Below are 57,671 nucleotides of genomic sequence, written 5' to 3' on the forward strand. Positions count from 1 at the left end.
CTGAGTGGGTCGATGGTAGACGATGACTTCGCGCTCGAAATTTCGGATGGGGCTAAAAACCACATATTCCCCATCTGGAGACAAATATGGACTTGGTGTATACAGTCCCCAAAGTTCGTCCTCAACCAAAGTCTTGCTCTCAAGCGTGTTCAAATCAATCTCCCGGATCAGGTTTCTGCCGCCTACATAGACGCCAAGCGTCCTGTCTTTATTCAAAGTTAGCTGGCGGTTTTTGAATAAGTCGTTGGTAAGTTGCTTTTCCTCGCCGGGATTCTGGGCAGAGATGGTAAACCAATTGTGATAGCCCTTCACCGTGCGGGAATAGATCAATGTCTTATTGTCTGCCAGCCACTTCACTTCCTCCACCGCTTCCTTTGGATCTGTCGGAATCTGCTGGATAAACTTCCCCTTGACATCAGAGATAAACAGTACCCCCCTACTCACAAAAGCCATCTTGGTTCCGTCTGGAGAGACATCGAAATGGCTGATGTTATTAGAGACGTTTCGACTAATGTCGCGCTCCAAGGTTTGGTTTTGAAAGATGGCGATGCTGGGCTGTGAGGTTTGTCCGGTGGCTACGTCGTACACGTACACTTGATAATCCTTGCGAAACACGATCTTCTCTCCATTTGCACTCACCTTGGGCCACATGATGGAACTGGTGAAGTCGGTCAATTTTGTTTTTGCCCCATTTTTAAAAGTATACAGGTTATATTCTCCGTTGGCCTCGTCTGACTGGAAATAGACGTTTCCATTTTGGTCTATAGTTGCCCCAAAGTCCTTTCCCTCATAATCGGTGTACTGGGTAAACTTCTTGGTTTCGGGACTATAGGACTGGATATCCGGATTATACTCCCCTTTGTAGCGCTTGCGGTGTGCAAAGTTTTTGCTTTCCCAGGTCTCGTTAAAATAGATTTCGCCGGTCTTCGGCTGCACGACTGCCCCATGCACGGTATTGAAGTAGTGTTGGAAAAGGCGCTTGGGAGTCGCTCCGTTTAGATCTACCTCGTAGGCAGCAAAGGAATTGTAACGATTGGAAGTGAAGTAGATTTTGTCGCTTTCCCAGCCCCATGACTCCACCTCGTCCACACCGTCATGAAAGGTCAGCTGACGAATGTCTCCTCCCGCCAAAGGCATCAAAAAAACGTCCTTGTTTCCGTATTGCTCGGCTGTAAAGGCCAGCCATTTTCCATCTGGGGATACTGCAGGTCTGGATTCAATGCCCTCCATGGCTGTTAGCCGTAAGGCTGCCCCGCCTGAGACCGGGACTCTCCAAAGGTCTCCCTCATAGCTGAAAACGATCTCCTTGGCATCGGGTGTCAAGGTGGGATCAAGCACAAAATAGGGGTTGGATGTCTGGGCAAATCCAAAGTTTGTCGCACAAAAAAGTCCAAATGCAATAAGCGTTTTTTTCATAAGTAGGGGGCTATGAAGGTTCTCTGAAGGAAAGTAAGTTTTATCCCCGAGATTGGAAAGGGAAAAGGTATGGTGGGCTTTTCCTAGATTTGCGCATGACTATCAAACTGATCGCGATCGGAAAGACAGACCACAAAGCCATCATTGCGCTGGTAGATGAGTACAGCAAGCGTCTGAATTTTTACATCAGGTTTGAGCTCGAAATCATCCCTGACCTGAAACACACGAAGTCACTTTCCGAAGTCCTCCAAAAGGAAAAAGAAGGGGAATTGATTCTAAAAAACATCATCCCTTCCGATGACTTGATCCTGCTGGATGAGCGGGGAAAAAGCTACTCCTCTGTGGACTTTTCGGAGTACCTTCAGAAAAAGATGAACTCAGGCCTGAAACAATTGATCTTCGTGATTGGCGGGCCATATGGTTTTTCAGATGAAGTCTACAGCCGTGCAAACGGTAAAATCTCCATCTCCAAGATGACGTTTTCGCATCAGATGATCCGGCCTTTTTTTATCGAGCAGCTCTACCGGGCCATGACGATCCTCCGCAATGAGCCCTACCATCATCAGTAGGCAGTGATCAGTCACAGTAGGTAGAGGGCAGATTGCTAACTATGACTGAATACTGACACCGCCTGCTGGACTCCAATGTTAAGTTTTTGATTGAAATTTTTCCAATGTTACCAAATTGTTAACTTTGGATTAATCGATTAACATTGGCTTCACACCGCATGAAAAAGGTGCTGTTCATACTCGTGATTCTTACTGGGCTGGTTTCTGCGACCATGTCACAGACGAATTTAGTGGAGTATGAAACGCTGAGTTTCGATTCCGAAATGGAAAAGGCCATTTGGCAATCAGAAAAAGAGAGTCCTTTTTCGCTTTTTCGAGCAGTTCAGGCGGAAAAATCAGGCTCGGAAGATGCTTGGGCCAGTCTGGTCAATGAACTCGACTCGAAAGCAGCCAAGAACTCCACTGATGTCAATTTCCTCCGGCACATCTTCCAAAAATCCAGTCAGCGCCTTTTCAAAAAGTACGAGCAACACTCGACTTTCAACTCTATGCTCTCTGAGGGAAGGTTCGATTGCGTGAGCGGTTCAGCTGCCTTGGGAATGCTGTTGGAACGATACGGGTATTCCTATGATATCGTGGAGACTGACTACCACGTATTTATAGTCGTCAACATGGACGGTAAGGAAATAGTACTCGAAAGCACGCTGCCAGTAGGCGGAATGATCACTGCACCTTCTGAAGTGGAAAAGTATTTAGACGCATACAAGCCGGCTGAATTTGTGTCGGCAAAGGCAGTTAGCCAGCGTCTCGCTGGGCCAGAAATCGACTACAGTGACAACTCCATCTTTAGAAAAGTGAGTCTGACGCAGTTGGCTGGACTTCAATATTACAATGATGCCATCGTGCATTTCAACGCCCAGGCCTTCGGCCAGGCAGTTGAGCAGCTATCCAAAGCGTATTTGCTGTACCCTTCGGATCGGATTTTGGGCCTCCGTGAGCTAAGCGTTGACTTGGCTTACAAAACCTTTGGCCACGAACTGAAAAAGTGAAAAAGGGCTTCTGAAAATCAGAAGCCCTTCTTTTATCGGCGGATGAGTCTCACACCATAAAAAAGGCCCAATTCTAGTTGAAAAGGGCCATGATATGCCTGGCGTGGGAATCCAGCTTTTCAGTGATGATGGTGCCCGTCCGGTCCATGCACATGCCCATGCTCAATCTCCACCGGCTGAGCCTCTCTTATCGACACGATTTTTCCCTCAAAGAACAAGTCATAACCGGCCAAAGGCGGATTGAAGTCCATATGAACGCCTCGATAGTCCACCTTGGTTATTTCTCCACGCATCTGATTTCCTTTGTCATCCTGCATTGGGATCACATTCCCAACCTTCAAAAGATCCTTGTTCTTCTTCCCGTCTTCTTTAAAATTGGATTTTGGAATAATAGCTTTTTTGTTGTCGTCATAGTCGCCATACGCGTTTTCAAAGTCAATCGCCACCGTGAAAACCTCACCAGCTTCTTTTCCGGCGATTGCCTCCTCAAACTTCGGAAGGACATTTTGATGTCCAAAAAGGAAGTAAAAAGGAGAATCTTCAGTAACTGTCTCATACAGTTCCTGACCATTTTCACCGTCGTCTACTTTCAGCACATAGGCTACTGCCACGACTTTGTTTTTTTCTGCTTTCATGTTGGTTGGTTGTAATATCAGCGGAACAGGTAGGTCAACCCAATCTGCCCCACGAAGTTCTTGCGATCATAGCCACTGACAAAATAAGTTTGCCCGGTCGGATCATTTTCGAGATACCATTTGTAGTTGAGAGTACTCACGTATTGCAGTTTTCCACCAAGTAAAAAGTCTCCAAACTTCCACTCTGGTGCCAAGGTAAACACAAGGTCCACATACTTGTTTCTGAGGTCTTTGGAAGCTTCGTATCGGAAGTAATAATAGTCCGCATTGTACTCGATTCGTTCAAACTGAAGTCCAATCTTCTTAAGGCCTTCCACCCAAGCAAGACCAACAAAAAGCTGGTTTGCTGCTGGTCCATTACCAATACCGAGTGTCTCTCCTTTGTGGGTATAGCCATGCCGCACATGGTCGTGAATATACCAGGTACGCAGCTGTCGGATCTCCTCGCGTATCGGCTGCCCAGACTGGGTCATTTCGGAACTCAGCTCCAGAAACCTCCCCGGCTTCTTTAACTTCATTAAATGGGCAAATCCAAAAGTGAAGGCTCTGCCCTGCTCCGGAGTGGTGATAAACTCCTCAAACTTGCGGCTGTTTCCGCGAGTTCCGTATTCGCCGTAGAACTCGAAGCGACCGGCCGGTGCTAGCCATCTAAAAAATCCAGAGCTAAACTGCTGCCGCTTGTCCCGCACTGGGTCAAAAACATTAGAAGGCCCTTTTCTGCCATTGAATATCGGCATCAGATCCCCAAAGGTCGACACATCCTCTCGGTACATGTGATTGACCGACCCATAGCCCAAAAACAGGCCTGGAACCCATTTCGGCTGATAGGTCAGCACCACACCGCCTAAATACCGATTCCCATTTTCCCTTTTCGGGATGTACACGAGATTTTGCTGGAAGACGTAATCAGGCCAAGGCGGCAAAAACTTGGTCGATTTTAGAAAACCGGAAATCACCTGGCCTTCAAACGATCCGATGGGAGTACTAACGGGTTTGCGGGTATTTAGCGTGAAATGGAGAAAGCCTGGGGCATTGTTTCCCAACAGCAGGGAATTTCTTCTTCCGGGACCCCACCAAAGGTTCTCGGTGGAAATACCTACTGAATATTCCTTTAGGTTAAACCTCAAACTTGACTGTCCAGGATAAGCTCGGTTGTATATGCCATCCCCGAATCGTTCTGGCATGTCGATCCGGTTCATGTACTCATAGTAAAACAAGATTGAAGACTGATGCTCAATGGGGAAACCTTGGTAATCCCTGTTTTGTGCCAAAAGAACCTCCGGCTGAAACTGCAGGCTAAATTTGCCATATTCAACATAGACGCCTGGGCTAAAAATCTGCTGCACACCTCTGTTGGGGATAAAGGCCCCCTCATTAGCCGCGGAGGCATAGGTAGAGTTATACTGCATTTTGTACACCCCTGGCATCATCAAAAATTTACCCTTGGTCCCGATTCTGCTGTGAAGGGTAGAAATGTCCAAGTCAACTACGGAGCTGTCCAGATCAAACCCATTTTCAATACCAAAAGCCTCGGTGGGAAATATCGGCCGGATCATCCAGGAAGAAGCGGAGTCTACCTGCCCTAAGAGCTGCAGTCTCCGGAGGTAGTCATCCAAGACCGGGGTACCTACCGGAATGGTTTGAGAAAATGCAAGGGGCTTGATCCCTAACAACAAACAAACTAAGGTGACTTTCAAAAATCTCAACTTTGTTCTCATTCCTTAATTGGTTTGGATAGCTACAACTTCGACCTTAGCCAGGGACCAAGATTCGTCACAAATTGGACTAGGCGAATTGACCGCAGTGAGATCTCCACCCATGTACAATTTCACATTGGGGTTGGAATGCTCAATCAACTTGGATATGCTGTATCTAGTGGTATAGTTTGGAGCCTCTGGCCCAAAAATGCATAGTCCTGGCAAATCGGTCTGAACGGCGCCGGACTTGGGTACGTTTTGCCGGAAATAATCATTGGGATAAGACTGATAAAGGCAGTAGGTAGACACGCAGGGAGTATTGGAGAAGGTAGTCCTGAAGACTTCAATGCCATCGTATCCCATATACCAAGCGTCGGGTCCGCCAATGCCATCGTCCGAATTGCCATCCCAGCTGTCGTGGACGAAGATATCCAAAGTTATTTTCAGGTAGTTGTGAGCTGGCAGGTCCCCGATGTTGACTGCCACCTCATCGTTGTGATAAATCCCTACGACGGTGTCGTTATTGTAGATATAAAGCTTGGCATTCTCGAAGCCAGCCAGATCCAAATCTGAAAAATCGTTGGAATAAGCTATCTGTTCTGTTTCCACTGTAGGCAGGCAGGAGGTAATTAGAAAAGCCAAACCCAAAAGCAGCCAAACCCCCAAACTAATTTTTCTCATTTATTCACTTTTATTCAAAAAACACGGGCAAAGAAACAAAAATCTAACCAAACACGAGGCATGAAAGTTAGGAACGGGTCCCCGGACACCGGTTGGATTGCCTATTTTTGTACAAACCATACGAATCGCTCATGCCCAAGTTCACCATAGTCGCAGGTGCAAGACCCAATTTCATGAAAATCGCCCCCATCATCCACGCTTTTCAACGACAAAAAAAAGCGGGAATTGAAGTAGGATACCGCTTGGTACACACCGGGCAGCACTATGACAAAAAGATGTCAGGGGACTTCTTTGAGCAGCTCAGCATCCCAGAGCCCGATGCAAATCTAGGCGGCGGGGGAGGAACCCAAGCTGAGCAAACTGCCGCCATTATGGTCGCTTTTGAAAAGGAATTGATGGAAAACCGGCCAAATCTGGTCATTGTCGTGGGCGATGTCACCAGTACATTGGCCTGCTCCATTGCCGCAAAAAAACTTCAAATCGACGTCGCTCACGTGGAAGGAGGCATCAGATCGGGAGACCTGTCCATGCCCGAGGAGATCAACCGCATGGTCACCGACAGCATCACCGACCATTTCTTCACCACCTCCGAGATCGCAAACGTTAATCTGCGAAAAGCGGGAGTACCTGAGGAAAGAATCCACTTTGTGGGTAACACCATGATCGACACGTTGATGGCCCAGCTCCCCAATTTCAGAAAGCCTCAAGGCGAAATGTTCAATCACTTGAGGCCCGGAAACTACTTTGTGATGACCATGCATCGCCCGGCAAACGTCGATCAGGAGCATTCACTCAAAGCTATGATCGATGCCATACTGGAGGGAATCGGCGGCCTGTCCATAGTCTTCCCCGTGCATCCCCGTACGGCCAAAAACCTCCAAAACTTGGGCATAAATGCCGCGAACCTCCTGCTATGTGAACCTTTGGGCTACCTGGAATTTAACTACTTGGTAAAAAATGCCAAGGGCGTCATCACCGACTCCGGAGGAGTGACTGAGGAAACCTCCGTAATGGATGTCCCCTGCATCACGCTTCGCGATAATACCGAAAGGCCTGAAACTACCCTTCTCGGGACAAACGAGCTTGTCGGTACCGATCCAAAAAAACTCAAACCCTATCTTGACAAAATCATGAAAGGCGAGTGGAAACACTACCAGGGAATCCCATTTTGGGATGGAAAAACAGCCGATCGTATCGTGGACACACTCATCAAAACCTATTCATGAATTCCGATCGTGTTGATGAGTTAATCGAAAAACTGGGCCTAAAGGCTCATCCAGAAGGAGGCTTCTATTCAGAAGTCTACCGATCCAGGGAAAAAGCAGCTACTGATGCTGGTGAGAGAAGCCTGTGCACATCGATTTTCTTCTTACTTCGTTCGGCGGATGTTTCCCATTTCCACAGAATACAAAGCGATGAACTTTGGTTTTGGCATGAAGGATCACCGCTTTCCGTCCACTTGCTGGGAGAAAAGGGACACCAAATTCTCAAACTTGGGCCGGCAGATCAACAGGGCACTTTACCTCAGCATCTGGTAAAAGCGCACAGCATATTTGGCAGCACGGTCGACCATCCCGAGAGTTTTTCGCTGGTTTCCTGCGTGGTCGCGCCGGGCTTTGATTTCAGGGATTTCGAGCTTTTCGAGAGGGAAGAGCTACTGGCCAAATTCCCCTCTTCGGTCGAAATCATCCGAAAACTAACCTGATAGACCTCATTGACTCTTTGAGCCGCTAGGGGAAGAGTTCAGCTTAGATCGCTACACGATTTCGGTAAATGGCAAAGAGGCTGCTTTATGGGCAGCCTCTTGCTTTATGGTAGGTAGTGGTAGTTTAGAATGAAAACGCGACGTTGAAGTTGATTTTAGTCCCAGGTGCAAGGCTGGTAAAGATCTGATCTTGTGCTTCGTAGGCCTTGAACACAGTCTCGCGCTTTTGGTTGAGAATATTCTGCACACCCAATCCGGCCTGGATTCTCTCATCTGCGCCAAACGATTTGTTCAGGTTGAAATTTAGCGAGTGGAAAGGCACTGAGAAGGTATCGGTACGATTGCCGAAGCCAACGTAAGTCAGAGTCGGACCCTGCACGTTATAGAACAAACCTGCTTCCAAACCTGTGGCGAAGTTATTGAAAGACAAACCGGTGTTGATGATGAATGGCGCTTGACCGGCCATCTGACGGGTGTCATCGATTACTTCTCCTTCTTTTGCGGAGTTTGTTCGGGATCTCAATTCAGACTCAGACATCTTGATCTGCGACTCGGTTATGGTGACGTTGGTATTCCAGGCAAAATTCTCCAGAGACGGCGTGATGAATTTGAGGGATTTTCTGAATTCAAACTCCAAACCCGCTACTGAGCCGTTGCCCACGTTTCTTGGCTGGAATGTGCCCGGATCTGCCAGGAACTGCACCATCTCGATCGGTCTGTCAAAGGTCTTGTAGAAAGCGCTCACGGAAAACATCTCGCCACGCTGCTGGAATAGCTCCCATCTCAAGTCAAAGTTGTTGATACGGGTGGAAGTCAAGTTGCCATCCCAAAGTACTTCGCTGCCACCATTGGTAGTTTCCTGATAGAGACCACCGATGAAGGTACGTCCTGAAATTGGATCAAGAATCTCGGCATAGGAGAGCTCCTTGAAGGAAGGCCTAGCGGTAGTCCTGGTAGCGGAAAGCCTCAAGTTTTGGTTTTCCTTCAGATTATAGATCAAGTTTACCGTAGGAAAGAAATCCAAATCATCCAGCATCTCGACCAGGTCAAACACGATATCACCGGTTTGGTTAGTACCAGTATAATACTGGTTAAACTGCTCCACTCTAAGCCCCACGACTGCCTTAAGCTTTTCCGCCGGATTCAACTCCATAGAGGCGTACCCTCCCATAGTCGTCGCATAGGCTTCGTATTCGTTGGGATTGGTAGGGATAAAGTCCGGATTGTAGCGTACACCGTTTCTGTTGTCGGCAGAGAAGAGGTTTTCCTCGTCCAAGATCTGGTTGGGATCGCCAGTAAGCTCAGTGTCGCCTGTTGGGAACTGAAAGCTTTGGATGTTGAAAAGTCGGTGTTTGAAAGAGTAGCTTCCGCCGAATTTAAGCTTGGCATCCCTGTTCCAAAGGGACAGGTTTCTGGTGATATCGCCTTTACCGTTCAGGTTTTCCTCCTGAAGCGATCTCCAGATTCGTGCGGGAAGACCAACTTCCGTGGAGACATTGTTGGTGGGCTGTCTGAAGCGGGTAAACCTGATGTCCGGATCGTCAATGGTGGAAAGAGTCGGAGCGATCTTCCAGCTCAATTCCCAATCCCTACCATTGAAGAAGTGCGTTCCCGACAATAGGATACTAGTCAGCGCTCTCTGGCTGTACTCAAGGTTGTATTGCTTGGCCTCAAAGTTTGCACCCAAATTGGTGTTGACGAAGTCGAAAATACCCGCTTTGGATTCACCGTTTTGAAGATGTAGGAAGTTGAGCTTGTACTTGGATGCATTGGTTTTCAAGGCAATTCCCGCCATTCCTCCAAGTAGTACATTGTTCACCCCGTAGTCGCCACGCTGTCTCTCCAAGGGCTCCAGCTCTGTCTCTGTCTCGCCGATGGGCTTACCGTAAAGGTTAAACTCCGCACCCTGGTAGTATTCCGTTTCGTTCTTATAGGTCACTGCGGCATTATAACCCCAGGTTACTTTTGGTCTTGCGATTTGATTTCCAAGAGAAAAAGAAAGTCCAAAATCCATCAAGCTTGATTGACGAGTGCCTCCCAGGGTTTTGTTGAAGTCACCCAGTATTTGTTGGTATTCAAGGCCTGCTGGGCTGTTTGGATTTCCCACGACTTGGCCGTATAGCGGAATGTCAGTTCTTCCGCCAGTTGGAATTGCGCGGGTTCCGTCATCAAATCCCAACCAATCGGTCTTTCCTCCTTCGTAGGTAATGTAATTTTTGTTGAAGTGCATCGAAGGATTCACTCCTACAGAGATGCCCAACTTCATGGTTTTTTCCTCCGGAAAATCCTTGGTCTCGATATCGACCACTCCTCCGGTGAAATCAGCGGGAAGGTCAGATGTAAATGACTTGGAAACGATGATATTGTCTATCACATTGGTCGGGAAGATATCCATCTGTATTGTATTACGGTCAGGATCCAAGCCCGGCACGTCCATGCCGTTTAGGACGGTCTTGGTGTAGCGGTCACCCAGACCACGTACGTAGACGTATTTGCCTCCTTCGATGGAGACACCAGTCACTCGCTTCACTGCTGAAGCAGCGTCGCCGTCGCCGATCTGGCGGAAAGTACTCGCAGAGACTCCGTCCAAAAGATTGGGGGCGCCTCTTTTTACAGACATCAGGGCAGACTCAGTGGTACGGATCGCCGCAGCTTGCACAGTCACGGTCTCCAATTCGGAAGCCTCTTCTTTCATCAGGATGTCCTGAAGTACGTTGACCTCTCCGCTACTAACCTCAACGGAGGTAAGCTCGAAGGTCGTGTAGGAAATGTAGGAAACCTGAATCGTGTAGGTACCAGGCGCTACCTGGATTTCAAACTTGCCATCAAAGTCAGTGACGGCTCCTGTGGATAATTCTTTTATCAAAACAGAAACTCCAAATAATGGCTCTCCGGTCGATTCTTCATAGACTGCGCCACGAATGGTCCCATTCTGGGCAAAGGCGAATCCTGTAAGCAGCTGGAATAGCACTAAGAGTACAATCGCTACTGAGGTTTTCATCAGGGATTTAGATGCTTTGTTTTTCATACAGCAATAGAAATATTATCAGCAAGAAGGAATCCTGAAAAGAAGGATCCTTGCAAGACCTTCTTTTCAGGATATCCAGTTTTTTTATTTGAAGTCGGACAATGCGTTGGCAGCGGCAGCCCAAGTCCAATTGGCAAAGGCAGATTTGTCAGCACCTACGGTATTGGCTTGTGCAGCCACAGAGCTAGCGTGGGCAGAAGTGCCGTTTCTGAATGCCTGATCTAGGGTGACACCTTCAGCCAGAGTAGCTTCTAGCTTGGAGAAGGTCAGGATTCCTTCGGCAAAGTTTGCGATGGTATTGTCCCCGCTGAGCGAAAGGTCTCCTTTGCCAGCATTGTTGTTGGCGGAGGGAGCTGGGAAGTTGAAGAAGTAAAGGTTTGAGAAAGTACCTCTTGCTCCCGCTCTGAAGTCGGCGAATTCGGAGTTGGGATGACCTTTGATAGATCCGTTGGTCACGGTATGTGCGGCGTTGTAGGCTCCTTCTGGTCCATCGATTTCCAAGGCATGGTCAGTATTGGTGCCGCAGATCACGATGAAATTGTCAAGGGTACCAGCCCAAGATTGATCGGTATCTACCGCATCGTCACCGGAATTCCAGATCAGTGCATTTTTTACGGAAACTGTTCCGCCAAACCACTCGATTCCGTCGTCTTGGTTGGCGACTACTTCTATATTTTCGATCACGGTACCGGATCCCACGCCACCAAGAGTAAGGCCGTTGATTTCGTTGCCCTCACCGATATTGGCGCCACCGTGACGGATGGAGATATATTTCAATACGCCCGAGTTGTCAGCGTCGTCGTTTCCGCCATAGAGACCGTTGATGTCAGAGGCTGGGATGCCTTCGATTTGGGTTTCCATAATGTCACCGGCGAAAGAGCCTTTAGCTCTTCCCAATACCAGCAGGCCACCCCAAAGTCCTTCCAAGGTAGGATCCAGGTTGGGAGAAGCCACCTGGCCGGGTTCGATTTCGTCAGCTATGGAGGTGAAGATAATAGGCTGGGAGGCAGTTCCCTCTGCCATGATTTTCGCTCCTCTTGCGATGACCAAGGCCGTGGCGTTGGCACCAGATCCAGCTTGGCCTTTTACAATTACGCCTGGCTGAATGGTGAGTGTTACTCCTGAAGTCACGGCAATCCTACCGCCTAGCACGTAAACTTTACCAGTTTCCCAAGTGGTGTTGGTGGTGATGTTGGAAGTGATCTCGACACTTGAGCCGTTGTCACCATCGGTATCGGGTTTGTCGTTTCCTTCAATACAGCTGGAAAGTCCCAGAAGGGAAGCTGTGATTAGGGTTAACAGGTAGTTGTACTTTTTCATTTGGTATAAATTGAATTATGGTTTTGCGTTTTTCCGATGCAAAACTGCTTTCAATTTTCCCGGCAAGAGAATTTTGCTGTTTATGGTTTTTTTAAAAATCCAGACAGAATTTAATATTGGATTAACAGTGAAAACAAAAAAAAAGGCTTTCCCTGTGGAAAGCCTTTGAAAGCTTGATCTAATGTTATTTCAATGTTACGGACTTGTTAATTGGCACTTTTTCAAGAAGAGTCTTCACCAGGCTTCTCGTGCTTACATTGTCTGCCTCAGCCTCATAGTTGAGCAAAATCCGGTGATTCAGCACGTCTTCGGCTATTTCCTTGATGTCTTCTGGAAGCACATAGTCGCGCCCATCCATGAAGGCCACGGCTTTGGCTGCCAGGTTTAGGTTGATACTTGCCCGCGGTGACACGCCAAACATGATATACTTGGCTTCATCCCTCAATCCATATTGTTGGGGGAATCTGGTCGCAAACACCAATTCGATGATGTAGTGCTCCAGAGGTTCTGCTATGTTTACCGCGTTGATCTGGTTTCGAATATCAAAAATATCCTGCTTGGAAAGGATAGGTCTCACTTCTGAGGAATATTGCATGTTCGACATCCGTCGCATGACTTCCATTTCGTCGGCTTTGGTAGGATAGTCGATGTGGACTTTCATCATGAATCTATCCACTTGAGCCTCAGGTAGAGGATAGGTTCCTTCTTGGTCGACTGGGTTTTGGGTAGCCAGCACCAAAAAAGGCCTGTCAAGGGAAAAAGTCGTCTCCCCAATGGTCACCTGCTTTTCTTGCATAGCTTCCAGCAAAGCGGACTGCACCTTGGCAGGGGAGCGGTTCACTTCATCCGCAAGGATGACGTTGGAAAAGATCGGCCCCTTCTTCACCTCAAAACTCGAAGTCTGCTGGTTGTAGATCATGGTACCAATTAGATCGGAAGGCAGCAAATCCGGAGTAAACTGGATCCGGTTGAAGTCCAGGTGTAGAACCTTGGCGAGGGTGTTGACGGTGAGGGTTTTTGCCAAACCGGGCACCCCTTCGAGAAGGATGTGTCCGTTGGTGAATAGTCCGATTAGCAGGCGATTGACCATCTTGTCCTGACCCACGACTACCTTTTTTACTTCTTGGATTACTTCGGCGATTTTTTCCTGATGCATGAATTACCGTTTTTGGAGCCTGAAATGGCGAGGCTAAAATAGGGAGATTTGTACCAAAGGACAATCTTAATTCTTAGCAATGGTAAAGCCCAAAGCCTATTGGGTTTTTAGGAAATTTTAAGAGGAAAAATCAAAATCCAATCTCAGCAAAAAAAAAAGGGAATGAGAAAAAATCCCATTCCCTAACTTATAGAAAGGCAATCAAGCCCAATCCTATAATGACCGCTTATAGGTTTTCATGGATGATCGACCACTTTTTAAATGGCTCTGGGTCCACTCCTACACTATTGATTCCAATATTTGACATGATTGTTACTCGCTCGGACCACTCCAAAAACTCCGAGCTGGTAAAAGGGTCATAGGAATATACCTCTAACTCACTTACCTTAGGCATATACTTCTTTGGTACCAGATTGATCCAATAGTTAACCACTGCAGGTTCCCAACTATCTGCACCCACTGGGTAATCCCCACTATCTAAACTAGGAGTGAATTCAAAATAGATCTCCGATAAATCTGTGTTTGAGTTTTCTTCGAAATTCAAAATCCCCCCTCCGCCACTTACAAAAATGGATCCCTTGTTAATGTGATGATTCCCTCCATAATAATTCCCTTTAGGCCCGCCAACAATAATTGATGAAATACAATTGCCCAAATAAAAATTTTCTAACGTTCCATTCCATCCCTGATCGATACTCAGTCCTGTGCCCGTATCACTGACCATGATGTTTTCCAAATTCACAGCACCTCCCAAAACCCTAATCCCGATCTGACCGCCTTGAAAAACCTCCACCTTATCCACCTGAGTACCGGAACCAACAGCCGCCAGGGTCAACGGACCCACATTCCGGATCGAAACATAGTTTAAAACTCCGGAATTGTCTTGGCCGTCATTTCCACCATAAATCAGCCCATATTCCGCTCCATCCTCCCCTTTTAGAGAAACTTCGGTAAAATTACTCGCGAATGAACCTTTTGCATTTCCCAAAATAACAATACCTCCTTTGGCATTATTAGTATAAAGATCCGGAGCTTGAGGAAGAAATGACGATTTAATTTGGCCGGGTTGGATTTTGTCAAATATCGAGGTAAAAATAATTGGCTCTTCTTGGGTTCCATTTGCCATGATTTTTGCCCCTCTTTCAATCACCAAGAAAGGAATTGCCTCACCTTCTTTCTCTGCGTCAACCTTTACAATCACCCCTTTTTGGATGGTAAGAGTGGCACTTGGCAAAACTGAAACCTGCTCAGACAGGATATAGGTTTTACCGCTTTCCCAGGTTTGATCGGTTGAAATATCAGAAGATACTCGTATCGTATTTGGCAAATCTGAGACGGTAAGCTTCATTTCTGATTTCGCCATATCACCATTCATATCCCTTGCCTCAAACTCAAAAAGCACATCTTCCCCGATTTCCAATGGACTTGGGGCATAGGTAAATGTGGAGTAGAAGTATTTAAGTTTTGCTTGGTTTAAATTCCAAACTTCAAATTCTTCTCCATTTTTCAAAATTCTAAAGCTGGACAAGAAATCCTTACCAAATACACCTATTGTCAAAGGGCCAATGGATTCATAAACCTGTACTTCCAAAACATCCGGGACTCCATTTACCTCTATAGGATTATTTGGTAACGGTTTCTCTGTAGTGTCACACCCGATGACGATGCCTAGCAGGATGGCAAATTGGACGAGAATAATTTTAGGCTTTTTCATATTCTATAAAAATTTAAGGGAAAAAAAAATGAAACTATTATCCTAAAATACAAAAAAGAACGGCAAAAAAACAACCTATCAACTAGCTTATTTTTAGTACTTTATGCAAATAATCGCAAGTATTTGACTCCCCTTTTCTTGGGTAGTTTTTGACCATTCTAAAAAAAATTCCCTAAATCGAATCGCTACTTTTTGTATCCAGTCAATCCCAACATTCGGTAGATAGACTGCTGATCCATCTCCCTCACCTCTCCTGATTCGAATCCTTCAATTGTAATTTTTTCCATGGCAAACCGCACCAAACGAAGCGTCGGAAATCCAACAGCCGCAGTCATTTTTCGTACCTGCCTATTTTTCCCTTCGATCAAAGTCAGCTCAATCCAAGTATCTGGAATTGAAGCACGATATCTAATAGGTGGATTTCGCTCGGGCAATTTCGGCGCAGGATCCAAGATTTTCGCTAAGGCGGGTTTGGTGTGGTAGTCCTTTCCGTCCACATTGATAGTGACTCCGTCACGAAGCTGCTTCAGGGCCTCTGGAGTCGGGATGCCCTCCACCTGGGCGTAGTAGGTCCGCTGGTGCCCAAAACGCGGATTGAGCAGGTGGTGGTTGAGCCACTTGTCGTCGGTGATGAGCAGGAGCCCCTCGCTGTCCTTGTCCAAGCGGCCCACGGGATAGACCTCCCGGGGAAAAGCACCGAGAGAGGCCAGCGTGGGCCCCTCTCCGGTGAATTGTGTCAAAACCCCAAAGGGCTTGTAAATAATGAAGTATCTGGCCAAATCGGTAGGATTTTAGCTTCCGCAGCCGATGCAGTCAAAATGCGAATCCATGGGCTTCACGCCTTTTAGCTGCATTTCCAGATTGTGGATTTCATCCCTGGTCTCCATGTCGGCAAACATGTCACCAGTCAATTTTCCTTTCAGTGTCGCAATGGCCTCTTCGAGCGCTTGTTTTTGTTGTTCGGTCATAAAAGTGCTTGGATTAAGTGATGATTGAGAGGAATGAAAATAGCCAAATCGGTGAAATTGGTTCCTGCCGACGATGTATTTTTTTGGCTCAAATATGAAGCCATTCATAGCCAAGGACTTTCAGCTTTTCCCTGGATAGTATTTTTTCCTAAGCCAAAAAGCAACCCTCACCAGTAGTATCAACGCAGGCACCTCCACCAGCGGGCCGATCACCCCAGTGAAGGCCTGGCCGGAATTCAGCCCAAAGACTGCAATCGCCACAGCAATCGCCAGCTCAAAATTGTTGCCCGCCGCCGTGAAGGCGATGGCGGCATTTTTGTCGTAGCTGGCTCCCATGGCTTTGCTCACAAAGAACCCGATCAAAAACATCAGAGCGAAGTAGATCAGCATGGGAACAGCGATGCGCAGCACGTCTCCCGGGATCTCCACGATCGATTCCCCCTTGAGCGAAAACATCAGCACAATCGTCCCAAGCAGAGCGACCAGCGTTATCGGGGAAATTTTCGGGATAAACACCTTATTGTACCACTTTTCACCCTTGGCTTTCACTAAAACCAACCTACTCAAAATCCCCATCAAAAAGGGAATCCCCAAGTAAATCGCCACGCTCTCCGCGATCACCCCAACGGATATATCCACGATAGCCCCCTCAAACCCAAAATATGGCGGCAATACGGTGATAAACAGCCAGGCGTAAAAGCTGTAGAAAAAGACTTGGAAGATGCTGTTGAGAGCTACGAGCCCCGCGCCGTACTCCCGGCTCCCCTCGGCGAGATCATTCCACACCAGCACCATCGCAATACATCTAGCCAAGCCGATCAAGATCAATCCAACCATGTATTCTGGGTAATCCCTCAGAAAAATTAAAGCCAAGGCAAACATCAATACTGGCCCAATAATCCAGTTGAGCAACAGTGAAATACTCAAAATCTTGGTGTTTCGGAAGATCTTAGGAAGCAATCGGTAATCCACTTTGGCTAAAGGTGGATACATCATCAGGATCAGGCCGACGGCGATCGGGATATTGGTCGTCCCTCGGCTGAGAGACTCGATGCGCTCCGCGATGGGAGGGAAAAGATACCCCAACCCCACACCTATGCCCATCGCCAAGAAAATCCACAGCGTCAGGTTTCTGTCAAGAAAAGAGAGTTTTTTCATCCCTTTTTCCGGATTTGGGAAAACACGTAAAGCATCTCCGAGGCGATCTGCAGGGATCGCTCGTCGTACTTTTCGGACTCCAGCTCCGTGTCGTCAAAGGCCTTCGGATGCTCATAGCGTACCGCGATGCGCTGCTCCGTGCCGGGGATGAAGGGGCAGTTTTCATCCGCATGGTCGCAGGTCATCACCGCGGCAAACTGCGAGGCTTTGTTGGCCGGGTCGTCAAACAGCTTGGAAAAGGCCACGATGGGATCGGCTTCATCCGAGTAAAAAAGGAAGTAGGTCGGATTCGATCCGTTTTCTTTGGAACTGACCCGAAAGCCGCTCCGCTTCAGGGACTCCACCGCTCTGGAATTGAAGGCCGTCACCTCCACGCCGCCGGAGTAGCTGTTGATGGCAAGTCCATGGAGCTCGGCGGCAGTCTTGGTCCACACTTGGGAAAACTGGCTGCGGCGGGAGTTGTGCGTGCAGATGAAGTTCAGGTTGATCTCCTGCACTTGGTCGATCTTCTCTTGAACGTATTGGATCAAAGGACTCAATACACTCTTTCTTTCCTCGGAAATAGGCAATAGCTGGGCTTTGCGAAGCGTCTCTGCAAGCAGGGGAGTGCAGGTCTGGAATTGGTCTAGCATGGTAATACTGGCGTGGGATTGAGAGTAAAAAGCAGTGAGACCGGTCAGGTATCTAAACCTGGTCGGTCTGGCTTGATTGCCTAGTTGCAGCAGCCGGAGCCGGGGGCACAGCTGGATTGGGCATTGAGCTGGGAAAGGCGGATTTTCGGCTTTTCCGAGGGGATACCGCATTGGTCTTTGGCCAGGCAGTCGGTCATCTTGGTGGTCAGGAGGAAGGCGCTGCCATCATGATCCAGGCCATATTTGCCGATGGTGTCGCCCTGATACTCCACCTCGATCTCCAAATCCGGCATATTCAGCACCCGTTGAGAGAGCTCAATGATATGCACCAGCTTCTCGGGATGGAGGCGGTGGTCGTAGTCATCGGCATTCCAAAGCTGGAAATTTACCTTTTGCTCCTTGCGGACGGTACCTCCGCAGTCGATGAAATGTTTGTCTACCAGCCCGATCTCAGTCACATGGAAGTGGGAGGGCACGAGTTGGCCATTGGGAAGCTGAAAGGAAATTGTTTCGGCTTCGGACAGGATTTGTTTTGCTTCGGATAGTTTCATGATTTATTGCTTTATTACGATGGACGGGTTCAAATTTTTTTAGCAGGACGAGTCGCAACAGGCGCTATAGCTCTCAAAGAAGTGTTGAAACAGGCTTTTGAGCTCGTTCCACTTTTCGGCATGGATACAGTAGTTGATTTTGGTCCCCTCGATGGTGCCCTGAATGATCCCCACTTCCTTCAGCTCCCTGAGGTGCTGGCTGATCGTCGCCTGCGCCAAGCCTATCTCCAAGACCAGATCCCCATTGATGCAAGACTTGGTCTTGATCAGGTGATGGAGGATGGCGATGCGCGCCGGATGGGCTATGGCCTTGGCGATCAGGGCCAGCTGATTTTGATCCTCGGTGAAAAGATGAGATTGGGTTACTCCCATGGTGAAAATTATTTATTGCAATATTACGATATAAAGAACCAAATTTCCAGATAGCTGTCGAATTTTCCTGGATAAGCACATCACTACGTACTGCCACGGATAGCAATTGCAAAGAAGTGGGTATTTCTCATGGACTGAAAAGGCAGGAATTTTATCCTCATCTAACCAGACTACATTATGAAAAGCATACTTCTAGTACTACTTCTCCTGTTTTTGGAGATAGCACCCACAACAGTGTTGACTGAAAAGGACATGAAAATCACCAGTTTCAACAAGAAAAACCAAGGCAGCAAAGCGCCGAAAAAAGTATTTATCCGAAGTTTCAAAGCACTTTTTGAGGTTTTCGAAGAAGCTTCTGCAAAGACTTCCGGGTCAAAAAGTGAGCGTGCCGACCGCACCACTTTTACTTCAGGCACTTCCACGAGCCTTGGCGTTCAGATTTCTGGAGTTGATGTGGAAGACTTTCAAAAAATGATCGATGAAGCTTACGCTAGCTATGTTTCACAGTTGACTAGCCAGGGATTCGAAATCCTAAGCGCTGAAGACGCTTTGAAAAATGAATATTTCACGGGATGGACCCTAGTGAAAGGAGGAGCAAGCTCCGATGCCCAGGCTGCGGGGTTTGTCATGGTTACCCCACAGGATTTCAATTATTTGGTAAAAGGAATGAGCAATGGAGGAAGGGAAAAATCCGGCGGCGGACTTTTGGACAATACTCCCAAAATGTCAAAAGACCTTGACAATGTCTTTGTAGCAGATGTAAACTTTGTATTTCCTTTTGTCAACTTGGATGCCGATGCTTCAACCTGGACCAAAGCCACTTCAGTCCGAGCGGATATTGATTACCGCATTGAACCGTTAGTTGATCCGACAGAAAACAAAAAATCCCTTGCAGGCGGACCCAATCTCTTATCCCAGGTGAGTTTCATGTCCGGATTGGATATTGGAAATAACCCACTTTTTCATGCAAAAGTGGAACCGAAGAAGGCAGTATCTTTTGAGGGTGTTTTCAAAGACAAAAAGATTTTGGAAGTGACGCAAGCCAAGTCAGAAATGTTTGCCAAAGCGGGCTACACCCAGCTCGTCATGACCTCTGGTGATCAAAAAACCGTCGCCTCTCATTTCGCTGAGTGCGATCACAATGCCTACGTCCAGGCAGCCTCAGGCTCTATGAAGGACCTAATCGATGCAGGTGTGGCCAATTTTTTGGAGATGACAAAAAATTAAGCCGCTCCTCCAATGAGGTTGTTTACCAATGCAAACTTCAAAAGACCAACTAGCGAGTTGGTCTTTGTCTTTTGGTAGATATTCTTACGATGGGTCTCTACGGTACGCTCAGAGATAAACAGCCGTTCGCCGATCTCCTTGTTTGAAAGTTCATCAAAAATCAAGGTTAACACTTCTTTTTCCCGGTCTGTAAGAATCCGCTCGTCTTCCGGAAATCGCATCCGCATGATCAGAATTTTCTGGATTTCTGCACTGAAATACATCCCCCCTTCAGCTACTTCCCGCAGCGCTTTGAGCAGTTCTTCGTGAGCTGCTTTTTTCAAAACATACCCTTCCGCACCTGTGGAAAGTGCCTCCTTGACGCGGTAAGGCTCTTCGTGCATACTCAGGAAAATCAGTTTGACTTGGGGGAAAAGGGATTTTACTTTGTGAGCGAAGGCGATTCCACCGATCTCCGGGATCGAAATATCCGAGATAATTAGGTCGGGAATTTGCTCCCGGACTTTTGCCAGTGCTTCCTCCACTGTACCGGCGATATCCACTTGGCTCACCTCCGGTTGGTTTTGGATCAAAAATTTCAATCCATCCAATAGAATCCGGTGATCGTCAACAAGCAGAATATTCATCCAAAAGGGTAGGTTTAATTGGCTCGGTGAACATAGGGAAAAGTGACCAAAAGCTTTGTCCCTTGCTGCCCCTCCTGTGTAAAAAGCTCCAGTTTTCCGTTGAGCAGCTCGGCTCGGGTGGTGATATTCTTCCAGCCATTTCGCTTGCTTTGCTGAAAAATACTGGGATCAAACCCCTTACCGTCATCCAGAATTTGGAGTTTGGCAATTCCCTGATGTTGGGTTAAAATCAAGGAAATATGGTTGGATTTGGCGTATTTGAGCACATTGTTGATCCACTCCTGGCAGATACGGAATAAATTGATTTCGACCAGTTCGTCCATTCGATCAGGAAGATTTTGCGCCTCTATCTCTAGTTTGACCTTTTGGCCCGCATTGATGCGATGGGCCAGGTCATCTAGAGCGCTCTTTAGGCCGAATCGAATCAGTGTCGCCGGCATAAGGTCATACACGACGTTGCTGATTTCCCTCGACATCTCGTCCAGCACCGAATCTGTGCGGATGACCAACTCTGACTTCAGCTCTTCCTTGGCTTTTCCACTCTTCAGTTGGGCGACATACATCCGCAAGGCAGAGATATACTGCCCAAATCCGTCATGAAGGTCTTGCGCCATTCTACGTCGTTCCTGCTCTTGAGATTCGAGTGAGGCTTGGATGTAGGCCTCCTTTATCTTAAGCTCTCGATCCTTGACCAGCAGCTCCTGCTTTCGCTTTGCCCGATTTTGATAGTAGACAAACGTACCTATCCCCAGAAGGAAAAGCAGCCCAAGCGACGCAAAAGCAAAATAGTTCCTTTGAAGAATAGCATTTTTCTCTTGCAGCTCGGCGGTTTGGAAAGCGATTTGGTTTTCTTTTTTCTCCAGTTCATACCTCACCTGGAGATCGGTCAATAATTGCGCATTTTCTTGACTAAACACTTGTTTGTTCAGCGCCTCATATTCGTCGAGGTAGGCATTTCCTTTTTCGAAATCTCCCATTCGGAAATGGATTTTGGCCAAAGTATTTTTCAAAGTCAAAGAATAATTGATCAATTCCCCGTATTCGTCCAGTATTTCAACTCCTCTTTTGGCAAATTCCTCTGCTTTTTCCACTTGACCCAACATAAGATAAGAAGCTGCTGCGTTACTCACGATACTCAATTCCATTTTTGGATCGGGAATAAAGCCATCCGAACTATCCAAAGCTACATTCAACCGAAGTAGTCCTTTTTCAAAATTACCCATCTCCACATACAGGCTTCCTAAATTATCATGAGTTCGATGGAAAAGAACCTTGTTTCCAGATTCTTTGGCATATTCTATAGCTCGATCATAATAACTGATCGCCTCTTCAAATTGCCCTAAAAGCTTATAGCAAACCCCCAAATTGGCGCAGGAAATTGCCATTCCGTCTTTGTTCTTCAGTTTTTCACGGATTTCCAAGGCTTCCAGATGATACTTTATCGCCTGTTCAATCAAGTCCAATTCCTGATTTGCAAGTCCGAGATTTGAGATATAATTCACATAATCACCAGGCCTGGCATTGGGGTCTTTTTGGGCCATGGCAAGTGCCTCCGAAAAATACTCAATCGCCGCGCGGTAGTCGGATGAATTGAGGCGATTCATCCCAAGATTGTTATTGGATCGCTGCTCAAGAGCCTTCCAGCCTTGTTTTTGGCTTTCCTCCAAGATCTGAGAAAAGATAATCAGGGAGCTGTCGGTCTGTTGGTTTACATCGTAGTAGATACCGAGATTCTGAAGGATTTCGTAGTAGATGCGGGACTTGCCCACTTCCTTTTCGGCGGTTTCCAGGACTTCCTGGATCTTCACTTTGGCTTGTTGTCCATCACTGAAAATCATGGAGAAGGTACGCTGCTGAATAGCACGATAGCGAACTGAATCCGAAAGGCTTTGATTTTGAAACACTTGCTCAAGGCTGTCGGATTGGAGTTGTTGAAATGCCAAGGTGGATTGACATTGGAGTCCAATCCAAAAGAGAATAGAAAGAACAACAAAACGGTACAAGGGCAAAAGATTTGAGGTTAAAGTAAGTGCTCTACCTAACTTTTCAAATTCTTTATATCGAAGAGCCTGCAATTTCACACCAATAAATCTTCCCGGCTGGATCAGCAATTTCCTTCCCCCAAAAGCCCTTTTCTTCTATCTTTGTGGCTTGTTTTGAGCGGGATGCCAAATATGGCCCCCGCTTTTCTTCACCTACTTGCCCTTAAGAAAGGAAATTGTGAAAACGTATCAGGAATTTAAGCAGGTGGATTATCCCCAAATCGGAGAATCCGTCCTTCAGTATTGGAAAGAAAACCAGATTTTCGAGAAGAGTATCGCCAACCGCGAAGGGGCGGAAACCTTCACCTTCTTTGAGGGTCCCCCCTCAGCTAACGGTACGCCGGGCATTCACCATGTCATGGCGAGGGCTTTGAAAGACATTTTCTGCCGATACAAAACTTTGAGAGGATTTCAAGTGAAACGTAAGGGCGGATGGGATACCCATGGCTTGCCGGTGGAGCTTCAGGTGGAGAAAGAACTCGGTATCACCAAAGAAGACATCGGGAAGAAAATCACGGTCGAAGAATATAACCGCAAATGCCGCGAGACGGTCATGCGATTCAAAAACGAATGGGACGATCTGACCGAAAAAATCGGCTACTGGGTGGACTTGGATGATCCCTACATCACCTTCGACAGCAAATACATCGAGTCACTCTGGCATCTGCTCAAGCAGCTTTACGAAAAAGGGCTCCTATACAAAGGCTATACAATCCAGCCCTATTCTCCCGCCGCGGGAACGGGACTTTCTTCCCACGAACTAAACCAGCCAGGCACTTATAAAGATGTCAAAGACACCTCGATCACTGCCCAGTTTAAACTGAAAGGGCAGGAAAACACCTACATTCTGGCCTGGACGACCACTCCTTGGACTTTGCCTTCCAACTCGGCTCTCGCCATCGGCGAAAACTTGGATTATGTGAAGGTGAGGACATTCAATCCCTATACCCACGAACCTGTAACTGTGATCTTGGCAAAAGCCAGGATGAGCGCTTACTTCAATCCAAAAGCTGACGACCTTAAGCTCGAAGAATACAAAGCTGGAGACAAACTGGTTCCTTTCGAAGTGGTCGAAGAGTTCAAGGGCAAATCCATGCTGGGTTGGGAATATGAGCAGCTTTTCCCAATCTCTGAATTGGCACTGCCTAATCCAGCTTTCACCGTGGTCTCGGGAGATTATGTGACTACGGAGGACGGCACGGGAATCGTACACTTGGCCAAGGCATTCGGTGCGGATGACTTTAGGACTTTGGTACAAAACAATGTGCCCGGGATCTTTGTGAAAGACGAACTGGGAAATGACATTCCCGTGGTGGATAAGAGAGGCAAGTTCCTGCCCGTCGTGGGAGCATATCTTTCAGCAAAAATGCGGGAGCATGCAATCACCGCACATAAGGAGTATGGCGTGGATGATTTCTATGTGAAAAACTATACCGAGGACGATGAGTCGGCGCCGGATTACAAAAACACCGACGTGATCATCTCCATCATCCTAAAAAATGAAAACAAGGCCTTCAAGGTCGAAAAATACGAACACACCTATCCGCACTGCTGGAGAACGGACAAGCCCATCCTTTACTACCCTCTGGAAAGCTGGTTTATCAAGACTACCGCCTACAAAGACCGCATGGTCGAGCTCAACAAGACTATCAACTGGAAGCCCGAGGCTACCGGTACAGGTCGCTTTGGCAACTGGCTCGAAAACTTGGTCGACTGGAATCTCAGCCGGTCCAGATTCTGGGGTACACCACTTCCTATCTGGAGAACTTCGGACGGCACGGAGGAAAAATGCGTTGGTTCTATCGCTGAACTAAACGCCGAAATCGAAAAATCCATCGCTGCAGGCTACATGGAAAAGTCTCCCTACGAAGGCAAAGAACTGGACCTACACCGGCCTTATGTGGATGATGTGGTTTTGGTTTCCGAGAAGGGAGAAAAGATGTTCCGCGAGCCCGACCTGATCGATGTATGGTTTGACTCAGGTGCGATGCCCTATGCGCAGTGGCATTTTCCTTTCGAAAACGAAGATATCTTCAAAGCCAACTATCCAGCGGATTATATTGCCGAAGGTGTGGATCAAACGCGTGGCTGGTTTTTTACCCTGCATGCCATCGCCGTGATGCTCTTTGACAGCGTGGCTTTCAAAAACGTAATCGCCAACGGCCTCGTGCTGGACAAAAACGGCAACAAGATGTCCAAGCGACTGGGCAATGCCGTAGATCCTTTCAAAACGCTGAAAGAGTTTGGACCGGACGCCCTACGCTGGTATATGCTCAGCAACGCCAACCCATGGGACAACCTGAAGTTCAACTTGGACGGTGTCACCGAAGTGCAGCGTCGCTTCTTTGGAACCCTCCAAAACACCTATAACTTCTTCGCCCTTTATGCCAACTTGGACGCTTTCGTCTACGACCAAAGCAAGTCCGTACCGGTAATCGAGCGTGCGGAACTCGACCAGTGGATCATTTCCAAGCTTCAATCCTTGATCGCCGAGGTGGAAGCCGCCATGGATAACTATGACGGCACCAAAGCTACACGAGCGATCATGAACTTCACCGTGGATCAACTCTCCAACTGGTATGTGCGACTGGCCAGAAAAAGATTCTGGAGAGGCGACATGAATGCGGACAAGCAGGCCGCCTATGAGACGCTTTACGAGTGCTTGCTCACTTTGACACAGTTGATGTCTTCCTTCGCTCCTTTCTACGCAGACTGGATGTACAAAAACCTCAACGAGGCAGGCGAAAATGGTAAGGAATCCGTCCATCTGACAGACTGGGTATCTGCCGACTCCAGCCTGATCGATACCGATCTTGAGGAGAGCATGGACTTGGCCCAGAACATTTCTTCCCTAGTCCATTCCCTCAGAAAAAAAGAAAAACTGAAAGTACGCCAGCCCCTGCAACGCATCCTGATCCCGGTGCTTTCCGCCAAGACCAAAGCGCAGATCGAGCACGTTGCTGAGCTGATCAAGTCCGAAGTCAACATCAAGACCATAGAGTTTTTAGACGACGCCTCGGGCATTTTGGTGAAAAACGTAAAGCCAAACCTACCTCTACTAGGCAAAAAACTTGGTCCGAAAATGCGCTTCGTGGTAGCGGCGATCAATGCCTGGAGCCAAGAGGAAATTGCCCAAATCGAACGGGAAGGCAGAATCGCAGTGCAGCTGGAAGGCGACGCCATCGAACTTCTTCTCGAAGAGGTCCTTATCACCTCTCAGGATATTCCGGGCTGGTCAGTAGCCTCGGATCAAGGCGTGACAGTGGCGCTAGATGTGACGCTGACCGAAGCACTGAAGCAAGAGGGAGTTGCCCGTGACTTGGTCAATAGGATTCAAAATCTCCGAAAAGAAATGGGATTGGAAGTACAGGATAAAATCAACATCATTGTGTCCCAGGACAACGAGCTGGTGAAATCAGCCGTTTCCGCATTTGGCCAATACATACAGTCCGAAACCCAAGCACTGGCACTCGGTCTCGGTGATATCGCTGAGGGCACCGTATTGGACATGGATGATTTTGAGTTGGCCGTAAAAGTAGAAAAGGCCTAAGCCTGTAGCAGATGAACAAGTACGTAAAATATTTTGGCATCGCCCTTTTGGTGATTGCGATAGATCAGATGGTGAAGATGCTGGTGCACTTCCAGATGGACTTTGGGACACCAGGCCAGATCCCGATTTTCGGAGATTGGTTTAAGCTGCACTACACCACCAACCCAGGAATGGCATTTGGGATGGAGTTGGGATCGGAATATGGCAAGATGATCCTGACTTCCTTTCGGCTTGTGGCCATGGTGGGGATAGGCTATTACCTTGTCCACATCATCGAAAAGAAAAACCATCCGGTGTACATCCTTTGCATCTCGATGATCCTCGGAGGCGCGATCGGCAACTTGGTTGATTCGATTTTCTACGGTGTTTGGTTGGACAATGCACCGTACAATGCTCCTACCGCTTGGTTTCATGGCCAAGTTGTGGATATGTTTTATTTTGATATCTGGGAAGGCTATGTGCCTGAGTGGATTCCGCTCTGGGGCGGAAGCTACACCGCGCTTTGGCCGATCTTCAATGTGGCTGACGCGTCCATCTTTATCGGAGTAGCGATCATATTGATTTTCCAAAATCGATTCTTCCCGGAAAAAAAGGAGGAAAAGACGCCGGAAAAAACCGAATCATTCTCCTAAAAGATCAAGAATAATCCAATTTTAGGCTCGAATTTTTAAACTTCGGGCCTTTTTCATGATTTTTTTTCAAAATACAAGGCTACATTTTCAAAAGAAAAGCTCATTTTGAGTAATTTTCAATTTGTATATCCTTGAGTCAACCCTAACCTCATAATATATAGCATTGGGGAATTCTGATGCTATATATTAAGTATGCCTTGTTATGATAGTTCATTCAGATCAACCCTTTCAAATAGTATATTCCATATTTAGTCATGAGTATTTGGGCTTACTATTTGAATCTTTCGCTATCCAACTGGATGAAAAAGGCAGGCTCTCTCTAGCCTATCAGAATATCAGCTCGGCCAACGCCGAGGATTTTGACGCAGGGATCGACAAGGCAGATTATGACCTGATCAAACTCATGGATTCCATGCAACCCGAGGTCGTGGTCAAACCCTATATGAAAAAGGGGAATATTCGTCCCAAGGATTTTTTACAAAAGGTATTTGATCCAAAAACACCCGATAAGACCATCCAAGAGCTTTTGTTTAAAAATCTAGAAATCAAACGAGCCAAGATCCTTCCCATGCTGATAGGGAAGCGTTTGTTTGAAATGGGGTCTGACGGCAATCCTACTTGGAAGGAGATTACTGTAAATGCCGAGCCTGCCAGCATCGTATTTCACTTTGAAAAAGGCGAATACAATACCCAATATTACCCTCGCGTCAAATTCAAGGGAACACCGCTTGACTGGCAGCACAAAGGGGGTTACCTCATCTGCAAGGATCCGGCATGGTTGATTGTAAATCAACAGCTGTATCATTTCAAAAACGACGTCGACGGAAAAAAACTACAGCCTTTCCTATCGAAAAGTCGGATTATGGTCGAGCGTAAGTTTGAGCCAGAGTATTACCGCAAGTTTGTCACGGCGCTAATCACCCAGTTTGACGTGGTTGCTACCGGTTTTGAAATCCACACGGAGCAGGGCACCCCCGAGGCCCTGCTTACCTTCAACGAGCTTCCCGGTGGTTCGGGAGCCGACCTCTTCGGCGGAGAAATCGAAAATCTCAATGAAGATATCATCGTGTTCCAGCTTCGGTTCAAGTACGGCGACTTCGATTTTGGCATCATGTCAAAGGACAAAGAGGGAAGCGGAAATTCCTGTCGATTTGAGGAGCATGAGGGGAATTTTACCTTTTTTAAAACAGTCCGAACCGAGCAGGTCGAAAGGAAATTTGAAACCGTCCTGAAGAAAAAGCAGATGGTCTTCTCCCATGGCAAATTTGCCCTGCCCAAGACCAAGGCCTTTGAATGGCTGGGAAACAACGAAGACTATCTCAGGGAACACAAGATCAAGATCGAGCAACGCGGCAGCTTAAGTGGAAAGACCTTCCATATCGGCCGTGCGCAGATTTCGATCGAAGTCAACGAAAATATCGACTGGTTTGACGTCAAGGCCCAGATCAAGTTCGGAGTATATTTGGTTTCTTTTGCCAAAATCCGAAAGCTGATCATTCAGGGAAAATCGGAGTTTGAGCTGCCAAATGGCGAGACAGCCGTTATTCCCTCTTCTTGGTTTGTCAATTATTCAGAGCTGTTTAACTTCATCGAAGAGCGCTCATCCGAGGAATTGGTGCTCCGCAAACACCATCTGGCATTTGCCCGCGAGCTCCAAAATGGTGAACTCATCCGCCTCAACCTCAGTCTCAAACTGGAACGTCTGAGGAACTTCGACGCAATCGATGACTATGATTTGCCGGAAAACTTCGAAGGCATTCTTCGCCCCTACCAGCACGCTGGCTACAACTGGCTACGCTTTCTCAACGATTATCAGTTTGGCGGCTGCTTGGCAGATGATATGGGTCTGGGTAAGACCGTGCAAACCTTGGCTCTCTTAGCCCACGAAAAAATAGAGAATCCAGGCTTTACCTCTTTGCTGGTGATGCCGACTTCCCTGATCTACAACTGGGAACTTGAAGCCAGAAAATTTACCCCTGACCTCAAGATTCTCGTCTATTCCGGTACCCAGCGTCTCAAAGATCCCTGGAAATTCAGAGGATACGATATCGTACTCACTTCCTATGGAATAGTCAGGCTGGATGTGGATATCCTGAAAGATTTCTACTTCAACTACGTCATCCTAGACGAATCCCAGGCGATCAAAAACCCCACCTCCAATATCGCCGTGGCGGTAAACAAGCTAAAAAGCAAAAGACGCCTAATCCTCACAGGTACGCCTGTAGAAAACGGCACCATGGATCTTTGGTCCCAGATGAACTTTGTCAATCCCGGACTTTTGGGTAACCAAAACCTGTTCAAAAAACAGTTTCTCTTGCCGATCGAAAAGCAAAACGACAAAGATAAAGCCGGCCGTCTGCATGCGATGATCAAGCCTTTCATCCTTCGCAGGCTAAAATCCCAAGTGGCCAAAGACCTGCCAGAAAAGCTCACCAACGTTAAATATTCGGACATGACGCCGGAGCAGGAGAAGGTCTACGAAGAAGTGAAAAGCTATTACCGCGAAAAAATCATCGGAGAGCTGGCCGGAGGCGGACGCGGATCCCAGCAGTTCACTTTGCTGCGAGGCTTGACGCAACTGAGACAGATCGCCAATCACCCAAAGCTGGTAAGGGAGGACTACAAAGACGATTCAGGTAAGCTGGAAGACATCACCTACATGCTGCAGGAGACCATTTCAGAAGACCATAAAGTACTCGTATTTAGCCAGTTTGTAAGGCATCTGAGCATCGTACGAGAATACTTGGATGAGCAGGGAATCCCCTATGCGTACCTGGACGGAGCCACCAAGGACCGTCAGGCCCAAGTAGAGAAGTTTCAAAACGACGATAATATTAAGGTATTCCTGATTTCTCTAAAGGCAGGGGGTGTAGGGCTCAACCTTACCAAGGCTGAATATGTATTCCTCCTCGATCCTTGGTGGAACCCTGCTGTAGAAGCTCAAGCGATTGACCGTGCCCACCGAATCGGACAGGAAAATAAGGTGATCATCTACAAATTCATCACCCGTGGCTCGGTGGAAGAAAAGATCATGGCCCTACAGGACCGCAAGCTTGCCTTGGCCGGCGAGCTGATCAGCAACGAGGAAAGCTTCATGAAAAGCCTCGACAATGAAGATATCCGGGCTCTGCTGGATTAAAGTTGCTGGGTGATTAGGACTTGAAGTGGCAAAGTTTCGGGAAACGCGCTTTGCCACTTTACAACTTTTCAAAGTTGGCACTTTTTATCATTTTGATTGTCAATCCCCTACCTATACATTGACAATTCTTATCCATAATTTTTGGTAGTAATGTGGCTTTTCACGGAGATTATTCTTTAAATTATTTCAACACATTACCACTACAATTATCCTGCGCATGCCTAGAGCCAAGTCCGATAAAGATCGGAAAATCTTTGTGCTGGACACCTCCGTGATCCTTTACGCACACAACTCCATAATGAACTTTGCCGAGCACGACGTAGTGATCCCGATCACCGTGCTGGAGGAACTTGACCAGTTCAAGAAAGGCAACGACACCAAAAACTTCGAGGCCAGGGAATTTATCCGCCTGCTTGATAAGCTTTCACAGGATCAGAGGATCGACCAGTGGACCCCGCTAAATGGAAAGACGAAGGGCTTTTTCAAAGTGATGATGCATCATCCCGAAAATGAAAAGGATGCCATCAAAATCTTTGGCGACGACAAAAACGACAACAAGATCCTCAACGTCGCCGTGCATCTAATGGAAACCGAGAAGGCACGAAAGGTAATCCTGGTATCCAAAGACATCAATCTCCGCCTAAAGGCCAAGTCTCTGAACGTTAACGCCGAGGATTACGAAACGGGGAAAATCAAAAATATCACCGAACTGGAAAACACCGGTAAGTACGTGATGGACGACGTGGAGCCAGAGGCGATCAACAAGCTATACGAGCAGGGCTACATCGAAGCAAAAAATGTCTTGGGCACTAGAAAGCGAAAGTCAAACGCCTACTACATACTGAAAAGCGAAAAAAACTCGGTGTTAGCCTTCTACAACTCAGAGGAAAACGTCCTCGAGCGGGTAGACAAGCGCCTGGCCTACAACATCAAGCCCAAGAACGCCGAACAGACTTTTGCACTTCATGCCATCATGAATCCGGCCATAAAGCTGGTGTCCATCCAGGGCGTGGCGGGTACTGGCAAGACGCTTTTGGCTTTGGCTGGAGCCTTGGAGCAGCGAAGGGATTACAAGCAGATTTTCCTTGCGAGGCCCATTGTCCCGCTCTCCAACAAGGACATCGGCTACCTGCCCGGAGACATCAAGTCCAAGCTCAATCCCTACATGGAGCCCCTCTGGGACAACCTTAAATTCATCCAAAACCAGTACAAGGAAACTGACAAAGAATTCCAAAAGATAACCGAGTTAGTCAATCAGGAAAAGCTGGTCATCCAGCCCCTGGCCTATATCCGTGGGCGATCGCTATCCAACATATTCTTTATCGTGGACGAGGCACAGAACCTGACCCCACATGAGATCAAGACGATCATTTCCAGAGCGGGTGAGAATACCAAGATCATCTTCACAGGTGATGTCTTCCAGATCGATACACCCTATTTGGATTCCCAATCCAATGGCCTTTCCTATCTGATCGACAGGGTCAAAGACCATCCGCTCTATGCGCATATCAAACTGGAGAAGGGAGAACGATCCGAACTCGCCAATCTGGCGAATGAACTTCTCTAAGACAGGGGTCCTTGGACTTAGAAAGCTGCTCGCATGCGGGCAGCTTTTTTTATGATTTGGAATTTAACGGTCGGACTCTCTGTTTCAAGGGTTTGAATTTTACAAGTAAAAAGATGCGAGACCTGAGCGAGTTCTATAAGGAAATCAACCAAGCCCCACCTTCGGCCTTGAAAACAAACATTGGACATTTCAATATTTTCGACGTGAGGGAGCTATACCTTAAAGCCAAAGGAAAGCCCCCGATGACCTATAATCGCAGAACCTACCACAAAATCAGCCTCATCCACGGCAAAAACAGGATCGAGTATGCGGACGAAATCATCAACGTAGAAGATTATGCCCTGCTTTTCTCTACGCCCAGAGTCCCGTATCACTACCTACCCCAAGATTTGAATCAAGAGGGATTCTTTTGCGTATTCAGCGACAGTTTTCTTCCAAAAAGCAGCGATGGAAGCGGCTTCGAAGAGCTTCCAATCTTTCACTCGGATTTCCACCCGGTCTTTTTGCTAGACAAATCACAATATGAACAGCTATACACCCACTTTCAGAAAATGAGCGCTGAGTTGGGCTCGGATTATGCATTCAAATACGACTTGATCAGAAACTATGTCATGGAGCTTGTCCATTTTGGACAGAAACTTCAGCCAGTGCCCAGCCAGTATACGCTGCAAAATGCCTCCAAAAGGATCACGGCTCTATTTTTGGAATTGCTGGAAAGGCAGTTTACCCTGGAGAGCCCCGGGCAAAGGATTCAGTTGCGGTCCCCCAGCGATTTTGCAGACCGACTCTCGCTTCATGTAAACTATCTCAACAAAGCCCTAAAGGAAGCCACCGAACTGACCACCTCTTCCATCATCAACGGAAGGATAGCCAGAGAAGCCCAGTATCTCCTCAAAGAAACTCCCTGGAACATCTCGGAAATCTCAAACAGCTTGGGCTTCGAAGAGACCGCTCATTTTTCAAATTTTTTCAAAAAACATACCGGCTTATCCCCGCTCCAATACCGAAGCAAGGCTTTGATTTGATTTTCGCAAAAATTGGATTGATCCCCGCAAACAGGTCGCTCCCTCTATCCCCCATTTTTGTAGCGTTCAAAAAATCGAATCGACATGAAAAAGAAAATTGCACTTGTGACAGGAGGAAGCCGAGGTCTTGGAAAGGATATGGCCCTTAGACTGTCAGAAAAAAGCTTTGACGTCATTTTCACTTTCCAAAATAACCAGCAATTGGCGGAATCCACTTTGAAAGAAATAGAGGCTAATGGCGGGAAAGCAAAAGCCATTGCACTGGATCTTTGTACACTCGATAGCCTGGAGGATTTCGTTTCAACACTGAAAGAAGTCCTAAGCTCCGATTTTGAGGGTGGAGGTTTGGATTTTCTGATCCACAATGCGGGTATGGGTGGAACCATTCCTTTTGAGCAAGCGACCGAGGAGCAGTTTGACCGCTTTATGAACGCCCATTATAAAGGAGTTTTTTTCCTGACACAAAAGTTATTACCCTTACTCAACAATGACGGGGGAATCATAACCGTCTCCAGCGGTACTACGCGGTTTGTCAACCCTGGATATTCCATCTATGCATCCATGAAAGGTGCGATCGAGACTCTTACCAAATATCTTGCAAAAGAGCTGGGACCTCGGGGAATCAGGGCAAATGTGGTAGCTCCTGGCCCAATCGAAACCGACTTTAACAACGCCGCCATCCGAAACAACCCCCAACTCAAAGAAAGGCTAAGCAGTCTTTCCCCCCTTGGCCGGGTTGGCACGGCCGAAGACATCGGTGGCGTAGTCGCTTTCCTTTGCAGCGATGACGCCAGATGGATCAATGCCCAAAGAATAGAAGTAAGCGGAGGGATCAACACCTAATAGAATAAAGGCCCGCGACGAAATAAGCTGCCTAATAGCAGCTTATTTTTATTTTGGGCTAAGAATCCTTCCAGTTGACAATTTTTTGCCGAAATCATACAATCAGCCACTGCCGAATTTTGTTCGGCTTTTTTGTCCGCACTTGGTGAAGTAGTGTACGCAAGCGAACAGGCACTAAAGGCGAAAAGGCCAAATACAGCTATTTGAGGCTGTTTTCAAAAATTGGTCGCCTTTTGGCATAATGTGTAATACGAAAACAAACCAACATTATTACTGCCATGACTACTGCAATATTTTCTCAAAAAAACGTCTGTGCGGCACTGGGATTTGCAATGGCAATCACCATTGTCATCAAAGCGAAGGCCGAAGCCAACCTCGCGAGACAAACTGCCCGATTTGAACTTACTAAGCCAACTCCCCAAATCGGATTTGACACCGAAAAAAATCCTGGTATCCTCCAGGTTGACATCTACAAAATTGAAAAAGCCCGAATGCTCGGGCTTTCCTAAAGACAATACTCGTAAGGGTTAATTTGGTTGATTGTTTGGTTAATCTAAAGAGGCGGGTTTTGCCCGCCTTTTTGTTTTGCCCCTGTTCAACCTTCAAGGGTTTTGCTCAAATCAACTTTCAGTGATGGTGTTCAACTTGGCAAGAAAGCTGTTATAATATTGCCGCCCGACCTGGATCACACCGCCCTGAAGAAGGGTGATCTCTTTGGTATTGAAGCTTTCGATCTGCCCCAAGTGGACGATGTAAGACTTTTGGACGCGCAAAAACAAATGGGAGGGAAGGATATCCTCTATTTCTTTCATGGACTTGCGGATGCTGTAATTCCGGTTTTTTGTGAAAATGGTAACCATGTTACCGTTGGCCTCCACATAATAAATATCGTCGTATTGCACACGCTCAAATGCGTTGTCCGCTTTGATAAACACCGCATCGTTGACGAGGAAAGGACTTTCATTTCCCATTTTGACGACTGCGGCTTCTGGGGCAGGCTTGGTTCGCTTGTTGTAGAGAACAATCTCTACTATCGCGTGGATGTCGTTGGTATTAAATGGCTTCACGATGAAGCCAGCCGGAGCGATCCGCTTGGCACGTTCAATGATCGTGGGATCGCTGTAAGAAGTGACAAAAACCAAAGGTGCATCCACCATTTGCTTGACAATTTCTCCCAACTCAATCCCATCCTTGTCCCCTTTCAGCTTGATATCCATAAATATCAGATCAGGCCGATACTTTTTGATGACCTTGATGCACTGATTTGCAGAATTGGCAATGTCTATATTCACATAGCCCAAAAGTTCAAGTATTTCTTGGATATTCTCCGCAATGCTTAAGTCGTCTTCGACAATCAGGATTCGTTCTTCTTTCATAGGTGGAGCGATGAATAGCTTTTAAGGGTCAAAAATCGTTTTAAACAGTCTAAAACTAAGACGGCCCACTAATGTCAAAATTTTCCGCGGAAAATCAAATGCTTTTTTTTGTCTACAAAAAAATTAAAGACTCATCATTTCCTTGAACCTCGCGGCTTGTCTTCGGCTTACCTCAATTCTGTCACCGCCTTTTAGCGTCACTACCAGGCCGCCGTTAAACCAAGGCTCTATGGCTTCCACCCAACCTAGGTTGATGATATGTTTGCGGCTCGCCCGGAAAAAGGACTTCTCGTCCAATCGCTCATCCAAGGCATTGAGCGACTTGTGGATCATCGGCTTGAAATTGTCGAAATAAACTTTGATGTAGTTGCCGTCGGACTCAAACAGCCGCACATTGGACAGTCTCACAAACCAGCACCTATCGCCGTCTTTTACGAAGACCTGATCGTCCAAGGTCAGCTTCTTTTGGTTGGCGGCATGTTCCTCATCTTTCTTTGCCACTTCGTCAATCTTGCCCAGCAGCTTGTTGATCGCATCCTCCAACCTCTTTGGCTCGATTGGTTTGAGGAGGTAATCCAATGCATTGACCTGAAACGCCTTAAGCGCATATTCATCATACGCGGTGGTAAAAATGACATGGGGAACATGGTCCAATTCCTCCAGCAGGTCAAAGCCCGTCTTTTCCGGCATCTGAATGTCCAGGAAAATTACATCAGGGCTAAATTGCTCGATTTTTTCTTTTGCATCATCCACATTGACTGCCTCTCCGACGACCTCCACTGTCTCCAATTGATTGAGCAGATTGATCAGTTCTTTGCGGGCAAGCCTTTCGTCATCTATTACAATGGCTCTCATAGTTATTGAGTTTGATATTCTAAAGTAACTCTTTGTTTCGGAATTTTGATTTCAGTGATTACGAATTGGCTCCCCGAGTTGAAAATCCGGAAGCTCGCTTGGTCGCCATAAAGCAGCCTTAGCCGCTGTCGGGTATTCTCCAAGCCATGTCCGCCTTCCTCCCTCTTGGATTTTGAGGCGTTCGGGTTCAGAAACCCACTGTTTTTCACCTGTATATAAAGCTCGTTTTCAAGGCCCTCCCGGCACTTGATCTCGATCAGCCCCCCTTTGACCAAGTTGGAGATGCCATGCTTGATCGCATTCTCCACGATAGTCTGCAGCATCATGGGGGGAATCTTGTAGCTAAACGATTCCTCCTCGATCTGATAGACTACTTCCAGCCGCTCCTCAAACCTGATCGATTCGAGTTCGAGATAGTCCTTGACCGTAGCGAGCTCGTCAGCAAAATCAATGACCTGCTTTTTGTCCATCATCAGCGAAAAGCGCAGCATGTTGGAAATGCGGGTGATCGCCGACTTGGCCTTGTCGGGATCTTCATCTACCAGCGCCCGGACAGAATTCAGCGCATTAAAGATAAAGTGCGGATTCAGCTGGCTCTTCAGATGGTTGAGTCGGATCTCGTTGATCTTGGCCTCATAGCGCAAGCTGCTGTTGTAGTTGTCCAGAAAGTGGAAGAGAAAATACAGCAGAAACCAGAAGGCATAGTAGAGAAAACTAACGAATAGGTTCACCGTGATCACCAAAGAGCGGAAATCCTCCTCTGGCTTCAGGGTACCGAAAGCCAGGTTGATCAGGATCTGTGCAAGCACGTTGGCTACGGCCAAAGCTAACAAAGCCAAGATGGTCTGGATCAAAAGCCGGAAAATCCCCAACCGAAACCAACCGTAGGATTTCACGACGTGGCGCAGTGAATGGGTCGAAAGCAGGTAAAATGCTGCAAGCACCACAAAAGCCCAAAGCTGTACGGCCGAGATTCCGCGGGAAAGTGACGCGAAAAAAATGTTGACAAAGGCAAAGCTTCCCCAGCCCAAGATCTGCAAAATCCAGTAAAGCCTAACTCTATTCATAATCGGCTTAAAGTTAGACACAGCCGAGGATTGCGCGCTTTTATTTTGATGGAAGGGCGAGGCGCTTGATTTTCGTGTCAATTTCAAGAGTTTAACTCCGCCTTCAAGAATCGTCCCGTATGGCTTTTGGGATGTGCGGCCACTTCCTCAGGTGTCCCTTGGACGACGATCGTACCTCCCTTGTTTCCACCTTCTGGCCCGAGATCCACCACTCGATCGGCGACTTTGATCACGTCGAGGTTATGCTCTATGATCAGGACAGTGTTTCCCTTGTCCACCAATTTTTGCAATACTCCCATCAATAGATCAATATCCTGAAAATGCAGCCCAGTAGTAGGCTCATCAAGGATGTAGAAGGTCTTGCCTGTATCTTTTTTGGAAAGCTCCGTTGCCAATTTCACTCGCTGGGCCTCGCCTCCCGAGAGGGTGGTCGCGTGCTGTCCCAGGGTAATGTACCCCAAGCCGACTTCACTCAATGTTTTTATTTTCCGAAGGATCTTCGGCTGAAACTCAAAAAACTCGACAGCCTGCTCCACCGTCATGTCCAACACGTCGGAGATGGATTTGCCCTTAAACCTTACTTCCAAGGTCTCCCGGTTATACCGCTTTCCTTTGCAGGTCTCGCATGGGATGTGGACATCGGGAAGGAAGTCCATCTCGATCAGCTTCATACCGGCACCCTCGCAATCTTCACATCTTCCGCCCTTGACATTGAAGGAAAAACGGCCAGGCTTGTAGCCACGTATTTTAGCTTCAGGCAACTCTGTAAAAAGCGTACGAATATCTGAAAAAACCCCGGTATAAGTAGCCGGATTCGACCTCGGCGTACGTCCGATCGGGGACTGGTCTACCTCGATCACTTTGTCGAGCTCCTTGAGACCCTCGATGCTTTTGAAGGGCATCGGCTCCTTTTTGGAATTGTAAAACTCCCGGTTCAAAATCGGATACAGCGTCTCGTGTATCAATGTACTTTTGCCGCTGCCGGACACGCCAGTGATCAGAATCAGCGTCCCAAGGGGTAGATCCAAAGTCACATTCTTCAAATTGTTGCCCGTAGCTCCTCGAAGCACCAGACTTTTGCCCTTACCTTTTCTGCGTTCCTTTGGAATGGGGAGGCCGAGCTTTCCGCTCAAATACCTGGCGGTCACTGAGCCGTTGTTGAAGATCTCGCTCGGTCTGCCTGCGGCTACCACCTGCCCTCCATGACGCCCCGCTCCGGGCCCCATGTCCAGCACAAAGTCCGAGGCCATCATCATGTCTTTGTCATGCTCCACGACCAAAACGGAATTTCCCAGATCGCGCAGACTTTGGAGCGCTTTTATCAGCTTCTCGTTGTCCCGCTGATGTAGCCCGATGCTTGGTTCATCCAAAATATATAACACGCCTACGAGTTGGGTCCCAATCTGGGTGGCCAAGCGTATCCTTTGTGCTTCGCCGCCTGATAGCGTTCTCAAGGGCCGGTTGAGGGAAAGATAATCGAGGCCAATATCGAGCAAAAAACCGATGCGCTTTCTGATCTCCTTCAGAACCTCGGCGCCGATGATATTCTGCTTTTCGGTAATGCGCTCCTCCAAGCCATCAAACCAATCCGACAAGCTACGGATATCCATCACAGCCAGCTCACCGATGTGCTTTTCAGCAATTTTGAAATGCAGCGCCTCTTTCTTCAGACGATATCCCTGACATTCGGCACAGGTCTGGGTAATGGTGAACTCACTCACCCAGTCCTGGATTTTGTCTGAGGATCCTTCTTGATACTTCTGGAGAAAATTGACAATCCCTTCAAAGGTCGTGTGCCATTGTGTTCCCGGATATTTCACCGAATCCACGGCTACCTCCACCTTGTCTCCATACAGCAGGACGTCTACCACCTGCTTTGGCAAATCTTTGATCGGAGTGCTGATGCTGCATTTGTAGTGCTTTAGGATGGCTTCGATTTTTTTGAAGATCCAGATGTCGCGATACTCTCCCAGCGGGGCAATTCCCCCTCGGGTGATGCTGAGCGCGGGGTCTGGAATGATGCTCTCCTGCGTGATCTCCTCCGTGATACCGAGACCGTTGCAGGTCGGGCAGGCGCCGTATGGAGAGTTGAACGAAAATAAGTTTGGCGCAGGCTCATCATAGGAAAGTCCGGTCTCTGGATCCATCAGATACTTTGAAAAGTGGTGGATTTCTCCGTTTTCCTCACGGATCATGATCACGCCTTTGCCATGCTGAAGGCCAGACTTGAGTGACTGGGTGATGCGAAAGCGATCCGACTCATCCGCCACGATCCTGTCGATGACGATCTCAATGTCGTGGATCTTATACCGGTCGAGTTGCATTTTGGGAGCGATCTCCATCACCACGCCATCGACACGGACCTTGGAAAATCCCATCTTACGGATCTGCTCAAAAAGCTCGCGGTAATGGCCCTTTCTCCCACGCACCACAGGCGCGAGGATGTAAAGCTTTTTGTCCAAAAATCGCGAAAACAGCTGTTCGATGATCTGGTCTTCCGTCTGCCGGATCATTTTGTTTCCCGTGATGTAGGAGTAGGCCTCGCCCGCCCTGGCATACAGCAAGCGCATGAAATCGTAGATTTCAGTCACCGTCCCCACGGTGGAGCGAGGATTTTTGGAGGTGGTCTTCTGCTCGATGGCGATCACGGGAGAAAGACCGTTGATCTTATCCACATCAGGCCGCTCCAACCCTCCCAAAAAGGACCGCGCGTAAGCGGAGAAACTCTCCATATACCGACGCTGCCCCTCCGCATAGATGGTGTCGAAAGCCAACGAGCTCTTGCCACTGCCCGAAAGACCCGTCACCACCACCAGCTTGTTGCGGGGAATCTTGATGTCCAAGTTCTTGAGATTATGCTCTCGTGCTCCAAAAATTTCGATATATTCTTCCTGTGCAGCAGGGGATTGACTCATCGGATGGGGGGAATTTGACTAAGCAGCGAAGGTACGATTTTTTGAAGCGAAGAGCGAACCCTGTCCGAAGATTGTCACTTATTTACGGACTTTGATCACTCTGCACTCGCTAGGCAAATGGCTGGGAAATCGACGGGCTCGGCTGGGAAAACCACACCGGTCCAGACTCGGTCATGTAGACGCAGTCCTCATGCCGAACACCAAACTCACCCACGATAGAAATGTTTGGCTCGATGCTGAAGCACATTCCCGGTTCGAGGATTTGCTTGTTGCCCCGCACAGCATTGCCCCATTCGTGGCCATCCATGCCAATTCCGTGGCCGGTACGGTGTGGAAGTCCGGGCAACTTGTAGTCTGGACCAAATCCGGCATCGGTAATCACCTTTCGGGCCGCAGCATCTACCGCCTCCAAGGGAGCACCGATCTGCGCCGCCTTGAATCCTGCTGCTTGCGCTTCTTTCTCCAACTCCCAAATTTCCCGCTGACGGGCTGTGGGCTCCGCACCGAATACAATCGTCCGGCTGATGTCCGAGTTGTAGCCCTGTACCAAAGCTCCACAATCCACTAGCACCACATCTCCTTTTTTCAGGATTTGGGGCTGGGAACTTCCATGGGGAAAAGCCGAGGCAGGGCCTGAATTGGCAAGGGCAAAAGCATGTCTGGCCCCCATCTTCTGATGGGCCTGGGCTACCGCGGCCGAAAAGAGAGAGGGCGCCTCGCCTTCCTTGAGCGCCGCAAATCCCAACTTCATCGCTTCAATGGTGATGTCTGTAGCACGCTGCATCAGCGCGATTTCCGCAGGAGATTTGATGATCCGACAAGGGATAGTCACCGGATCGGCACTCACCACCTCAAAGCCGGGGGTCACTTTCCTCACTCCATCCGCTATAAAAAAGCGAACGCGCTCTTCCATACCTATTTTTCCGGATCTGGCTCCTGAGTCCAAAATTGCCCTTTTGATCTGCTCATAGGGACTTTCATCCTCTTCCCAAGGGTAGATTTTATCCCCAAGTTTAGTTCCAGAGGCCAGCATCTCTTCCAGCCGCTCTTGCTCAAACTTGGGACAGACGAAGCCTACCTCGCCTTTGGCGGGGATCACGGCCACCATCGGCCGCTCGCTCTGTCCCCAGCTCATCGCCGTGAAATAGTTCATGGTCGTTCCAGAATCCAGCACGATAGCTGCAAAGCCGTGCTGCTCCATCAGCGCCTGCGCTTTTGACACGCGGGCTAAGCGCTCTTCTTTACTGATAGGGACGACTTGGTCTAGCCGAGAGGTCAAGCCTTCCAAAAGAGAGGAAACATGGTCTGGCTGGGTGGATGCAGGACGGCTATAGGTAGCTGTCCCGGTTAAGATAGTGGCTCCTGCACTCATTGCAGAGACATTCATAAAATTCCTTCTGTTCATTTTTTGGGGTAATCGTGATGGGTTTCTAAAGTAAATAAATCTACCCTTGAAAATGTGACCAGAGCCGTTGGAAAATGGCAATGATGGGGTTTCTCCTACAAGAAACCGGTCTGCGGGCAGTTTCGCTATACAGGATCGGTCTGCGTCAATTGGCAGGAGTCAGAACAATCACTGGAGGACTAGAAGGCGGCGTTTTGTCAAATGGCTCGGAGGAAGACTCCGGAACTGGGGCATTGGAAAAAAGGCTAAGGCCTAAGCCTGAAATCTCCGACACACTCCTGATCCGAACGGTCACACGCGGCAGGTCGGAAGAGGATCCATCTGTCCTTTCGACCACACGGATGACATCAAAGGCCACTATTCCCAGATTTTCCCCTTGCAAATTTCCCGTCAATGGCGAATAATTGATTGAGATATCGCTGTCGTAGACTACTGCATAGACTGTCTGCCCTACCAGCATGGCCAGCCCAGTAGCCCGCAAAGGCGTCACGTTGGGAATTTTGTCCAAAAGAACTTCCCGATCATCATCAGGTACAGCAGCACCCAAACCTGGACCCGGAGTCAGGTAATTTCTCAGTCCATTTCCGGTAGGGCCAGCATTGACCCAGGTGGTTGGGATAGTCTTGAGAGCAAACCAAGCCTCATCTCCCACCTGCCCGGTAAAGAGGTCTATTTCCCGGCCAACTTCCTCTTCAAAAAAGCGCAACGTCTGACGAAGACCCAAGGTGGCAAGCTGGTCATTGACATCTGTCTCAGAGAAATTATTTGGCGGATTGCCGTTGTCAATACTTTCCTCATCAATCAGTAGAAATACCGCCTCCGAATTGGCGAAATCCTCTCCAGATCGGTCAGGATCGGAGTCTTGCTCGCAGGAAAACAACATGCATAGGGCCAAGAGTCCGGTTATTCTGAAAATTGAAAAGTTTTTCATGGCAAAAGAATTTAAGGTCTAGAAACACCTCAACCTGAATTTTCCTTTCTTCCAAGCAAACTGGAAAAACCCCGAAACTCCGAGAGGCTTATATCTTCAACCAAAAATTACTCCAAGAGTTTGATTTCGTAGACTTTGCCTCGCTTTACATTGAGTTTACGGTCGCGAAGCCAAGGGTTGTAAAGTTTGAGATCCTTGTAGGAGCTGCCGTGATCTTTGGCCCACTGCGGAAGGTCTTTGATGTCACCTTCCACGCGGATTGTCTTCAGTCGTGGATTTTTATAATAGTCACCTTCTCGGAGGTGGTAACCAAAAGCACCGGGATTTTCGAAGATTACTTTGAAAGCCAAAATGCGGAAGAGATACCGACTGGTCTCGTCATTGAGGTACAATTCATAGAAGCTCCGGTGAAGCTGCTCTTCCTGCCTGCGGGAAAATCCGCTTTGGCCCATATTGTAGCTTGCTGCTACCGCAGTCCAGTCTCCAAATTTGGCGTGTGCCTTTCTGAAATACTTTGCAGCGGCCTCCGTGGACTTCTCGAAATGGTAGCGTTCGTCCACTTCCTTGTTGATTTCCAGACCATACTCCTTGCCCGTACTTTCCAGGATCTGCCAAAATCCCCTCGCTCCAGCCGGCGACCCCACATTCATCAGCGCGCTTTCCGCAATGGCGAGGTACTTAAAGTCATCCGGGATTCCATTTTCCTTGAGCATGCGCTCCATTTCCGGAAGATACTTTGCCGATCGTTTGAGCAGTAGGATCATATTGGATTCCCAGTAGGCGTTGACGTAGATCTCCCGCTCGAGCCGCTCCAGAATATCCTCCCGATCCAGCGGGACTTTTTCCCCGGCAAAATCCAGTTCTTTGGGCAACTCAAAGAGCCGGATCGAATCCCTAAAATTCAGCTGGGGAGGAACACTCAGTGGCTCGGCCGCTATAAACTGCGGCGTAGCAACGGAAGTATCTGAAGGAACCCGCCAATAGGCCAAGGCAGATAGGGTCAGACAAGCTACAAGCAGGGAATAAATAAGCAACAGATGAATCTTGGGCATTGGAATACTCGATTGGGACTAGAAAGCCCTCAAAGTACGGCTAAACCCAAAAACATCCGAACGGATTTTCCCAAATGGAAAGGAAGTGGCTAAAACCCTCAAAAATGGACGAGGGACTTGCCGCTATCGACTAATCCATCATCCCCAAGATCTCATCCAGATATTCCCGGCTATTGGAAAGGCGTGGTACTTTATGCTGTCCACCGAGCTTGCCTTTTTTGCGCAGCCAATCTTCGAAAAGCCCTCTTTTTGCTTGATGGATAATCGGCATCTTCAGGGCGATGTCCTTGTGGCGCTTGGCGTCGTAGTCGGAGTTGACCTCGCGGAGTTTTTGGTCCAAAAGTCTGGTAAATTCCTCAAGGTCTTTGGGAGCCGATTGAAATTCGACGATCCACTCATGCGCACCATTTGAGCCGTTTCCTTCAAAATACACCGGAGCGGCGGTGAAATTTGCAATGGTAGCTTGAGTCTGCTCCGCCGCAAACTGTATGGCGGCCTCGGCATTTTCCACGATGACCTCTTCCCCAAAGGCATTGATAAAATGCTTGGTTCGGCCCGAGATCCGGAAGCGATAGGGCAGAGTAGAGGTAAACTTGACGGTATCGCCGATCTTGTACCGCCAAAGCCCACCATTGGTGGAAATCACCATCGCGTAGTTCTTTCCTACTTCCACCCCCTGAAGGGCGATCACCTTAGGGGTTTCGCTTTCCCATTCCTCCATAGGGATAAATTCGTAGAAAATTCCGTAGTCCAGCAAGAGCAAGAGCTCATCGGAGTCCGTCTGGTCCTGTATTCCAAAAAATCCCTCCGAGGCATTGTAGGTCTCCACATAATGCATTTTTTCCGAAGGAATCAACTCCCTAAACAGGCTGCGGTAAGGACCAAAAGCCACTGCTCCATGGAAAAAGACTTCCAGATTGGGCCAGACTTCCAGGATGTTGTTGGCCTTTTTCAGCTCAACAATCCTACGTAGCAGTACCACAGTCCAGGTGGGAACTCCCGCGATGCTGGTGACATTTTCGTCCATGGTCTCGCGGGCCATTTTCTCGATCTTTGCCTCCCAGTCTCCCATCAGGGCCGTTTCCAGTGCAGGAGTTCTTGCAAATTGTGCCCAAAGGGGGAGGTTCTGCATGATTACCGCGGAGACGTCTCCGGCTTTTGCGGTTCCTTCTGGATTGAGCGGGTTTCTCTCCAGAGTCCCGCCAATCGAAAGGCTTTTACCGGTAAACAGCTTGGAATCTGGATAATTGGACACATAAAGCGAGACCATATCCTTACCCCCTTTGTAGTGGCATTCCTCCAGACTCTCTTCCGATACAGGAATGTATTTGCTCCGGCTGCCCGTGGTGCCTGATGACTTTGCAAACCACTCGATCTCGGTATTCCAGATCACCTCCTGCCGGCCCTGCATGGTTTGTTCGATATAGGGCTTGAAGGACTCATAGTCGAATACAGGCACTTGGGCGGCAAAATCCGAATAGGCTTTAATTCCCTCAAAGTCATATTCCCGACCAAATTCCGTGGACATGCCAGCTTCGATCAGCTCACGGAATGTGGCTTCCTGCACGGCAATGGGATTTTTCTTAAAATTTTCGATCTGACCGAGGCGGCTTTTGAAGATCCAGGTCAAAAAACTATTGATGACTTCCACTAATTAAAAACTTTGCGTTTTAGCTCAAATTGGCTTCCAAGATAGACTTTTCTCACCTGCTCATCGGCGGCAAGCTCCTCGGCGGTTCCTGCTTTTAGCAGCTTTCCCTCAAACATAAGGTAGGCTCGATCGGTGATGGATAGGGTTTCGTTGACATTGTGGTCGGTGATCAGGATGCCAATGTTTTTGGTTTTGAGTTTTGCGACGATGGTCTGGATTTCTTCCACGGCGATGGGATCCACTCCCGCAAATGGCTCATCCAATAGTACAAACTTGGGGTCAACGGCCAAGGCCCGGGCGATTTCGGTTCGACGACGTTCGCCCCCGGAGAGCACCATCCCGAGATTTTTCCGCACATGGGTCAAGCTGAATTCTTCCAGCAGACTTTCCATCTTCTCCTTTTGGGCGGCCTTGGGCAATTTGGTCATTTCCAATACCGCCATGATATTCTCTTCCACGGAGAGCTTTCTGAAAACGGAGGCTTCTTGGGCCAGATAGCCGATCCCAAGTTGTGCTCGCTTGTACATGGGCAATCCTGTGATCTGCTCGTTTTCCAGAAATATCCTACCCTCATTGGGCTGGATCAAGCCTACAATCATGTAAAACGACGTGGTCTTTCCGGCACCGTTTGGCCCCAAAAGCCCAACGATTTCACCTTGCTCCACCTGCACGGAGATGTCGTTGACGACTCTGCGGCCTTTGTATATTTTCACCAAATGTTCGGCACGGAGGATCATATCAGTCAAATTTGATGTCTTTCACATAGAGTTGCAAGCTGCTTTTGTCGCGGAAAAAATTCTCCCGCATCTCGGCTACGATATCAAATCGCATCTTGCCACGCAGCATGTTGACCGTGGTCAGATCCGGATCTTTGGCACGGTCAGCCATCCCAAATCCCAGGCAAACCGGCGTGGTCACCTGCCCATCCTGAACGATCTTAAACCTCAAATGTTTGTCTTTCAAAACTGTCACCTCGTCCGCGTAAACGTTGGAAATACGAAACACCGGTTCGGTATTGCCCGGACCGAAAGGCGCCATCTGCTTCAGAATGCTGTGAAACTTGTAATTGATCTGGTCCAGCAGCAGCTCATCGTCTATCTCGATCACCGGCTTGCGGTGTACCTCCTCGATGCGGCTGCGCACGACCTGCTCAAACTTCGCCTGAAATGCCGGCACGTTTTCCACCGAGAGCGTCAACCCAGCGGCGTATTTGTGTCCCCCAAATTGGTCCAGAAGTTCTGCGCACTCGGCGATAGCTTCATAGATATCGAAGTCCACCACGGAGCGGGCGCTGCCGGTAGCCTTGCCGTTGGACTCCGTGAGGATGATGGTCGGGCGATAGTATTTTTCTATGCATCGGCTTGCAACGATCCCGATCACACCTTTGTGCCAGTCTTCCTTGAAGAGGACGGTAGAGTTCCAAACCGTGTCGGCCTCCATCAAGGCTAGCATCTCAAAGGCTTCTTTGGTGATGTTTTCGTCAAAGTTTCGCCGGGTGGAATTGACCTCATCAACCAACTTTGCCCGTTCTATGGCCTCATCCAGATTGGAGGAAATGAGCAGTTCCACGGAGGCTTTAGCATGCTCCAGTCTGCCTGAAGCGTTGATTCGGGGACCGATCTTGAATACTATGTCTGAAATCTGGATTTCCTTTTCGACCTTGGCCTGGAGGATCAATGCTTTAAGACCAGCTCTTGGGTTATTGTTGATCCGGTCGAGGCCGTAGTAGGCGAGAAGGCGATTTTCTCCGGTGATAGGGACGATGTCGGCAGCAATGCTGACCACCACCAAATCCAAATAGCCATACAGACTGGATTCCTCCATCCCATGGGTTTTGGCATATGCTTGGATTAGCTTGAAGCCAACTCCGCAGCCACTGAGTTCCTTGTAAGGGTAGTTGCAATCGGCTCGCTTGGAGTCCAGGACCGCCACCGCAGCGGGCAGATCCTCCCCCGGGGTATGGTGATCGCAGATGATAAAGTCCACCCCCAGCCGCGAAGCGAGGGCTACTTTGTCGATGGCCTTGATTCCGCAGTCCAGGGCGATGATCAGCGTAAATCCGTTTTCGGCTGCAAAGCGTACACCACGCTCGGAGATGCCGTAGCCTTCCTTGTAGCGGTCTGGAATATAGAAATCCACATCGGGATAAAAGCCCTTCAGGAAACCATACATCAGCGCCACGGCTGTGGTACCGTCGACGTCGTAATCTCCATAGACGAGGATACGTTCTTGGTTTTGTACGGCCTGTTTGATGCGACTTACGGCCTTTTCCATATCCCGCATCAGAAATGGATCATGCAGCTGACTAAGGCTTGGCCGGAAGTAATCCTTTGCCTGGTCAAAGTTTTCCACCCCCCGGTTGATCAGCATGTTTGCCAGCGTGGGATTCACATTGATCTCCTTGCCGAGCTTTTCGATGGCTGACTGTGAGGCTTTGGGCTTTTGTTTCCAGACGTACTCCATGTTTGTTTTTCAGAGGTAGATGAGAAGGGATCTTCCCAAGTGGGTATAGACGGTGACTTTATCGCATTGGGTACGTAAAAGCCGCTATCGAGGCCGAATCCTCCGCTTTTTTTCCTGTCTATAGTAAAATAAAAAAAGCGCTGGAGAAAGGAGCGCCTTCAACTTCCAGCTGTTTTTTTCATGAAAACTCAAGTCAGAATCAGCATTCACTTCCCGATACATCATCACTGCGACGACGCAGTGTGCCAATACGGCAAGCAACAAAAAAGTGTAAATCAGTAGTTCGTTCATCTCAGGTTTTTTGAAGAATTAGCGCGGCCCAATTATCCTTGGATGATTTCTTGACCAGCCCCAGGCCGAAAGGCTTGGCAGCCTCCAGCAAATCCGAAATGTCTTCGGCGTAGAATCCACTGAGCAAAAGGTAACCCTGATTAGGCAAAAGCCGCGAATAGATTTCCATTTCGTCGAGCAGGACGTTTTTGTTGATATTGGCCAGTACGATGTCGAAATTACCCTGCGGGTTGACCTCACGGATGGTGCCCAGGCCCATACGGGTTTGGAGTCCGTTCAGGTCAAAATTCTCATTACCATTGTCGACGCACCAGTCATCGATATCGAAGGCCTCGACAGACTTTGCGCCAAGTAAATGGGCCATGATGGCGAGGATTCCCGTTCCTGAGCCTACATCCAGCACCCTTTTCCCCTCGTGGTCCAACTCTCCCTGATGTCTCAGCATCTGGAAGGTCGTCGCATGGTGTCCCGTCCCGAAAGACATCTTGGGATTGATGACGATTTCGTACTTGAACTCGGGCTTTGGCTCATGAAATGATGCCCTCACGTACACAAGGTCATCCACGGCGATGGGGTCGTAGTTTTTTTCCCACTCCTCATTCCAGTTGACCCTGGGCATGATGCTCTCGGATAGGGAGATTTGGGCGGCATCCTGATAGGAGGCGATGAGCCCGTCAAATCTAGCCCGGTCAAACTCGGACTCGGCGGCATAGGCATCAATCCCGTCCTCTGTCTCGAGGAAGGAATCGAAGCCGATTTCCGCCAGTTCTGCAATGAGGATTTCCCGGAATTCTTCCAGGCATTTGATCTTAAACTCCAGGTAATCCATGAATCTTTAGAACGATTTGATGATGTCGATGAAATCCCTCGATTTGAGGGAAGCCCCTCCGATCAGGCCGCCATCCACGTCAGGCTTGGAGAAAAGTTCTTTCGCATTGCCAGGATTGGCACTGCCGCCATAGAGGATGGAGGTATCTGCGGCGATCTCCTTGCCATATTTAGCGGCGATGTGCCGTCTGAGCGCCGCGTGCATTTCCTGTGCTTGATCAGCTGTAGCTGTCTTGCCAGTACCGATAGCCCAGATTGGCTCGTAGGCAATGACTACTTTGGAAAAATCCTCAGGGCTCAGGCCGAAAAGGCTCTCTGTCAACTGGAATTTTACATTGGATTCGTGTGTGCCGGCGGTGCGGATCTCCAGAGATTCACCACAGCAAAAAATAGGAGTCAGGCCATGAGCAAGCGCCTGCTTCACTTTTTCAGCAAGGAGCTCGTTGTTTTCCTTGAAATACTCTCTTCTCTCGGAGTGGCCCAAGATGACATACTTTACTCCAAAAGATGCCAAAATCTTGGCCGAGACCTCGCCCGTGAAGGCACCAGCTTCTTTGTCAGAGCAGTTTTGGGAGCCCAAGGCTACTCCTTCAACACTGCCAATCAGTTTTTTAACAGGAAAAATATGGGGAAAAGGCGGGTTGAGTACCGCAATGACGTCCTTGATCGCCTCGTCTTTGTACATATTCACGATCTCGGAAGTGAGCTTTTGGCCTTCATCAAAGGTCATATTCATCTTCCAGTTACCGGCAACGATTTTCTTTCTCATGTGGGAATTAAAATTTGTGGTGTTTGAAAAAAAGATTTAGCAAGGGTATTTTGGCTTAAAATTACCAAAAATGTCCAGCTGGGGAAAAAATAACCCGGATCATGCCCCAAAAAAGTCTTGGTCACTCGGGGAAGCGAAGGGGAAACTGGAAACCTACTGTGCTTACCAGGAGCGATGTCAGTGGGAAGTGAGGAGAAAGTTGTATGAAAAAGGCATCAAAGGCGATTCTGCCGAAGAATTGATCAGTGAGATGATTTCCTCCGATTTTTTGAATGAGGAGCGATTTGCGAGATCTTTTGCCAGGGGCAAGTTTCGGCTGAGACACTGGGGCAAAATGCGGATTGCCAGGGAGCTCAAGCTCAGACAAATCAGTCCGGCGTGTATTCGATTGGGACTTTCGGAGATCGATCCGGAAGAATATTACGATATGCTCCTAAACCAAGCAGAAAAGAAATGGGAAAAAACCACGGAAATGGAGCCAACAAAAAAACGCTATAAAGTCGTCGCTTACTTGATGGCGAAGGGTTTTGAGCAAGACTTGGTGCAGGAGGCTGTGGCTTCAGTGAGCAGCGAGCAGTAGCAGTCAGAAAGCTTATATCAGAAATCTGAAGGAGGAAAACTCAAGCCACAAAACTGAAACTGGAAATCTGAAGACCGACTATCCGACGTCGGGCGTCCTTCATTCTATATTCCAAATACCACATACCCCTATCTCTACTTCGTACTAGCTACTTGATACGTTGTGCTCTCCTACACCATATCGCACATAATCTTGGCCGACATCAAGGACAACGGTATCCCGCCTCCCGGATGCACGGAACCTCCACAGAAATAGAGATTTTTGATGTCGGACGAGAAATTGGCGTGGCGGAGGAATGCGGCAAAACGGTTGTTGGAGCTGTTGCCGTAGAGAGCGCCATGCGCGGAGGATGTTTTCAGTTCGATCGATCTGGGGTCTAGGGTTTCTTCAACTTCAATTAGGGATTCGAGGTCGGTTTTCAGCATTCGGTTGATTTTGGCAATGACATGCCACCTGGCCTCATTGACCAGCCCATCCCAGTCTTGACCCTGATTGTTGGGTACGTTGATCATGGTAAACCAATTCATGCAGCCCGCCGGTGCATCATCAGGCTTCATTGTCGAAGTGACGTTGATATAGACCGTCGGGTCGGGATGGATGGACCTTTTTTTGAAAATGCAATTGAACTCTTCCTTGTAGTCATCTGAAAAAAGAATATTATGGAGACCCAGTTCCGGAAAATTCTTTTTCACACCCCAATAGAAGATCAGTGCAGAGCTGGATTTGGGCTGCTTGAGAAGGCGCTTGGGTTGCTTTTGTGCATGCAAGATGGTCTTGTAGGCATTGACCATGTCCATGTTGTTGATCACGATGTCGGCGAGAAACCTTTTGCCTTTGCAGCTCAGGCCCACGGCCTTGCCGTTTTCTACCAGGATTTCATCCACTTTGGATTCAAAATGAAATTTCACTCCCAGTGACTTAGAGAGGTGAAAAAGGCTGATGGTGATGTCATGCATGCCTTTTTTCGGAAAATAGGCACCTCTGCCAAATTCCAGATGCGGGATGATGTTGAGCGTAGCGGGAGTCTGATAGGGATCGGAGCCGTTGTAGGTGGCGTAGCGGTTAAAAAGCTGTATGAGCTTGGGATTGGAAAATCGCTTTTCGTTGGCCTGGTTCATGGTGGAGAAAATACCCAACTTCCCCATTTTAAAATAGGATTGGAGAGCTTGGGGGCTGGTCCAGGTAGACAACCGGTGCAGCGAGCGCTCCATGAAAAGTGGCGCTAAATGCTGGAAGATGTAGGCGGACTGTCTCAGCGCTTCCCGGGTATGCTTGGCGGGCTCCCCCAACTTCGTTTCAACTTCCTCCGCAAATCGGTCAATGTCGGACCAGGCCGTGAGTCTCTTGCCGTCCTCCCAAAAATACTGGCAGATGGCTTCCAGCTTTTGATACTCAAAATAGTCTCTGGGGTTTTTCCCCGCAAGGATAAACAGCTCGTCTACCAAGTGCGACTCCGTAAATAGAGAAGGTCCCGCATCAAAGCGGTATCCTCCAATATCTGTTTGGGACAGTTTGCCTCCGGGATAAGAATTGGCCTCAAACACCTCCACTTGGTAGCCCTTTACGGCCAAGCGAATGGATGCGGCAATCCCTGCGATACCGGAGCCGATAATCAAAGCTTTTTTAATCATAATCATTAATCCTCGGGGTAAACTTCCAATTGTTGAGAGTGTTTGAAATCTCCATGGATAAAAGAGATCCTTAGAGTTCAAAATCTCGAATTCGTAATATCATTCCAACCTTTCAATACATGGTGAGCGAGACTGTCTGATAGATGTTAATTCACCCTCGCGATTTTTTTTTTGCAGAAAATACTAAATACACAGGAATAAGCAATTTTTAGTAAAAACCGATAAATATATCATGCGTTTTACGGCATTTCAAACGCGTTTTTAGAGTGTCAAAATTCGCTTTTAGTGTATTTTTAACTGATTTAATACAAATATTTTATGCAACCTACACGAAATGCCAGGAGCCTCATCGGGTTATGCGGACTGGTGCTTGTATTTCTAGTTTCAAACTGTACGCAGTTTGATGGTACTGATCCTAACAAGGATTTAGATCCGATTGCCTCTGAAAATATCTCCGGGGATTTGAACGCAAGAATGGTATGTGATGGGCCTGATGTGACACCTGTCCTATTTACTGGCGGCCGGGGAGGAAACGCTTCCTGTTCCGACGTATGCGATTTTGAGTACTCTTCCGGAAGAAATGATTTCGTAGATGGTGCATTTGTAATGGAATGGCCGGAGGGCTTTACGGTGAATGTCAAAGATGGAAAGTACGTTTCCTGGAGCTTTGATCCTCCAGAAGGGTATTGTCTCAATGGAATTACGGTCATCGTGAAAGGAGGACCTGCTTCAAACATTTACAAATACGGTCCGGGAGTCACTTCAGACTGCGGGCTGGTCTCCCCTGTGAATGCTTCAGGTAGGCCAGCGGCGCTCAGCAACTTGACTTTCTGCTATGACCTCATTGAAAAACCTGAAGCTCCTGAAGCCGAAGATAAGTTTGCAGAATACTGCGAAGACGATGAAATAGCGGCACTTTGCGCAGAAGCCATTGCTCCTGAGGGTGCGACCGTGGTGTACTATACCTCTGAAACCGGAAATGAAGTGGCAACAGTAACATGCCTTTCTGATTTTGGTACTTTGGAACTATGGGCTGCATCTGTCACTGACGGCTGCGAAAGTGAAGAAAGGACCAAAATCACATTGACTATTGCCGAAAAGGAAAACTGTGACACAGTAATCGACGAAGATGATTGCTTCCAGGAAGAAACCGCATGGGGCGGTAGCAGTGAAGGTGGTGGACCGGCTTGGTGGTTCTATTTTGACACCACGGGAGATGCGGTTCAACCGATCTATGCAGGACAAAATCTAACTGATGGTACTATAACTTTTGATGGAAACAACCTAATCATTGATTTAGGATCATGGGTACTTCAGGATGACCTTGAGGCAGTAAAAATCCAAGGATACAATTCTATTCCAACCAGTAGACCAGCCGCAGGGCCCTTCACCACCTATAAAGGAAGAAATCTAGTCATACCGGTGAGCGGCTTCACATATTACGCCATCCATTTGGACGTGATGTTGGAAATCGAATGCCCTGAACCTGAATAGTCAAATCAACCGCTAATAATTGATAAAGCCTCGCCAACAAATGGCGGGGCTTTCCTTTTTTTTCATAGTGATTTAGAATTAAAATGCTCTAAAAGCGATCGGATCAGGACTGGCGTCCTTGTCTCCGCTAATGTATCCATCCGCTCGTATTCCACCAAGCAGCCTTAAGCCAGCTACATGGGGAGAAGCCATGGAAGTGCCACTTTTGGAGCCGTATGCACCATTGGGCAGCGTTGACCTGATAGATACTCCCGGTGCAGCCCAATCGATGGGAGGGTTGCCATAGTTGGATGAGCTGGCCATAGTCCCGCTGCTGCTCATTGAGGACACCGTCTGGATGTAGGGTCCATTTGCTCTTGCGGGAGAATAATTGTTTGCATCTGCAGCACTGTTACCAGCGGATGTTACTACCCAGATCCCCATATTGGATGCTTTGATCACCGCATTATCAAAAGAAGTACTTGCCCCAGACCCAATGCTGAGGTTGATCACGTCTCCTGGTCGGCCAACGGAAAGCACATAGTCTATGCCTGCTATTGCGTAAGACACGCTACCTCGACCGTCGTCTCCCATTACTTTTACTGGTACAACCCATGCCCCAGCAGCTACGCCTACGACGCCGAAGGTGTTGTTTTTTGCTCCAATTATCCCGGCAACGTGGGTGCCATGTCCATGAAGGTCGTTTAGTGTCGCGCTTACCTCGTCAGGGACTATTTTCTTTCCCCAAGAAACCAGCACATTTAGGTCTGGATGATCGAAATCAATGCCGGTGTCTAGGACAAAAGCTATGTTATTTCCGGTGTGCTTCACAGGGCCTCCAACTCTTTTAATCCCCCAAGGAATCTCTTGTGTACTTGGTCCTTCTAAGGAATCGTCTGGAGCAGGCGAGGTAGGTGATGGTTCAGGGTCAACGGGGGTGGGTTCCGGATCGGTTGGTGTCGGGTCTGGATCGAGTGGTGTAGGTTCTGGATCTGTGGGTTCAGAGGATTTCTTTCCTCCGCCTTTTCCGGAACCCGTCGGCTTTCCCAAAACGATTACTTGGTCACGTTCGATATGGGAGACCCTTGGATCACTCTTCAGGGACTCGTATTGGCTTTTATCCAGCTTCACGGAAAAACCATCGATCACCGTACTAAAGATAAATTTGAGAACTTCAGGCTTAACCCTGTAAGACGCCAGCAGATTTTCGGAAAACTTCCTCATTGAGGCTTGGTTGCTTTCGTAATCTTGGGTTTTTCGAAAGTTCAGAGAAGTGGGCTTCAGCGTAACGATGTACTGATCAGGAATAACCTGAGAATAACTGCTAACCAATTCAGCTTCTTCTAAAACCATTTCTGGTTCTAAGACCTCTTGGCAACTGAATACCATCGCTCCAAGTAAGATTACTTGGAGTAGCTTTGCTTTTTTGTCGAATTTCATGGATTTATTTTTGGCGGATGATTTTTTCTAGGCTGATGCAATAGATTTTCTTGGCGAGTTTCTAGGAATTGGTCCCTGCCTGCCAACAAGAGATCACCCTACATGGAGACTTTCTCCAGGTAGCAGTACATTATTTCTAAGCGTGAAAAGCGCCTTGAAATAGGGGATAATGGAAGCTTGTTGTCTAGATCGGGTGAAATCCAGACGTAAATAAAATGCAATTTAAATCAGATTGTCAAAATATATTTTTGCATAAAATATTAAAATCATTATTTTATTTTCTTTTTGCATTTTTAATGCTTCAAAAAACTCCAATCTTAAAGTCTTTCAATCACTTAAGTTTTTGCTAGCAAGGCTTCTTGACCTTATCTTCTGGAAGACGAAAAATTAAAACTCAGCCATCACTAAAATCAAATGGATAAGACCACCATCTATCTGAAGCATTTCGATGAGTCCAAGACCAACCTGAAGAAGTTTGATCAAGAGATTCGTATGCCGAGAAGGGCTTGGCAATTGAAAACAATTTGGCCACCTAAATGAAAATCCAAACATCCGCTTGATTTTTCTTAGGCACTCGCCCTAATTCTGTTTTATTTGGGATGTTTTATCCAGAGGTTCTATTCCTTCTGGACGAGTTTTGAAAATACATTTATACACTATGAAGCGACGATCGGCCGTCAAGGCCATGGCTCTGACCTCTTTTTCCACGCCTTTCATTTTCAGCCAAGGATTTACAGGCATTCGACGGCTGTTTTCGAAATCCTCCCCAGCCTACCAAAGCAACTGGGAAAACTGGCCAGACCTCCACTGGATCGGCCCTGAGTATTGGGGAAACAGACTGCAGGACTGGGAAATCCAGGACGGCAAAGCTGTCTGTGTGGTCTCCGGCCCCAATCGCGCACTCCATATCCTGACCCACCAGCTACAAGACGGCAAGCAGGGATTTGAACAGTCCATTACGCTGCAATGGAAAAATGAAGCCCTAAAAGGCAATCCCAAAAGCTACTTGGGATTCCGAATCGGCGCCAAGGGAAAATTTGCGGACTATCGTTCTGCGGCAGTTTTTGGACAAGGAATAGATCTCGGTATCTCAGGATCCGGGCAGCTTGTAATCGGTGAAATGAGTAGCGAAACGAAGCTCGATTTGAGTCGTCCTATCCACCTTCGTTTGCAGGCAAAGTGGACTGACAGTTCTTACGCGTTTACCCTTTCGGGGTCGAATGATTCCGGATTTGCATCTTCAGTCCAGCTTCAGTCAGATGGAATTAATGCAGAGGATTTAAGCGGCAACCTCGCCATCGTCGCCCATGCCCCAAAAGATGATCAAAACGAACTTCCGCTAGCGGCCTTTTCCGACTGGAAGTTTTCCGGAGAAAAAATCACCGCCGATACGAAGCAAATCTTTGGTCCTATTGTCTTTGCGCAATACACCGTCCATCGCAAGGTTCTCAAGCTCACCGCCCAATTAGCCCCAGTAGAGAAAGTCCAAGGATTGATGGTTCAACTCCAGCTCCATGAGGATGGAAAATGGGCGACCGTCGCCACTTCCGACATCGATCCAGAAGGAAGATACGCCCACTTCCGCGTGGAAAACTGGGATAAAAAAGAAAAAGTACCCTATCGGGTCTTACTGGATTTCCCGCTCAAAAACGGAAATCAGGAATTTTTCTTCGCCGGAGAAATCGCCAAGCAACCAAACTCCACTGAAAACCTTAAAGTGGCGGTTTTCAGCTGTAATGCGGACTACGGCTTTCCAGATCAGGAAGTAAGTGATCATGTCAACCTTCACAAACCCGACATAGCCCTTTTCCTTGGGGACCAATTTTATGAAAGTACTGGGGGATTTGGGATCCAAACCAGCCCTGTGGAGAAAGCCTACCTTGACTACCTACACAAATGGTACATGTTCGGCTGGTCTTATCGGGAGATCTTCCGAAATATCCCAGCAGCCATCATCCCCGACGACCACGATGTCTATCACGGAAATGTATGGGGAGAGGGAGGAGAGCATGCTCCAACGGACGAAGGCTGGGGTTACGTGGCGCAAGATCAAGGCGGTTATAAGATGCCGGCTCAGTGGGTCAATATGATCCAGCGAACCCAGACTTGCCACCTTCCCGACGCTTATGACCCAACTCCGGTGAAGCAGGGAATCGGCGTCTACTACACCGATTGGGTCTATGGAGGGGTGAGTTTTGCGATTTTGGAAGACCGAAAGTTCAAAACCGCTCCCAAAAATGTGCTCCCGGAGGAAGCAAAAGTCACCAACGGTTTTATCCAAAACCAGGACTTTGACATCAAGAAATACTATGATATAGAAGCTGATCTATTGGGCAAGCGCCAGATGGACTTTCTTGAAAACTGGGTCCAAGATTGGGATGCGGACATACAGATGAAATCAGTCCTTTCCCAGACCAACTTCTGCACCATTGCCACCCTGCCGGAAGGTAGCATTATCGACAGTATAGTTCCAAGACTGCCCATCCCGAGGTTTGGGGAATATGTAACAGGCGACGCACCTACTACAGACATGGATTCCAACGGCTGGCCGCAAAAAGGCCGAGATGAGGCGGTTCGCCTGATACGAAAGTCCTTTGCGCTACATATCGCAGGAGATCAGCATTTGCCGAGCACAGTGCAGTATGGTGTGGATGAGTTTGGTGACTCGGGCTTCGCTTTTGCCGGTCCGGCGCTCAACAATCTTTTCCCCAGAAGATGGTGGCCCAAAGTCCCGGAAGGACATCAACCCATCCCTGGGAAAACTCCCAATACCGGGAACTATCATGATGGATTTGGCAACAAAATGACCATACATGCAGTCGGAAACCCTTACCAAACCGGAGTGTTACCAGCACTTATCCATGATCGCAGCACAGGCTATGGCATCATTACTTTTGACAAAACCAAAAAGGCCATCAAGATTGAATGCTGGCCGAGGTATGTCAATCCTGTCAAAAATCCTGAAGGTCAATTTGCGGACTGGCCAATCCAGATCACCGAAGCTGACAACTATGGAAGAAAAGCTACCGCATATTTGGATACATTCAAGTTCGAGGGAGTTGATGCGCCATTAGTCTCTGTTTTTAACGAAGCTACCGGCGAATTGGAATACAACCTGAGGGCGAGTGGAAGCTCTTTTCAACCCAAAGTCTTCTCCACTGCTCCGCATCGCCTAGAAGTCAAAAATCTCAAAACAGGAGAGGTCAAATCTTTTCCAGGACTAAAGCCAGGTGAAGAAAAGAGCCGGGAAATAATCGTGAACTTCGGCTAAATCGTAACAAAAAAAGAATCAATTGATACATATGCATTTTAGAATTTTCGGCCTTTCACTAGCGGTTTTCCTCACTTTGGCTTGCAGCGCTCCAGAATCCGACCAAGGAAATATCGAGACTGCCGGCAAACCCAATATCGTCATCATTTACCTCGACGACTTGGGCTACGGGGACATGAGTGCCTACGGCGCCACCCAGCTTTTCACTCCAAATATGGATCGGCTTGCCAATGAAGGCATTCGCTTTACCAGTGGCTATGCAACCTCAGCCACCTGCACGCCAAGCCGGTACGCCCTGCTTACCGGAATCTACCCCTGGAGAAACAAGGATGCAAAAATCCTTCCCGGCACGGCACCCCTCTTGATTGACACAGCGCAAATGACCGTCCCAAAGATGCTCAAAGCTCAAGGCTACAGCACCGGGGTGGTGG

The 57,671-nt window shown here is 48.0% G+C and carries 48 protein-coding genes (2 of these 48 cut by a window edge); 17 read left to right on the forward strand and 31 right to left on the reverse strand.

All coding sequences use genetic code 11. From position 1 onward, the window contains the following. On the reverse strand, positions 1-1,416 hold the start of the coding sequence (locus tag J0A67_RS14950; protein WP_206570170.1) for a S41 family peptidase. The gene continues 1,722 nt to the left of window position 1, outside the view; 1,416 of the gene's 3,138 nt are visible here — the first part of the coding sequence; it begins with the start codon at positions 1,414-1,416; the stop codon falls past the left edge of the window. Positions 1,417-1,511: 95 nt separating this feature from the next. On the opposite strand from J0A67_RS14950, the gene rlmH reads away from it, so the two are divergent. Continuing rightward, positions 1,512-1,985, forward strand: coding sequence for a 23S rRNA (pseudouridine(1915)-N(3))-methyltransferase RlmH (gene rlmH, locus J0A67_RS14955; RefSeq protein ID WP_206570171.1), 474 nt, complete (start codon positions 1,512-1,514; stop codon positions 1,983-1,985). Positions 1,986-2,143: 158 nt separating this feature from the next. Continuing rightward, complete coding sequence (locus J0A67_RS14960; RefSeq protein ID WP_206570172.1) at positions 2,144-2,974, forward strand: hypothetical protein; 831 nt, start codon at positions 2,144-2,146, stop codon at positions 2,972-2,974. Between the two features lie 119 nt (positions 2,975-3,093). Here J0A67_RS14960 and J0A67_RS14965 read toward each other — a convergent pair whose 3' ends face one another. The 3 genes from J0A67_RS14965 to J0A67_RS14975 are packed head-to-tail and all read right to left on the reverse strand — an operon-like array spanning position 3,094 to position 5,987. Further along, entirely contained in the window at positions 3,094-3,609 is a 516-nt protein-coding gene (locus J0A67_RS14965) for an FKBP-type peptidyl-prolyl cis-trans isomerase (protein WP_206570173.1), read from the reverse strand. A gap of 17 nt (positions 3,610-3,626) precedes the next feature. Further along, positions 3,627-5,327: a capsule assembly Wzi family protein gene (locus J0A67_RS14970; RefSeq protein ID WP_206570174.1), complete on the reverse strand. Its 1,701-nt coding sequence runs from the start codon at positions 5,325-5,327 to the stop codon at positions 3,627-3,629. A 3-nt stretch (positions 5,328-5,330) separates the two neighbouring features. Next, positions 5,331-5,987: a hypothetical protein gene (locus J0A67_RS14975; protein WP_206570175.1), complete on the reverse strand. Its 657-nt coding sequence runs from the start codon at positions 5,985-5,987 to the stop codon at positions 5,331-5,333. 131 nt (positions 5,988-6,118) lie between these two features. Between J0A67_RS14975 and wecB the strand changes: the two genes are divergently transcribed. Then, positions 6,119-7,213: a non-hydrolyzing UDP-N-acetylglucosamine 2-epimerase gene (wecB, locus tag J0A67_RS14980; RefSeq protein ID WP_206570176.1), complete on the forward strand. Its 1,095-nt coding sequence runs from the start codon at positions 6,119-6,121 to the stop codon at positions 7,211-7,213. Beyond that, positions 7,210-7,692: a cupin domain-containing protein gene (locus tag J0A67_RS14985; protein WP_206570177.1), complete on the forward strand. Its 483-nt coding sequence runs from the start codon at positions 7,210-7,212 to the stop codon at positions 7,690-7,692. The genes wecB and J0A67_RS14985 overlap by 4 nt, the downstream gene beginning before the upstream one ends. A gap of 124 nt (positions 7,693-7,816) precedes the next feature. Here J0A67_RS14985 and J0A67_RS14990 read toward each other — a convergent pair whose 3' ends face one another. The 10 genes from J0A67_RS14990 to J0A67_RS15035 all read right to left on the reverse strand — a co-directional run bounded on the left by J0A67_RS14990 (position 7,817) and on the right by J0A67_RS15035 (position 18,591). Then, entirely contained in the window at positions 7,817-10,693 is a 2,877-nt protein-coding gene (locus tag J0A67_RS14990) for a TonB-dependent receptor (protein ID WP_206570178.1), read from the reverse strand. Positions 10,694-10,804: 111 nt separating this feature from the next. After that, the gene (locus J0A67_RS14995; RefSeq protein ID WP_241265201.1) at positions 10,805-12,040 is read right to left on the reverse strand and encodes a beta-helix domain-containing protein; all 1,236 of its coding nucleotides are present in this window, start codon (positions 12,038-12,040) and stop codon (positions 10,805-10,807) included. Between the two features lie 184 nt (positions 12,041-12,224). Further along, the gene (locus J0A67_RS15000; protein WP_206570179.1) at positions 12,225-13,196 is read right to left on the reverse strand and encodes an AAA family ATPase; all 972 of its coding nucleotides are present in this window, start codon (positions 13,194-13,196) and stop codon (positions 12,225-12,227) included. A gap of 226 nt (positions 13,197-13,422) precedes the next feature. Continuing rightward, on the reverse strand, positions 13,423-14,910 hold the full coding sequence (locus J0A67_RS15005; protein WP_206570180.1) for a beta-helix domain-containing protein: 1,488 nt from the start codon (positions 14,908-14,910) through the stop codon (positions 13,423-13,425). Positions 14,911-15,095: 185 nt separating this feature from the next. Then, positions 15,096-15,689: a pseudouridine synthase gene (locus J0A67_RS15010; RefSeq protein WP_206570181.1), complete on the reverse strand. Its 594-nt coding sequence runs from the start codon at positions 15,687-15,689 to the stop codon at positions 15,096-15,098. A gap of 12 nt (positions 15,690-15,701) precedes the next feature. Then, complete coding sequence (locus tag J0A67_RS15015) at positions 15,702-15,878, reverse strand: hypothetical protein (RefSeq protein ID WP_206570182.1); 177 nt, start codon at positions 15,876-15,878, stop codon at positions 15,702-15,704. A gap of 120 nt (positions 15,879-15,998) precedes the next feature. Beyond that, on the reverse strand, positions 15,999-17,036 hold the full coding sequence (gene arsB / locus J0A67_RS15020; RefSeq protein ID WP_206570183.1) for an ACR3 family arsenite efflux transporter: 1,038 nt from the start codon (positions 17,034-17,036) through the stop codon (positions 15,999-16,001). Continuing rightward, complete coding sequence (locus tag J0A67_RS15025) at positions 17,033-17,668, reverse strand: low molecular weight phosphatase family protein (RefSeq protein ID WP_206570184.1); 636 nt, start codon at positions 17,666-17,668, stop codon at positions 17,033-17,035. Before J0A67_RS15025 ends, arsB begins: the two co-directional genes overlap by 4 nt. 80 nt (positions 17,669-17,748) lie before the next feature. Then, complete coding sequence (locus J0A67_RS15030) at positions 17,749-18,219, reverse strand: DUF6428 family protein (protein WP_206570185.1); 471 nt, start codon at positions 18,217-18,219, stop codon at positions 17,749-17,751. Between the two features lie 39 nt (positions 18,220-18,258). Beyond that, entirely contained in the window at positions 18,259-18,591 is a 333-nt protein-coding gene (locus J0A67_RS15035; RefSeq protein WP_206570186.1) for an ArsR/SmtB family transcription factor, read from the reverse strand. 177 nt (positions 18,592-18,768) lie between these two features. Between J0A67_RS15035 and J0A67_RS15040 the strand changes: the two genes are divergently transcribed. Continuing rightward, the gene (locus tag J0A67_RS15040; protein ID WP_206570187.1) at positions 18,769-19,818 is read left to right on the forward strand and encodes a hypothetical protein; all 1,050 of its coding nucleotides are present in this window, start codon (positions 18,769-18,771) and stop codon (positions 19,816-19,818) included. Here the strand turns inward: J0A67_RS15040 and J0A67_RS15045 are convergent. Next, positions 19,815-20,444 (reverse strand): response regulator, encoded by a 630-nt coding sequence (locus J0A67_RS15045; protein ID WP_206570188.1) that lies wholly within the window; start codon positions 20,442-20,444, stop codon positions 19,815-19,817. The genes J0A67_RS15040 and J0A67_RS15045 overlap by 4 nt on opposite strands. 14 nt (positions 20,445-20,458) lie before the next feature. Then, positions 20,459-22,387 (reverse strand): tetratricopeptide repeat-containing sensor histidine kinase, encoded by a 1,929-nt coding sequence (locus J0A67_RS15050; protein ID WP_206570189.1) that lies wholly within the window; start codon positions 22,385-22,387, stop codon positions 20,459-20,461. A 277-nt stretch (positions 22,388-22,664) separates the two neighbouring features. On the opposite strand from J0A67_RS15050, the gene ileS reads away from it, so the two are divergent. From ileS to J0A67_RS15085, 7 genes are all read left to right on the forward strand, one after another. After that, positions 22,665-26,036 (forward strand): isoleucine--tRNA ligase, encoded by a 3,372-nt coding sequence (gene ileS, locus J0A67_RS15055; RefSeq protein WP_206570190.1) that lies wholly within the window; start codon positions 22,665-22,667, stop codon positions 26,034-26,036. An 11-nt stretch (positions 26,037-26,047) separates the two neighbouring features. Further along, a complete protein-coding gene (locus J0A67_RS15060) occupies positions 26,048-26,668 on the forward strand; it encodes a lipoprotein signal peptidase (protein ID WP_206570191.1) in 621 nt (206 codons plus the stop codon). A gap of 202 nt (positions 26,669-26,870) precedes the next feature. Beyond that, positions 26,871-29,807, forward strand: coding sequence for a DEAD/DEAH box helicase (locus tag J0A67_RS15065; RefSeq protein ID WP_206570192.1), 2,937 nt, complete (start codon positions 26,871-26,873; stop codon positions 29,805-29,807). 217 nt (positions 29,808-30,024) lie between these two features. After that, the gene (locus tag J0A67_RS15070) at positions 30,025-31,374 is read left to right on the forward strand and encodes a PhoH family protein (RefSeq protein ID WP_206570193.1); all 1,350 of its coding nucleotides are present in this window, start codon (positions 30,025-30,027) and stop codon (positions 31,372-31,374) included. Positions 31,375-31,487: 113 nt separating this feature from the next. Next, on the forward strand, positions 31,488-32,399 hold the full coding sequence (locus J0A67_RS15075) for a helix-turn-helix domain-containing protein (RefSeq protein WP_206570194.1): 912 nt from the start codon (positions 31,488-31,490) through the stop codon (positions 32,397-32,399). Positions 32,400-32,483: 84 nt separating this feature from the next. Continuing rightward, positions 32,484-33,242: an SDR family NAD(P)-dependent oxidoreductase gene (locus J0A67_RS15080; RefSeq protein WP_206570195.1), complete on the forward strand. Its 759-nt coding sequence runs from the start codon at positions 32,484-32,486 to the stop codon at positions 33,240-33,242. A gap of 278 nt (positions 33,243-33,520) precedes the next feature. Next, complete coding sequence (locus J0A67_RS15085; RefSeq protein WP_206570196.1) at positions 33,521-33,751, forward strand: hypothetical protein; 231 nt, start codon at positions 33,521-33,523, stop codon at positions 33,749-33,751. A gap of 111 nt (positions 33,752-33,862) precedes the next feature. Here J0A67_RS15085 and J0A67_RS15090 read toward each other — a convergent pair whose 3' ends face one another. The 13 genes from J0A67_RS15090 to tpiA form a co-directional block, all read right to left on the reverse strand. Continuing rightward, entirely contained in the window at positions 33,863-34,618 is a 756-nt protein-coding gene (locus J0A67_RS15090) for a LytR/AlgR family response regulator transcription factor (RefSeq protein WP_206570197.1), read from the reverse strand. Positions 34,619-34,741: 123 nt separating this feature from the next. Next, positions 34,742-35,473, reverse strand: coding sequence for a LytR/AlgR family response regulator transcription factor (locus tag J0A67_RS15095; protein WP_206570198.1), 732 nt, complete (start codon positions 35,471-35,473; stop codon positions 34,742-34,744). A 2-nt stretch (positions 35,474-35,475) separates the two neighbouring features. Further along, positions 35,476-36,540 (reverse strand): sensor histidine kinase, encoded by a 1,065-nt coding sequence (locus J0A67_RS15100; RefSeq protein WP_206570199.1) that lies wholly within the window; start codon positions 36,538-36,540, stop codon positions 35,476-35,478. Between the two features lie 83 nt (positions 36,541-36,623). After that, positions 36,624-39,455, reverse strand: a complete 2,832-nt coding sequence (uvrA, locus tag J0A67_RS15105; protein ID WP_206570200.1) for an excinuclease ABC subunit UvrA — start codon at positions 39,453-39,455, stop codon at positions 36,624-36,626. 109 nt (positions 39,456-39,564) lie between these two features. Beyond that, positions 39,565-40,860, reverse strand: a complete 1,296-nt coding sequence (locus J0A67_RS15110) for a M24 family metallopeptidase (protein WP_206570201.1) — start codon at positions 40,858-40,860, stop codon at positions 39,565-39,567. A 145-nt stretch (positions 40,861-41,005) separates the two neighbouring features. Next, positions 41,006-41,791, reverse strand: coding sequence for a hypothetical protein (locus tag J0A67_RS15115; RefSeq protein ID WP_206570202.1), 786 nt, complete (start codon positions 41,789-41,791; stop codon positions 41,006-41,008). A gap of 107 nt (positions 41,792-41,898) precedes the next feature. After that, entirely contained in the window at positions 41,899-42,843 is a 945-nt protein-coding gene (locus J0A67_RS15120) for a lytic transglycosylase domain-containing protein (RefSeq protein ID WP_206570203.1), read from the reverse strand. A gap of 130 nt (positions 42,844-42,973) precedes the next feature. Further along, positions 42,974-44,494, reverse strand: a complete 1,521-nt coding sequence (locus J0A67_RS15125) for a GH3 auxin-responsive promoter family protein (RefSeq protein WP_206570204.1) — start codon at positions 44,492-44,494, stop codon at positions 42,974-42,976. Beyond that, positions 44,494-45,231, reverse strand: coding sequence for an LPS export ABC transporter ATP-binding protein (gene lptB / locus J0A67_RS15130; RefSeq protein ID WP_206570205.1), 738 nt, complete (start codon positions 45,229-45,231; stop codon positions 44,494-44,496). Before lptB ends, J0A67_RS15125 begins: the two co-directional genes overlap by 1 nt. 1 nt (position 45,232) lies before the next feature. After that, on the reverse strand, positions 45,233-46,957 hold the full coding sequence (recJ, locus tag J0A67_RS15135) for a single-stranded-DNA-specific exonuclease RecJ (protein ID WP_206570206.1): 1,725 nt from the start codon (positions 46,955-46,957) through the stop codon (positions 45,233-45,235). 84 nt (positions 46,958-47,041) lie between these two features. Beyond that, a complete protein-coding gene (locus J0A67_RS15140) occupies positions 47,042-47,248 on the reverse strand; it encodes a hypothetical protein (RefSeq protein WP_206570207.1) in 207 nt (68 codons plus the stop codon). Between the two features lies 1 nt (position 47,249). Next, the gene (prmA, locus tag J0A67_RS15145; RefSeq protein ID WP_206570208.1) at positions 47,250-48,077 is read right to left on the reverse strand and encodes a 50S ribosomal protein L11 methyltransferase; all 828 of its coding nucleotides are present in this window, start codon (positions 48,075-48,077) and stop codon (positions 47,250-47,252) included. A gap of 6 nt (positions 48,078-48,083) precedes the next feature. After that, positions 48,084-48,845 (reverse strand): triose-phosphate isomerase, encoded by a 762-nt coding sequence (tpiA, locus tag J0A67_RS15150; RefSeq protein WP_206570209.1) that lies wholly within the window; start codon positions 48,843-48,845, stop codon positions 48,084-48,086. Between the two features lie 70 nt (positions 48,846-48,915). On the opposite strand from tpiA, the gene J0A67_RS15155 reads away from it, so the two are divergent. Beyond that, positions 48,916-49,425 (forward strand): regulatory protein RecX, encoded by a 510-nt coding sequence (locus J0A67_RS15155; protein WP_206570210.1) that lies wholly within the window; start codon positions 48,916-48,918, stop codon positions 49,423-49,425. A gap of 170 nt (positions 49,426-49,595) precedes the next feature. Here the strand turns inward: J0A67_RS15155 and crtD are convergent, their stop codons facing one another. Next, the gene (crtD, locus tag J0A67_RS15160; protein WP_206570435.1) at positions 49,596-51,056 is read right to left on the reverse strand and encodes a 1-hydroxycarotenoid 3,4-desaturase CrtD; all 1,461 of its coding nucleotides are present in this window, start codon (positions 51,054-51,056) and stop codon (positions 49,596-49,598) included. Between the two features lie 318 nt (positions 51,057-51,374). On the opposite strand from crtD, the gene J0A67_RS15165 reads away from it, so the two are divergent. After that, positions 51,375-52,550 (forward strand): hypothetical protein, encoded by a 1,176-nt coding sequence (locus tag J0A67_RS15165; RefSeq protein WP_206570211.1) that lies wholly within the window; start codon positions 51,375-51,377, stop codon positions 52,548-52,550. Between the two features lie 78 nt (positions 52,551-52,628). On the opposite strand, the gene J0A67_RS15170 is transcribed toward J0A67_RS15165, so the two are convergent. After that, complete coding sequence (locus tag J0A67_RS15170; RefSeq protein ID WP_206570212.1) at positions 52,629-53,969, reverse strand: S8 family serine peptidase; 1,341 nt, start codon at positions 53,967-53,969, stop codon at positions 52,629-52,631. 414 nt (positions 53,970-54,383) lie between these two features. Here J0A67_RS15170 and J0A67_RS23185 point away from each other — a divergent pair, with 414 nt between their 5' ends. The 3 genes from J0A67_RS23185 to J0A67_RS15180 all read left to right on the forward strand — a co-directional run. Continuing rightward, entirely contained in the window at positions 54,384-54,509 is a 126-nt protein-coding gene (locus tag J0A67_RS23185) for a hypothetical protein (RefSeq protein ID WP_262897502.1), read from the forward strand. A gap of 118 nt (positions 54,510-54,627) precedes the next feature. Continuing rightward, positions 54,628-57,240, forward strand: a complete 2,613-nt coding sequence (locus J0A67_RS15175; RefSeq protein WP_206570213.1) for an alkaline phosphatase D family protein — start codon at positions 54,628-54,630, stop codon at positions 57,238-57,240. Positions 57,241-57,271: 31 nt separating this feature from the next. Beyond that, positions 57,272-57,671: the 5' end (the start) of a sulfatase family protein gene (locus tag J0A67_RS15180; RefSeq protein ID WP_206570214.1), read on the forward strand. Its footprint extends 1,151 nt past the window's final position; only the first 400 of its 1,551 coding nucleotides appear in the window; the start codon lies at positions 57,272-57,274; its stop codon lies beyond the right edge, outside the window.

The organism is Algoriphagus aestuariicola, from assembly GCF_017254835.1.
GTDB lineage: Bacteria > Bacteroidota > Bacteroidia > Cytophagales > Cyclobacteriaceae > Algoriphagus > Algoriphagus aestuariicola.

Bases quoted from the DNA above. Each gene is read 5' to 3' on its own strand.
- J0A67_RS14985 (WP_206570177.1), top strand. From the start codon at position 7,210: ATGAATTCCGATCGTGTTGATGAGTTAATCGAAAAACTGGGCCTAAAG.
- J0A67_RS15040 (WP_206570187.1), top strand. From the start codon at position 18,769: ATGAAAAGCATACTTCTAGTACTACTTCTCCTGTTTTTGGAGATAGCA.
- rlmH (WP_206570171.1), top strand. From the start codon at position 1,512: ATGACTATCAAACTGATCGCGATCGGAAAGACAGACCACAAAGCCATC.
- prmA (WP_206570208.1), bottom strand. From the start codon at position 48,077: ATGGATTACCTGGAGTTTAAGATCAAATGCCTGGAAGAATTCCGGGAA.
- J0A67_RS15065 (WP_206570192.1), top strand. From the start codon at position 26,871: ATGATAGTTCATTCAGATCAACCCTTTCAAATAGTATATTCCATATTT.
- J0A67_RS15035 (WP_206570186.1), bottom strand. From the start codon at position 18,591: ATGGGAGTAACCCAATCTCATCTTTTCACCGAGGATCAAAATCAGCTG.
- J0A67_RS15175 (WP_206570213.1), top strand. From the start codon at position 54,628: ATGAAGCGACGATCGGCCGTCAAGGCCATGGCTCTGACCTCTTTTTCC.
- J0A67_RS15005 (WP_206570180.1), bottom strand. From the start codon at position 14,910: ATGAAAAAGCCTAAAATTATTCTCGTCCAATTTGCCATCCTGCTAGGC.
- J0A67_RS15120 (WP_206570203.1), bottom strand. From the start codon at position 42,843: ATGCCCAAGATTCATCTGTTGCTTATTTATTCCCTGCTTGTAGCTTGT.
- arsB (WP_206570183.1), bottom strand. From the start codon at position 17,036: ATGAAAAAACTCTCTTTTCTTGACAGAAACCTGACGCTGTGGATTTTC.
- J0A67_RS15165 (WP_206570211.1), top strand. From the start codon at position 51,375: ATGCAACCTACACGAAATGCCAGGAGCCTCATCGGGTTATGCGGACTG.
- uvrA (WP_206570200.1), bottom strand. From the start codon at position 39,455: ATGAGTCAATCCCCTGCTGCACAGGAAGAATATATCGAAATTTTTGGA.
- J0A67_RS15100 (WP_206570199.1), bottom strand. From the start codon at position 36,540: ATGAATAGAGTTAGGCTTTACTGGATTTTGCAGATCTTGGGCTGGGGA.
- J0A67_RS23185 (WP_262897502.1), top strand. From the start codon at position 54,384: ATGGATAAGACCACCATCTATCTGAAGCATTTCGATGAGTCCAAGACC.
- J0A67_RS14975 (WP_206570175.1), bottom strand. From the start codon at position 5,987: ATGAGAAAAATTAGTTTGGGGGTTTGGCTGCTTTTGGGTTTGGCTTTT.
- J0A67_RS15000 (WP_206570179.1), bottom strand. From the start codon at position 13,196: ATGCATCAGGAAAAAATCGCCGAAGTAATCCAAGAAGTAAAAAAGGTA.
- J0A67_RS15060 (WP_206570191.1), top strand. From the start codon at position 26,048: ATGAACAAGTACGTAAAATATTTTGGCATCGCCCTTTTGGTGATTGCG.
- J0A67_RS15140 (WP_206570207.1), bottom strand. From the start codon at position 47,248: ATGAACGAACTACTGATTTACACTTTTTTGTTGCTTGCCGTATTGGCA.
- J0A67_RS15030 (WP_206570185.1), bottom strand. From the start codon at position 18,219: ATGAAACTATCCGAAGCAAAACAAATCCTGTCCGAAGCCGAAACAATT.
- J0A67_RS15080 (WP_206570195.1), top strand. From the start codon at position 32,484: ATGAAAAAGAAAATTGCACTTGTGACAGGAGGAAGCCGAGGTCTTGGA.
- J0A67_RS14965 (WP_206570173.1), bottom strand. From the start codon at position 3,609: ATGAAAGCAGAAAAAAACAAAGTCGTGGCAGTAGCCTATGTGCTGAAA.
- J0A67_RS14970 (WP_206570174.1), bottom strand. From the start codon at position 5,327: ATGAGAACAAAGTTGAGATTTTTGAAAGTCACCTTAGTTTGTTTGTTG.
- J0A67_RS15045 (WP_206570188.1), bottom strand. From the start codon at position 20,444: ATGAATATTCTGCTTGTTGACGATCACCGGATTCTATTGGATGGATTG.
- J0A67_RS15075 (WP_206570194.1), top strand. From the start codon at position 31,488: ATGCGAGACCTGAGCGAGTTCTATAAGGAAATCAACCAAGCCCCACCT.
- J0A67_RS15090 (WP_206570197.1), bottom strand. From the start codon at position 34,618: ATGAAAGAAGAACGAATCCTGATTGTCGAAGACGACTTAAGCATTGCG.
- lptB (WP_206570205.1), bottom strand. From the start codon at position 45,231: ATGATCCTCCGTGCCGAACATTTGGTGAAAATATACAAAGGCCGCAGA.
- J0A67_RS15070 (WP_206570193.1), top strand. From the start codon at position 30,025: ATGCCTAGAGCCAAGTCCGATAAAGATCGGAAAATCTTTGTGCTGGAC.
- J0A67_RS15115 (WP_206570202.1), bottom strand. From the start codon at position 41,791: ATGAAAAACTTTTCAATTTTCAGAATAACCGGACTCTTGGCCCTATGC.
- J0A67_RS15110 (WP_206570201.1), bottom strand. From the start codon at position 40,860: ATGAACAGAAGGAATTTTATGAATGTCTCTGCAATGAGTGCAGGAGCC.
- wecB (WP_206570176.1), top strand. From the start codon at position 6,119: ATGCCCAAGTTCACCATAGTCGCAGGTGCAAGACCCAATTTCATGAAA.
- J0A67_RS14995 (WP_241265201.1), bottom strand. From the start codon at position 12,040: ATGAAAAAGTACAACTACCTGTTAACCCTAATCACAGCTTCCCTTCTG.
- J0A67_RS15155 (WP_206570210.1), top strand. From the start codon at position 48,916: ATGTCCAGCTGGGGAAAAAATAACCCGGATCATGCCCCAAAAAAGTCT.
- tpiA (WP_206570209.1), bottom strand. From the start codon at position 48,845: ATGAGAAAGAAAATCGTTGCCGGTAACTGGAAGATGAATATGACCTTT.
- J0A67_RS15095 (WP_206570198.1), bottom strand. From the start codon at position 35,473: ATGAGAGCCATTGTAATAGATGACGAAAGGCTTGCCCGCAAAGAACTG.
- J0A67_RS15170 (WP_206570212.1), bottom strand. From the start codon at position 53,969: ATGAAATTCGACAAAAAAGCAAAGCTACTCCAAGTAATCTTACTTGGA.
- J0A67_RS15025 (WP_206570184.1), bottom strand. From the start codon at position 17,668: ATGCTAGACCAATTCCAGACCTGCACTCCCCTGCTTGCAGAGACGCTT.
- J0A67_RS14960 (WP_206570172.1), top strand. From the start codon at position 2,144: ATGAAAAAGGTGCTGTTCATACTCGTGATTCTTACTGGGCTGGTTTCT.
- J0A67_RS15085 (WP_206570196.1), top strand. From the start codon at position 33,521: ATGACTACTGCAATATTTTCTCAAAAAAACGTCTGTGCGGCACTGGGA.
- recJ (WP_206570206.1), bottom strand. From the start codon at position 46,957: ATGGAGTACGTCTGGAAACAAAAGCCCAAAGCCTCACAGTCAGCCATC.
- J0A67_RS15015 (WP_206570182.1), bottom strand. From the start codon at position 15,878: ATGACCGAACAACAAAAACAAGCGCTCGAAGAGGCCATTGCGACACTG.
- crtD (WP_206570435.1), bottom strand. From the start codon at position 51,056: ATGATTAAAAAAGCTTTGATTATCGGCTCCGGTATCGCAGGGATTGCC.
- J0A67_RS14990 (WP_206570178.1), bottom strand. From the start codon at position 10,693: ATGAAAACCTCAGTAGCGATTGTACTCTTAGTGCTATTCCAGCTGCTT.